Origin of the sequence: Halorubrum sp. CSM-61 (assembly GCF_003781945.1) — an archaeon.
GTDB lineage: Archaea > Halobacteriota > Halobacteria > Halobacteriales > Haloferacaceae > Halorubrum.
On the sequence record NZ_RJJW01000001.1, the window covers coordinates 445100 to 499935 of the forward strand.

67 protein-coding genes (2 of these 67 running past the window's edge) are annotated in these 54836 nt (G+C 61.5%); 43 read left to right on the plus strand and 24 right to left on the minus strand.

Going from position 1 to position 54836, the window contains the following annotated elements:
• The 4 genes from EDM04_RS02305 to EDM04_RS02325 all read right to left on the minus strand — a co-directional run.
• A protein-coding gene (locus EDM04_RS02305) for a hypothetical protein (RefSeq protein ID WP_123619546.1) crosses the window boundary here: on the minus strand, positions 1–852 show its 5' portion. 39 nt of this gene lie to the left of the window's left edge; 852 of the gene's 891 nt are visible here — the first part of the coding sequence; the start codon lies at positions 850–852; its stop codon lies off the left edge, out of view.
• A 215-nt stretch (positions 853–1067) separates the two neighbouring features.
• A complete protein-coding gene (locus EDM04_RS02310; protein ID WP_123619547.1) occupies positions 1068–1406 on the minus strand; it encodes a DUF6788 family protein in 339 nt (112 codons plus the stop codon).
• Positions 1407–2081: 675 nt separating this feature from the next.
• Positions 2082–2966, minus strand: a complete 885-nt coding sequence (locus EDM04_RS02320; protein ID WP_123619549.1) for an IS1595 family transposase — start codon at positions 2964–2966, stop codon at positions 2082–2084.
• Between the two features lie 102 nt (positions 2967–3068).
• On the minus strand, positions 3069–3527 hold the full coding sequence (locus tag EDM04_RS02325) for a helix-turn-helix domain-containing protein (protein ID WP_123619550.1): 459 nt from the start codon (positions 3525–3527) through the stop codon (positions 3069–3071).
• A 441-nt stretch (positions 3528–3968) separates the two neighbouring features.
• On the opposite strand from EDM04_RS02325, the gene EDM04_RS02330 reads away from it, so the two are divergent.
• Positions 3969–5288 (plus strand): methyl-accepting chemotaxis protein, encoded by a 1320-nt coding sequence (locus tag EDM04_RS02330; RefSeq protein WP_123619551.1) that lies wholly within the window; start codon positions 3969–3971, stop codon positions 5286–5288.
• Between the two features lie 1951 nt (positions 5289–7239).
• Here the strand turns inward: EDM04_RS02330 and EDM04_RS02335 are convergent.
• The 8 genes from EDM04_RS02335 to EDM04_RS02375 form a co-directional block, all read right to left on the minus strand.
• On the minus strand, positions 7240–8562 hold the full coding sequence (locus EDM04_RS02335; RefSeq protein ID WP_123619161.1) for a transposase: 1323 nt from the start codon (positions 8560–8562) through the stop codon (positions 7240–7242).
• A gap of 74 nt (positions 8563–8636) precedes the next feature.
• Complete coding sequence (locus tag EDM04_RS02340) at positions 8637–11204, minus strand: hypothetical protein (RefSeq protein ID WP_123619552.1); 2568 nt, start codon at positions 11202–11204, stop codon at positions 8637–8639.
• Positions 11205–11464: 260 nt separating this feature from the next.
• Positions 11465–12706: a LamG-like jellyroll fold domain-containing protein gene (locus EDM04_RS02345; RefSeq protein WP_164471065.1), complete on the minus strand. Its 1242-nt coding sequence runs from the start codon at positions 12704–12706 to the stop codon at positions 11465–11467.
• A gap of 368 nt (positions 12707–13074) precedes the next feature.
• On the minus strand, positions 13075–13512 hold the full coding sequence (locus tag EDM04_RS02350) for a hypothetical protein (RefSeq protein WP_123619554.1): 438 nt from the start codon (positions 13510–13512) through the stop codon (positions 13075–13077).
• A 497-nt stretch (positions 13513–14009) separates the two neighbouring features.
• Complete coding sequence (locus EDM04_RS02355; RefSeq protein WP_123619555.1) at positions 14010–14666, minus strand: hypothetical protein; 657 nt, start codon at positions 14664–14666, stop codon at positions 14010–14012.
• Between the two features lie 329 nt (positions 14667–14995).
• The gene (locus tag EDM04_RS02360) at positions 14996–15832 is read right to left on the minus strand and encodes a hypothetical protein (RefSeq protein WP_123619556.1); all 837 of its coding nucleotides are present in this window, start codon (positions 15830–15832) and stop codon (positions 14996–14998) included.
• A 137-nt stretch (positions 15833–15969) separates the two neighbouring features.
• Positions 15970–18948, minus strand: coding sequence for a hypothetical protein (locus tag EDM04_RS02365; protein ID WP_123619557.1), 2979 nt, complete (start codon positions 18946–18948; stop codon positions 15970–15972).
• Between the two features lie 1065 nt (positions 18949–20013).
• Complete coding sequence (locus EDM04_RS02375) at positions 20014–20226, minus strand: transcriptional regulator (RefSeq protein ID WP_123619559.1); 213 nt, start codon at positions 20224–20226, stop codon at positions 20014–20016.
• 161 nt (positions 20227–20387) lie between these two features.
• Between EDM04_RS02375 and EDM04_RS02380 the strand changes: the two genes are divergently transcribed.
• The 19 genes from EDM04_RS02380 (at position 20388) to EDM04_RS02465 (ending at position 29834) form a co-directional block, all read left to right on the plus strand.
• Positions 20388–20681 (plus strand): hypothetical protein, encoded by a 294-nt coding sequence (locus tag EDM04_RS02380; protein ID WP_123619560.1) that lies wholly within the window; start codon positions 20388–20390, stop codon positions 20679–20681.
• A complete protein-coding gene (locus tag EDM04_RS02385) occupies positions 20678–20923 on the plus strand; it encodes a hypothetical protein (protein WP_123619561.1) in 246 nt (81 codons plus the stop codon). The genes EDM04_RS02380 and EDM04_RS02385 overlap by 4 nt, the downstream gene beginning before the upstream one ends.
• Before the next feature lie 72 nt (positions 20924–20995).
• The gene (locus EDM04_RS02390; protein ID WP_123619562.1) at positions 20996–21250 is read left to right on the plus strand and encodes a hypothetical protein; all 255 of its coding nucleotides are present in this window, start codon (positions 20996–20998) and stop codon (positions 21248–21250) included.
• Between the two features lie 214 nt (positions 21251–21464).
• A complete protein-coding gene (locus EDM04_RS02395) occupies positions 21465–21860 on the plus strand; it encodes a hypothetical protein (protein WP_123619563.1) in 396 nt (131 codons plus the stop codon).
• A 210-nt stretch (positions 21861–22070) separates the two neighbouring features.
• Complete coding sequence (locus EDM04_RS02400) at positions 22071–22898, plus strand: DNA polymerase sliding clamp (protein ID WP_241154840.1); 828 nt, start codon at positions 22071–22073, stop codon at positions 22896–22898.
• 2 nt (positions 22899–22900) lie between these two features.
• Entirely contained in the window at positions 22901–23266 is a 366-nt protein-coding gene (locus tag EDM04_RS02405) for a hypothetical protein (RefSeq protein WP_123619564.1), read from the plus strand.
• Positions 23263–23577, plus strand: a complete 315-nt coding sequence (locus tag EDM04_RS02410; protein ID WP_123619565.1) for a hypothetical protein — start codon at positions 23263–23265, stop codon at positions 23575–23577. Before EDM04_RS02405 ends, EDM04_RS02410 begins: the two co-directional genes overlap by 4 nt.
• Positions 23577–23702, plus strand: coding sequence for a hypothetical protein (locus EDM04_RS18915; protein ID WP_277424135.1), 126 nt, complete (start codon positions 23577–23579; stop codon positions 23700–23702). Before EDM04_RS02410 ends, EDM04_RS18915 begins: the two co-directional genes overlap by 1 nt.
• Positions 23699–24991: a hypothetical protein gene (locus EDM04_RS02415; RefSeq protein ID WP_123619566.1), complete on the plus strand. Its 1293-nt coding sequence runs from the start codon at positions 23699–23701 to the stop codon at positions 24989–24991. The genes EDM04_RS18915 and EDM04_RS02415 overlap by 4 nt, the downstream gene beginning before the upstream one ends.
• Complete coding sequence (locus EDM04_RS02420; RefSeq protein ID WP_123619567.1) at positions 24984–25406, plus strand: hypothetical protein; 423 nt, start codon at positions 24984–24986, stop codon at positions 25404–25406. The genes EDM04_RS02415 and EDM04_RS02420 overlap by 8 nt, the downstream gene beginning before the upstream one ends.
• A 65-nt stretch (positions 25407–25471) precedes the next feature.
• The gene (locus tag EDM04_RS02425; RefSeq protein ID WP_123619568.1) at positions 25472–26137 is read left to right on the plus strand and encodes a hypothetical protein; all 666 of its coding nucleotides are present in this window, start codon (positions 25472–25474) and stop codon (positions 26135–26137) included.
• A gap of 4 nt (positions 26138–26141) precedes the next feature.
• Positions 26142–26438, plus strand: a complete 297-nt coding sequence (locus tag EDM04_RS02430; protein WP_123619569.1) for a hypothetical protein — start codon at positions 26142–26144, stop codon at positions 26436–26438.
• Between the two features lie 255 nt (positions 26439–26693).
• Entirely contained in the window at positions 26694–27479 is a 786-nt protein-coding gene (locus tag EDM04_RS02435) for a hypothetical protein (protein WP_123619570.1), read from the plus strand.
• On the plus strand, positions 27472–27768 hold the full coding sequence (locus EDM04_RS02440; RefSeq protein ID WP_123619571.1) for a hypothetical protein: 297 nt from the start codon (positions 27472–27474) through the stop codon (positions 27766–27768). The genes EDM04_RS02435 and EDM04_RS02440 overlap by 8 nt, the downstream gene beginning before the upstream one ends.
• On the plus strand, positions 27765–28151 hold the full coding sequence (locus EDM04_RS02445) for a hypothetical protein (protein ID WP_123619572.1): 387 nt from the start codon (positions 27765–27767) through the stop codon (positions 28149–28151). The genes EDM04_RS02440 and EDM04_RS02445 overlap by 4 nt, the downstream gene beginning before the upstream one ends.
• Positions 28148–28525 carry a helix-hairpin-helix domain-containing protein gene (locus tag EDM04_RS02450; protein ID WP_123619573.1) on the plus strand — a complete coding sequence of 126 codons (378 nt, stop codon included), beginning with the start codon at positions 28148–28150 and terminating at the stop codon, positions 28523–28525. Before EDM04_RS02445 ends, EDM04_RS02450 begins: the two co-directional genes overlap by 4 nt.
• Complete coding sequence (locus EDM04_RS02455; RefSeq protein WP_123619574.1) at positions 28522–29073, plus strand: hypothetical protein; 552 nt, start codon at positions 28522–28524, stop codon at positions 29071–29073. The genes EDM04_RS02450 and EDM04_RS02455 overlap by 4 nt, the downstream gene beginning before the upstream one ends.
• A 29-nt stretch (positions 29074–29102) precedes the next feature.
• On the plus strand, positions 29103–29297 hold the full coding sequence (locus tag EDM04_RS02460) for a hypothetical protein (protein WP_123619575.1): 195 nt from the start codon (positions 29103–29105) through the stop codon (positions 29295–29297).
• A 69-nt stretch (positions 29298–29366) separates the two neighbouring features.
• Entirely contained in the window at positions 29367–29834 is a 468-nt protein-coding gene (locus tag EDM04_RS02465; RefSeq protein WP_123619576.1) for a hypothetical protein, read from the plus strand.
• Between the two features lie 32 nt (positions 29835–29866).
• Here the strand turns inward: EDM04_RS02465 and EDM04_RS02470 are convergent, their stop codons facing one another.
• From EDM04_RS02470 to EDM04_RS02510, 10 genes are all read right to left on the minus strand, one after another.
• A complete protein-coding gene (locus EDM04_RS02470) occupies positions 29867–30523 on the minus strand; it encodes a hypothetical protein (RefSeq protein ID WP_123619577.1) in 657 nt (218 codons plus the stop codon).
• Complete coding sequence (locus EDM04_RS02475) at positions 30520–31320, minus strand: hypothetical protein (RefSeq protein WP_123619578.1); 801 nt, start codon at positions 31318–31320, stop codon at positions 30520–30522. Before EDM04_RS02475 ends, EDM04_RS02470 begins: the two co-directional genes overlap by 4 nt.
• A gap of 107 nt (positions 31321–31427) precedes the next feature.
• On the minus strand, positions 31428–32633 hold the full coding sequence (locus EDM04_RS02480; protein WP_123619579.1) for a DNA cytosine methyltransferase: 1206 nt from the start codon (positions 32631–32633) through the stop codon (positions 31428–31430).
• The gene (locus EDM04_RS02485) at positions 32633–33217 is read right to left on the minus strand and encodes a hypothetical protein (protein ID WP_123619580.1); all 585 of its coding nucleotides are present in this window, start codon (positions 33215–33217) and stop codon (positions 32633–32635) included. The genes EDM04_RS02480 and EDM04_RS02485 overlap by 1 nt, the downstream gene beginning before the upstream one ends.
• Positions 33218–33219: 2 nt before the next feature.
• Positions 33220–33942 (minus strand): hypothetical protein, encoded by a 723-nt coding sequence (locus EDM04_RS02490; RefSeq protein ID WP_123619581.1) that lies wholly within the window; start codon positions 33940–33942, stop codon positions 33220–33222.
• Positions 33943–34665, minus strand: a complete 723-nt coding sequence (locus tag EDM04_RS02495; protein ID WP_123619582.1) for a hypothetical protein — start codon at positions 34663–34665, stop codon at positions 33943–33945.
• Positions 34665–35336: a hypothetical protein gene (locus EDM04_RS02500; protein WP_123619583.1), complete on the minus strand. Its 672-nt coding sequence runs from the start codon at positions 35334–35336 to the stop codon at positions 34665–34667. The genes EDM04_RS02495 and EDM04_RS02500 overlap by 1 nt, the downstream gene beginning before the upstream one ends.
• Positions 35337–35507: 171 nt before the next feature.
• Positions 35508–35636, minus strand: a complete 129-nt coding sequence (locus EDM04_RS18920) for a hypothetical protein (protein WP_277424136.1) — start codon at positions 35634–35636, stop codon at positions 35508–35510.
• A complete protein-coding gene (locus tag EDM04_RS02505; protein ID WP_123619584.1) occupies positions 35633–36385 on the minus strand; it encodes a hypothetical protein in 753 nt (250 codons plus the stop codon). Before EDM04_RS02505 ends, EDM04_RS18920 begins: the two co-directional genes overlap by 4 nt.
• Before the next feature lie 135 nt (positions 36386–36520).
• Positions 36521–37288, minus strand: coding sequence for a hypothetical protein (locus EDM04_RS02510; RefSeq protein ID WP_123619585.1), 768 nt, complete (start codon positions 37286–37288; stop codon positions 36521–36523).
• Between the two features lie 254 nt (positions 37289–37542).
• Here EDM04_RS02510 and EDM04_RS02515 point away from each other — a divergent pair, with 254 nt between their 5' ends.
• Positions 37543–38007, plus strand: coding sequence for a type IV pilin (locus EDM04_RS02515; protein ID WP_123619586.1), 465 nt, complete (start codon positions 37543–37545; stop codon positions 38005–38007).
• 58 nt (positions 38008–38065) lie between these two features.
• Here EDM04_RS02515 and EDM04_RS02520 read toward each other — a convergent pair whose 3' ends face one another.
• Positions 38066–38476, minus strand: a complete 411-nt coding sequence (locus tag EDM04_RS02520) for a type IV pilin (protein ID WP_123619587.1) — start codon at positions 38474–38476, stop codon at positions 38066–38068.
• Positions 38477–38660: 184 nt separating this feature from the next.
• Here EDM04_RS02520 and EDM04_RS02525 point away from each other — a divergent pair, with 184 nt between their 5' ends.
• The 21 genes from EDM04_RS02525 to EDM04_RS02620 all read left to right on the plus strand — a co-directional run bounded on the left by EDM04_RS02525 (position 38661) and on the right by EDM04_RS02620 (position 53277).
• Positions 38661–39296, plus strand: coding sequence for a hypothetical protein (locus EDM04_RS02525; protein ID WP_123619588.1), 636 nt, complete (start codon positions 38661–38663; stop codon positions 39294–39296).
• Positions 39297–39436: 140 nt separating this feature from the next.
• Positions 39437–39883, plus strand: coding sequence for a hypothetical protein (locus EDM04_RS02530; protein WP_123619589.1), 447 nt, complete (start codon positions 39437–39439; stop codon positions 39881–39883).
• A gap of 182 nt (positions 39884–40065) precedes the next feature.
• The gene (locus EDM04_RS02535; protein WP_123619590.1) at positions 40066–43131 is read left to right on the plus strand and encodes a hypothetical protein; all 3066 of its coding nucleotides are present in this window, start codon (positions 40066–40068) and stop codon (positions 43129–43131) included.
• 95 nt (positions 43132–43226) lie between these two features.
• Entirely contained in the window at positions 43227–44078 is an 852-nt protein-coding gene (locus EDM04_RS02540; RefSeq protein ID WP_123619591.1) for a hypothetical protein, read from the plus strand.
• On the plus strand, positions 44075–44269 hold the full coding sequence (locus tag EDM04_RS18390; protein ID WP_164471066.1) for a hypothetical protein: 195 nt from the start codon (positions 44075–44077) through the stop codon (positions 44267–44269). Before EDM04_RS02540 ends, EDM04_RS18390 begins: the two co-directional genes overlap by 4 nt.
• Positions 44270–44608: 339 nt before the next feature.
• Positions 44609–45640 (plus strand): ParA family protein, encoded by a 1032-nt coding sequence (locus EDM04_RS02545; RefSeq protein ID WP_123619592.1) that lies wholly within the window; start codon positions 44609–44611, stop codon positions 45638–45640.
• A complete protein-coding gene (locus tag EDM04_RS02550) occupies positions 45640–46059 on the plus strand; it encodes a hypothetical protein (RefSeq protein WP_123619593.1) in 420 nt (139 codons plus the stop codon). Before EDM04_RS02545 ends, EDM04_RS02550 begins: the two co-directional genes overlap by 1 nt.
• A gap of 132 nt (positions 46060–46191) precedes the next feature.
• Entirely contained in the window at positions 46192–46524 is a 333-nt protein-coding gene (locus EDM04_RS02555) for a hypothetical protein (RefSeq protein ID WP_123619594.1), read from the plus strand.
• Positions 46521–47018, plus strand: a complete 498-nt coding sequence (locus EDM04_RS02560; RefSeq protein ID WP_123619595.1) for a hypothetical protein — start codon at positions 46521–46523, stop codon at positions 47016–47018. The genes EDM04_RS02555 and EDM04_RS02560 overlap by 4 nt, the downstream gene beginning before the upstream one ends.
• The gene (locus EDM04_RS02565; RefSeq protein WP_123619596.1) at positions 47005–47301 is read left to right on the plus strand and encodes a hypothetical protein; all 297 of its coding nucleotides are present in this window, start codon (positions 47005–47007) and stop codon (positions 47299–47301) included. Before EDM04_RS02560 ends, EDM04_RS02565 begins: the two co-directional genes overlap by 14 nt.
• A gap of 189 nt (positions 47302–47490) precedes the next feature.
• Positions 47491–48474, plus strand: a complete 984-nt coding sequence (locus EDM04_RS02570) for a hypothetical protein (protein WP_123619597.1) — start codon at positions 47491–47493, stop codon at positions 48472–48474.
• Positions 48464–48955, plus strand: coding sequence for a hypothetical protein (locus tag EDM04_RS02575; protein ID WP_123619598.1), 492 nt, complete (start codon positions 48464–48466; stop codon positions 48953–48955). Before EDM04_RS02570 ends, EDM04_RS02575 begins: the two co-directional genes overlap by 11 nt.
• Positions 48945–49532 carry a hypothetical protein gene (locus tag EDM04_RS02580; protein WP_123619599.1) on the plus strand — a complete coding sequence of 196 codons (588 nt, stop codon included), beginning with the start codon at positions 48945–48947 and terminating at the stop codon, positions 49530–49532. The genes EDM04_RS02575 and EDM04_RS02580 overlap by 11 nt, the downstream gene beginning before the upstream one ends.
• Complete coding sequence (locus EDM04_RS02585) at positions 49529–49996, plus strand: hypothetical protein (protein ID WP_123619600.1); 468 nt, start codon at positions 49529–49531, stop codon at positions 49994–49996. Before EDM04_RS02580 ends, EDM04_RS02585 begins: the two co-directional genes overlap by 4 nt.
• Positions 49993–50343 carry a hypothetical protein gene (locus EDM04_RS02590; RefSeq protein ID WP_123619601.1) on the plus strand — a complete coding sequence of 117 codons (351 nt, stop codon included), beginning with the start codon at positions 49993–49995 and terminating at the stop codon, positions 50341–50343. The genes EDM04_RS02585 and EDM04_RS02590 overlap by 4 nt, the downstream gene beginning before the upstream one ends.
• Positions 50340–50915 carry a DNA N-6-adenine-methyltransferase gene (locus tag EDM04_RS02595; RefSeq protein WP_123619602.1) on the plus strand — a complete coding sequence of 192 codons (576 nt, stop codon included), beginning with the start codon at positions 50340–50342 and terminating at the stop codon, positions 50913–50915. The genes EDM04_RS02590 and EDM04_RS02595 overlap by 4 nt, the downstream gene beginning before the upstream one ends.
• Entirely contained in the window at positions 50905–51543 is a 639-nt protein-coding gene (locus EDM04_RS02600) for a DNA N-6-adenine-methyltransferase (protein WP_206424408.1), read from the plus strand. The genes EDM04_RS02595 and EDM04_RS02600 overlap by 11 nt, the downstream gene beginning before the upstream one ends.
• On the plus strand, positions 51540–51956 hold the full coding sequence (locus EDM04_RS02605; protein ID WP_164471067.1) for a hypothetical protein: 417 nt from the start codon (positions 51540–51542) through the stop codon (positions 51954–51956). Before EDM04_RS02600 ends, EDM04_RS02605 begins: the two co-directional genes overlap by 4 nt.
• Positions 51953–52504: an HNH endonuclease gene (locus tag EDM04_RS02610; RefSeq protein ID WP_206424409.1), complete on the plus strand. Its 552-nt coding sequence runs from the start codon at positions 51953–51955 to the stop codon at positions 52502–52504. Before EDM04_RS02605 ends, EDM04_RS02610 begins: the two co-directional genes overlap by 4 nt.
• 78 nt (positions 52505–52582) lie before the next feature.
• Positions 52583–52930 (plus strand): ASCH domain-containing protein, encoded by a 348-nt coding sequence (locus tag EDM04_RS02615; RefSeq protein WP_123619604.1) that lies wholly within the window; start codon positions 52583–52585, stop codon positions 52928–52930.
• Positions 52921–53277, plus strand: coding sequence for a hypothetical protein (locus tag EDM04_RS02620; RefSeq protein ID WP_123619605.1), 357 nt, complete (start codon positions 52921–52923; stop codon positions 53275–53277). Before EDM04_RS02615 ends, EDM04_RS02620 begins: the two co-directional genes overlap by 10 nt.
• On the opposite strand, the gene EDM04_RS02625 is transcribed toward EDM04_RS02620, so the two are convergent.
• Positions 53278–54567 carry a hypothetical protein gene (locus tag EDM04_RS02625; RefSeq protein WP_123619606.1) on the minus strand — a complete coding sequence of 430 codons (1290 nt, stop codon included), beginning with the start codon at positions 54565–54567 and terminating at the stop codon, positions 53278–53280. It lies immediately after the preceding gene.
• Positions 54568–54702: 135 nt separating this feature from the next.
• On the opposite strand from EDM04_RS02625, the gene EDM04_RS02630 reads away from it, so the two are divergent.
• Positions 54703–54836: the 5' end (the start) of a hypothetical protein gene (locus EDM04_RS02630; RefSeq protein WP_123619607.1), read on the plus strand. 277 nt of this gene lie beyond the right edge of the window; only the first 134 of its 411 coding nucleotides appear in the window; it begins with the start codon at positions 54703–54705; its stop codon lies beyond the right edge, outside the window.

Consider the following 54836-nt stretch of genomic DNA (forward strand, 5'->3'; position numbering starts at 1 on the left):
GTCGATCTGGCTTACGTGATCGCGGTACGGATCCCGATTTGTTGGCGACGGATTCATCGGAATTCCTTTTCCCAAAATCCAAGCGAGTACTCGGGAGCGGACGCCCTCTTCGCGAATCGGACGAATCGAGTCAAGTTGGTAGGGAACCTCCGCCTGAGGAGCAGGATCTACCCATGATGGGTCGAAATCGAGAACCTGGGGCGGGAGCTCAGGTCGACCATTCTCCAACAGATGGGTAAGATGACCAGCAATGTAGTCTGCCGTATTCGTCACGGGATATGTCCGATCAGCCCCCTCCATGAACGTTAACAAAACAGGACAGATAGACTGCTGAAAACTAGTGTCGAATGCTGAAGGCATCTGTCGCTTTAGCTGGTGAAAATAATTGCTGTGGGCATCTTCACGACCATCATGAAGGAACGCCGTTTTGCCACATCCATGGGCAAGGTCTCCCACTTGGAGTGGGTTCGTGATTGATTTTTTTGCAGCTGTAACTGCGCATGTCGCGAGTCCAGTAGCCTTGTCGGAGCCCTCCCAGAGGATGGCACTCCAAGAGACCGGTAGCGATCGAAGATTCTCGATAAGACCTTGGACCCGCCTAGCACGCTCCTCTACAGAGACATCTCCGTAACGGAGTAGTGACGATGATTTGTGCTTGAACGGCTGGAGGTCATTTTCAATAAGTGCGCGGAGAAGAGAGATATCGTCCTCTCGAGCAGTACGAACGGCGACTACAATGGTATATCGCGTGCCTTCTACCGTCGTGGTCGATTCATCAAGACCGATCAAATTCGGAGCGCGCTGCTTCTCACCGTCGCGGACCAGCCTGATGTCACGCAGCGGCACACTCATCTGTATATTTCTTGGGAGGTGGTGTCTTGTACGTTCGGATGTTCGAACTTGGCATGCTCTGTTGAATTCGCAGACGGTGTCGGGATCAGGCTACTCTGTGTTCGGTTCTGGAGCGCTGTCGAGAAAATTCTGTAAAGACATCTTGGCAGAAGAGAATCACTGGAGCGATCGATCCAACACATCGACGAAGAAGTCTTGACTGTCTCGATCCATCCCTACTCACTTCCCGGTTTGCCGACGTACTCTGATTTCATCGTCCCATTTTCACGATAGTAGCGGTAGAGATACGGTCCGTGCATATCTTGGGGGTCTCCGCTGGCACACTTACAGCTGTCGTCGCCACAGGTGACTTTCTCTTTGACGACGGTTCCGTTGCCCTCACTATCGGGCTTGTCGACGGGGTCGGCTGTCTCGGGAAGTACATCGGTGTCGATCGGCTGGTCACGATACTCGATGAGCGCGCCGACGTAGTTGTGTATCTCTTGGAGTGTCTCCGTATCCTGTTTCGGGAGCCCCTCTGCGAGATATTTCGGGAGCGAGGTGGGCTGCTCCATACCTTATGTAACAACTGATGCCACTTTAGCGCTCGCTTGATACATAAGAAATTGAACGTGCTCCACCAACTACTCAAGATTGTATGTCGCAAGCTCGTGAGAGCCACACTGCGGGCATTTATCGACGTCCTGCTCCACACTGTATCCACAGTGACGGCATTCGTAGTGGGTTGTCGATGACGGGCTAAGCTTGGCAATCCGCTGAATGAACTGTTTACTAAGCATCGGTGGGGTCAACGATCTCGCCACAGCTGGGACATTCGGCCCACACGCCAGGGCCACCGCCAGCAGTCTCATAGTGGATGATCGCATGTCGTTCAGTGACTGTCTCGCCGCAGAACGAGCAGGCGCCACGGACTATCTCTGAATTATTAGGAGCCATCCTCACGAGTTCACGGGGCTTTTTTAGGGGAGAGGGAGCGTGTGACATCGTTTTAGAGCGGACCCAGTTGTTGAGACTGGCCTCACTCTGCTCCCTCACATCAACTTATGCGCTCTGTGACTTATATCCCGGGCGAGCGGAGTGGAAGTACTGTTCTAGGACAGCAGCGTGACTGTGGATCGTGCGTACTATTCGCGCAGTTACAGTGACAATCCAAGATCGCCGAGAGTGGTGAGCCGTATCTTGTAGGCGAGATCGATACTTCGACGCTCTTGTGTAGCACATTGTTGATTTCAGAGAGTGGCTTTGACGGCGTGTTTGAGCGCTTTTCGTCCGGGTTTGCGGTAGAGTTCTCGTCTGAGTTGGAACGCTCGGAGATACTGTGTGAGGCGATTTTTTGAGATGCCTCGATGCGGCGAGAGCCACCGTCGCGCCAGCGACGCGTGGCTCTCGCAGGTGTTCACGTGGACCGTCTCGTCGGCGTACTCACCGTCTCCGTGAACGACGTATTCGCGGTCGAATTGCTCATCTTCATCAAGCGGATCGTACGCGCAAAATCCGTCGGTATAGATCGTGAGAGGCTCCTGCTGGCGGTCAGCCAGCAGGAGCCGGATCGTCGATTCGTCTGCGGATTTCGCCGGCACAACGTACCGTTGCTTGGTGCCACGATCCACGAGAACGAACACGGGCGGTTTGTCTTGATCATACGTTCCGCGCCCGCGTCGAGAGAGGCCGCGAGAGCGCGACCACTGGTCGCGCTCGCGGCCTTTCAAGCCGGCAGAGACGTAGAACTCGTCAATTTCGACCGGACCACGGAGATCGAGTGACGGCGCGTCGAGCGCTTCAGCGAAGCGCTCGACACGCCTGTGAATCGTTTTGTAGGTGACCTCGATTTCGCACTGTAACTGCCTGAGACTCGTGTTAAACCGCAAAAACGCGTAGATCGAAAACAGCCACTTGCGGAGTGCGATCTTCGAGTGAGCGAAGATTGTGCCGGTCTTATCGTTGAACGTGCGGCCGCAATCCTTACAGAGATACCGCTGAAACTGCCCGTAGCTGCCGTTTCTGACCGTTCGGTCAGAACGGCAGCGAGGACAGGAAACGCCGTCACGCCAGCGAACCTGCTGTAACAGGTCCGCTGCGACCGATTCCGACCCAAACACATCCAGCGGAATCATTCGTGTCGGACACCGCTGACGCGGTGTCCTTGTCCTCTTCGACTCCACAGCGACAGCTCAGCAGTATCAACAATCTCCTACAGAAGAGCGTACTTCGAACTACTACTCTGGGTAGTGGTCTTCGACTTCTGTGACAAGGGCTTCTGCTCGTGCTTCTACGGTCGGAGAACTCTTCTTATTGGATATCTCTGTCTGCTCAACTAATTCGAGGCTCGGAACGTCCTGCTCCCAGCCCGACTCAGCATAGCTGTCGTCGGTGGGTGTCACTTCGAAGAGTTTGACAGCTGCGTCAAGCGATCTCAGCCGATTCGTTAACTTATCAACTCGCCATGGCTCGATATAATAAACGCTCTCTGTCTGTTTGATGAGTCCGTTCTCGACAAGTTGAGCCACCGTGTCTGATACAGTTGCTTTGCTGTGGCCTGTTTGAGCTGCGATTTCTTGTGGTGTGAAGCCGTACTCGTGGGCTGTTATAAGGAAACTGAGAATCTCATACTCGATCGATTCTGGATTGACCGGGAAGGGCTCGTCAGTAATGAGATCATCGACGGGGACAGGCATCACATCATTTGTGTCGCTAACTGATATTACATGTTTCGCAGAAGTGTGTTTTGTGGGTACTGCCTATATGACTCTGTTGAAACCCTCTACAGGAGACATATCCTGACCTAGTTGCGGTCAACGCAGGGTACATATTTTGCACTCTGGTCAGTAGTGTATTGACACGGGGTTCGTTACAATAACAGCAGTTTCAGACGAGGCTTGTTGTAGTGAAGCAGGGAATAGTACACTTGGATGATGATCAGACGCTAGGTCCTGTTAGTATGGCCGATAGCTGAATTCGCACTCTTCAGCGACCGCCTGTTTAAGATGAGAATATGTCTGAAGAATGGGATTTCAACAAAGCCGACTATATCATTTTAATTCATTCAAATTTGACAAGTCTATCAAATGTAGTAATACAGCCGAAACCCACATCAACCCCGATAGACGCCTCCCGATATGGCCGCAGCTACGGACAACGACCAGCTCCAAGAGAGTAGTGCCGAATCTGGCGGAGACTTCTGGCGTCACTCGTTCGAGCAGTTCATCGGGGACCTCCCTGAAGCAGCATTCGTCGTCGACGCCGCCGGCGACATCACCCAGTGGAACACCGCAACAGCCGATCTGCTTGGCCTCCCAGCAAGCGAAGCCGTCGGGATGAACGCATACGACGTCTTCGGCACTGAAGGCGAAGATGAAACGCTCGCGGAAGAAGTCCTCCGTACGGGAACTCCCATCCGTGAAGACCAGTTCCGATCCGCAGAGCGACCGGACGGCACGAAAGCACACGCCCGCGCGATCGGGACTCCAATCCAGACACCCACTGGCGAGGTCGTTGGCGCAGTCGAGTTGCTCTTCGACGTCACCACCGTCGTCGAACAGCGGGAGACACTCACCGACCTCCAGGAAGAGCTCTCGGACAATGTCGAGACATCCATGGAACAGCTGGGCGAGTCTACGGCCGAAGTCGCGGATCGCTCGAAGGAGATAACCCAGCTCGTCGACGAGCAAGCAGCCGAACTCGAAAGTACCCAAGGCGATGTCTCCGGATTCAGCGCGACCGTCGAGGAGATCGCCTCCAGCGCCGAAGAAGTCAGTAACCAAAGCGCGGAGTCGAGAACCCTCGCCGAAGAGTCCGTCGACACTGCGGGTGAGGTCATCGACCAAGTGGACGACACAGCCGAGAAATCGGCTTCCGTCGCAGACGACGTCGCGGACCTCAGAGACGAGATCGAAGAAGTCGAAGAGCTCGTCGGCGTGATCAACGATATCGCCGAACAGACGAACATGCTGGCGTTAAACGCCAACATCGAAGCGGCACGCAGCGACAGTGACGGCTTCGCGGTCGTCGCCGACGAGGTGAAAAACCTCGCGAACCGCTCGCAGGACCAAGCCGACGAGATCGAAGAAATCGTCGCGAGGATCAAGGCGAAGGCCTCCAAAACGACCGAAGAGGTCGAAGCAGCCAACGACGAGATCCAGTCTGCGAGAGCCGACATCCAAGGCGTCCTCGAGAACCAGAAACAGATCCTAACGGCGGTCGAACAGACCGAAAGCGGGATCAGCGAGATCGCGGCCGCAACAGACGAGCAGGCAAGCGTGGCCGAAGAGATATCGAGTGCCGTCGACGACGTCTCCGAACGAGCGTTCGTCGTGAATGAGGAAATCGCGGAGATCGCGGACGAAAACGAGAGCCAAACGGAGATGGTCTCACGGCTGACCCAGCAGGTCGAGCAGATTGACCGCGAACTGGCGGAGGTCATGGACGCTTCTGTCTGAGATAGGCGTATCGTGATCGGACGGGCGGACAACCCCACCCCACGTTTCCGCTCCAAATCTCCAGAGTTTCGACGCTCCAGACTATCTCCCGCAGCCGTGGTTCTGTAGTCCACACACGGGGACCCCCAGTTTGGAGTGAGGTCCCAAAAGGACGAGAGACGATCCGACCGAGACCATATACTCGGGATCTCAGCAGACCACAGCACGAAGTATATAAAGAGAGTATAACACTAACTTCTTTTAAGCCTAAAAGACAACTACAGCACTCTAATTTGAGGTCCGCGATGTCGTCATTTCCTTCGCCGTCCCCGTCGCTTCGCCGCTCCCGTAGTATCGCTGTCTCGCTGTTGTCGCCTTCCCACCCCCACCGTCGCGTCACATCTGGTACGGTCACGGTCGCGTCTCCCCGCCCACCCACCCCACACCGCTCACATCGCGACCGCGATTCTCGATGTCGTCGACCGCGCCCCACCCCGCACTCTCGCATCGTGATCTGCCCTTCCCTCCTGTCGTCGCCACGCCGCCGCTGTTCGTCATCGGGTGTCGTGTCGTCTCGGCGGTCCCTCAATGTTGTCGCGCGCTCGGTGGTCCGTTCTTGATGGTGGTCGAGGTCGCTGTGTTGCTTCCTGGTCGTCGGGCCGACTTCGCTAGTCGTTCGTCTAATCGCCGAGGGTCGTCGCTGGTCGATTCTCACTTCCCATCGCTCGTCGGGTTGTTGCTGCCGGGTCAGTCCTGCTGGTGGTGTCGTGGCTCGCCTCTGGAGTGCTATCGATCAGCTGGTGGTCCGTCGTCGAGCTCCGGGTCCGGTTCGTCTCTCGGCCGTCGTCAGTCCTCCGAGTCAAGCTCTCCTGCTACCTCGCAGTCGTTGCTGTCTCGCTTCGTCGCCGACACTGGTCGTGGCTCTTCCGTGGTCCTCTGCGCCGCTCTCCGAGGGTTCCATCCACTATCATATCTCTGATAGTATTCGCTTTGTCCGCCTCCCGCCTCCCCCACTTTCCCGCCTCCGTTTCTCGGCTCCGTCCCGAACCGTTCGCTACGCGACTATCCACTGAACTTCATCTCCCCTGAACCCTAATTGTGTGAATTCGGCTGAACGTATTAGACAACCCCAAGTTCGTTAATAGAGTCTATAAAACTCTCTCGTCGTATGGCTGAACGTATGAGACTGATTTGGCTGGTAGCGGTTTCATGAACCACCCCCCGCAATCCCGCCGCCTTCCTGTCATTAGATGACCTAACAATATAGATATATATTTAATTATGGATACCCCGAATTCCGCTGCCGTCTTGTCATTATAAGATGTTAGCCGGGGGTTGTTGGGTCGAAAATTACTTCATGAAGCACCCCACCAATCCCGCTCCCGTCTTGTCATTACGTACTTCATGAAGCATCCCCGCGATCCCGCCCCCGTCTTGTCATTATGCGGGATCGGCTGCTACTCACAAGATTCACATTTGGTTCATGAAACACCCCCACCAATCCCACTCCAGTCTTGTCATTACGCACTTCATGAAGTACCCCGCTAATCCCGCTCCCGTCTTGTCATTACGGTGTGTCGACCAACACTTGCCGGATTCAGAATCGCTTCATGAAGGATACCCGGTAATCCCGCTGCCGTCTTGTCATTACGCACTTCATGAAGGACTCCCGCAATCCCGGTGCTGTCTTGTGATTATAGTCCAGAATTTCCGCTAGAAGCATATGAGATGTGATAGAATGCCTGGTAGTGGTAGCAATAACGGGCAAAAGCTGTGGTTGCTGGAAGTGGATTTCTCGTCGAACAGCGATCCGCATTTTGCTTTCTGAAAGTCTTGGCTTGGAGCTGTTGAGCCCGTCTAAGAAAACCGAATCTCGCCCACTCTAATTAGATCACTCATCGCCTCGTTTGAAATGGATCTCTGAGGAAAACGGAGTTCTCTCCAAATCGCCCGACCGATTGTACCGAATCGATCAGCCAGCCGACTCCCACCGTGTCCGCCAGAGCTTCAAGAGGTTGTGCGTCGCCGAGAACAGCGACCACTCCGCCGCTGCCCCGTCTTTCCCACGCAACATGAACCGATCCAACCCACGATTCACGTGCTGACCAAACACCGGCTCCACGCTTTGACCGCGTTTGCGATAGATGTCTCTGCCCCGTTTCGTCCGCAATTTCCGTTCCATCAGCTCCTTTGGCCCAGCTGAATCGGGAATCGGGCCACGTGGTGGCCCGTTCTCTCGCAGTTCCTTGCGCCGTTTCCAGCCCTTCGTTGTGGCGATGTACAGCTCCGTCTGCTCATCTTCGAGCGCAGCGTTCGCTTCACTCCAGTAGCCCGCGTCCGCCAGCAGTTTCGACGGAGTCTCGTCAATCACCGCCTCGCACTCATCTAGCATCGGTTCGAGTTGCTGTGTGTCGTTGGCGTCGGTCGTGACGTCTTGAGCGACGATCACCTGTGAGTTACAATCCACCATCGCCTGACCGTTGTAGCCCTGCTTCCAGCCGTCGGAACTTTTCATCGTCTGACTCTCCGGGTCGGTCATGTTCGCCTTGGTATCCTCGTCGAGTTCGATCTCTTCAGGTGGCGTGGGCTTCCGGCCTCGCAACGTTTCGCCTGACTCCGCTTCTTCCTGTTCTCGCTGACGAATCTTCTCGGCCTGTTCGTCTTTCTGCTCCTGCTCTATGTCGTCGAGTTTTGCTTTCGCCTCACGCAGCCGTTCCAGACGACTTTCTTTGTCCTGAAGTTCCTCGGGCAGTTCGTCGCCGCGGTTCTCTGGACCGTACTCTTCGTCCTCTTCTTCATCAACTTCGGCAGCCTCGTCGAGGACTTCCTGAATCTCCGCTTCGATCTGGGCTCTCGTTCGGTTCTGATCGAGGGCGGCGTCACCCTGGACGCGGCGGCCATCAAGCGCGACTTCGCCCATCTGTGCCATCCCGGCCTGCCGACACAACTGGAGAATCTCGACGAAGAGGTGCTTGAAGTCCTGGCGATGATCCTTGCGAAAGTTGCTGATGGTACGAAAGTCGGGCTGTTGGTTCGCGGCGAGAAAACGGAAGGCGACATCACGTTCGAGCAGGCGGTCGATTTTCCGGGAGCTACGAATACCCTGAGCGTAGGCGAAGACCAGGACTTTGAGCAGCATAACTGGATGAAACTGCGGTCTGCCCCGGTTCTCGTCGGTTTCCACTGGGTAAAATGGCTCCAGCCGGTCCTGCTCGTCGAGGTAGTCGATAGTGTCGGAGACGAATCGTTCGAGACTATCCTCAGCGACCCACTCCGAGAGGTCCTTTGGCAGCAAGTGTTGCTGGTCTTGATCGTATCGGATGAAGTTGGACGTCACGGGTGGAATCTTACGCAGTAGACGGGTTCTGCCTAGTTAATATTTGGGAGAGGTTTCAACTGGAGAGGCCTTCGAGCAGCATGATAGTGGATGTTTTTCGGACAGGCTCCTTCGAGCTCACTAATCGTCTGACGCAACAGGCGGATCTGCTCTTGCGTATCAGGTTCAGTGCCGTTGTACTGTCTCTCGAGGAGTTCCTGATACCGGTCCTGAAGCCGCGTGTTTTGATCTTTGATGTTTTCAAGGCGGTCCCGAATTTGAGTCCGTTCCTCCTCGGACGTGTCGAGATATTCGTCGAATTGGTCCGCGAATGAGCTGTTACTGAAGAGTTCTTCTAAGAACGCAGATTTGTTTTCGAACCGACTCGGATTCATAAACGGTGAGCTGTCCAACTCTACAGCTTTGACCGTGTTGTCCGAGGAAGGAACCGCAAGATCTCGAGCGCGTGGCGTCACCACGAATGACCCATTATACGTGTCGAGCGCCGCCACTTCGCGAAGGTCCTGTATGGAAGCGTTCGCCGGGTCATCTATCTGGTACTCTTTTGCGCTCGGTGAGTACGCCTGTACCGCGACCACATTCACGTCCGAAGGCACCTCTGAGAATCCGAACTGGCCGGATTCACCATTTTCAGTGTACGTGGTCGTAGTGAGTTCCACCACTTTTTCGTCACTCATCAGGTCCGTGATGTACTGAGCTCGATCCGTGAGCTCGTTCGCGTCAGACTGTAAATCATTAGTGATGGACTGAGTCAGTTCCTCAGGATCTCCAACAGTGACGACGTAACTCACCGAGGAACCTTCAGCACTAACTCGGTAGAATCCTGGCGGGAGACTTACTCGCGCATAATCGTGGTCGTCAGCGGGCCACTGTGTATTGTACGTGCCAGATGTCGATACTGTTCGCGTGTTTACCACGCTCCCAGAGTAATCGAGCTGTTTGATCTGGATGTCAGTATTATCGTCCACAGTGCCGTAGAGACCGTTTTCCAGTCCGTCCTGGACCAATGGGTTCTCGTTCGGGTCCCAGACAGAGAGGATGACGTCCTCGCCCTCATCAGCCGTTAGTATCGGGTTGGAGAGGTCAGGGCTGTCAGTGTAGCGTTCTAACGCCCAGTCACCCGGTTCGTGCATCGCCACGTACTTCGCGTCGGAGTTCTGGAACTTGCCGTCTCCCCCGGTGAGCGCCAGGTCAGGGTTCCAACCTATCTGTTCGGGATCGAAAGACTGCATTTCATCGCGAATTTCCGCAGCGCGCTCCTCCAACGTCTGAGCGTCGGAGGTGTTGATGTTGCTTTCACGGACACCGTACGCCTCGACGACAGTGCCATCGGGAACACCAGTACCATCCGTTGTGACGACGCGCCCTGAGACCGCTGCCGTAGCGTCCAAAGTACCAGCTTCAATATTGTCGACTAAGACCTCCCGGCTGTTACCGGATGAAGCAGTGTCGGACGCAACGACAAACCGACTGAATCCGCTCGCGGAGCTCTTGAATGCCCAATCATTCGCGATCTGCTCCCCGTTGAGATAGATGTCGTGAGTCTCGCTGGTCCAATCGATTACGAACTCAACATTGTACGTTGTCTGTTCTGACCAAGTGTGCCCAGTATCCGTAGCCGTTCCATCGAACCCCTTTACGATTCCAGAGTCCTCGAACTCCACTTGAACGACCTCCTCTCCAGCGTTGGTTTGTAACTGAACTTGACCCTCATCAAGTTCAGCGCCGGTTTGATTGGTCGCTCGGAAGTCGAAGGAGACACTGGTAACGTTTGATTGGTAATCAGTGGAAGCGTACACGTTCGACGAGCCATCATTCGATGATAGGGAAGCAGAATGAGAACCACTGATGGAGTTGCTATCGCTGAGTGACAGATTTCCGGTGTCGCCGCTCCAGTCGGGATTCCAACCAGATTCGTTCACCTGAATGGTTCCGTCTTCAAAGTCTTCCGTAGGGCCTTCCTCGTACGTGACCGTTTCAGATCCCCCGTATCCTACGTCATCGAATGTGGCGGTTCCGGTTTCACCACTCGTCCGGGTGTCCATCTGCATTTGTATTTTGTCAAACGCAGACGCGCTGTTTTGGAATGAGGCGCCATTCGCCAGCCGGTTTCCATCTACATACAGATCAAAGGTGTCAGTAGACCAATCGATATTGCGGAACTCAATTATGTACTTCTCGTCAGCTTTGAGATCCATGCCAGTGTCAGTAAACCCGGTCCCGTCCCTGACGTATAGGTCCCTTCCGCGAACGTCGATGTCGAATAGGTTACTCTGCGATGTGCTCCGAGCCATGATACGGAGGCTATCACCGGAGCTGAGAGTGTCCAGCCGAAAGTCAAACGCAACGCGTGATGGGGAATGAGTCGATGATGACGTGGTTGAAGGTCCAGACAAACCGTTCGTGACCGAGATTTCACCGGAGACGTCTCCGTCTATCGGATCTGTCGAATCCGCCGAGAGAGTGCCATCTGGGTCATCCCATCCACTCCATCCATCAGTTTCGATGTTCGTGTCACCGTCCTCGAAGTCATCGATAGTCGTCGAGAATGACGCCGCAGACGCCACACCGACAGCAGAAAACGCGATGAAGGGAGCCACAGCGGAGGTAACTATTATGAATGTGAAAGCTATCGCTAAGCACTTTCGAGCGTGTTTATTCATAGTTCACCCCGCGAATCAATCTCTCAGTTGTGTTTACTGTTCTGTGCTCCATCATCATCCTCGAGTCTGGGTATATCATGTGTGGACTCCTCACAACACCCATTGTTTCAGGGAACACGCCCAGTCACGGAATCGAACCGTGGTCGCAGAATCGAGATCTACGAATCCAATCAGGGCCAGCAAAAAAACGAGTTACCTCAAACTACGACTTCGTCCATCCGCCATTGCGACACGCCGTTGAACATATCGTCAGAGGGATCACGTCCCTGGGTGAGCTCAGTGAACCCGACATTCTGGTCGGCGATAAGTATCTCCAGGTCGCCACCCTTCCAGTCTTTAATGTCGCTATTGGTTATGAGCTCCCAGTCCAGTAGATCGTCGCTCTTCGCGAGGGCTGTACCGTAGTGGGGATGGTCGGACGTGACGTCGAACGCCATGTACCACGTTCCTTCGTACTTGAAGATGTCCGCGTCGCCAATCTTCATCGGGCGATCCTCGAAGTCGATCGCCGTTCCGATCTTTGAGAACCCGGATGTCGGGTTCGAGGACCGATAGATGTCGATGACTTGCGAACTCGAGCCGGTGTCGTAGGTCGGGTTCTCCGGGAAGAGGTAGAAGTACCCGTCTTGATACGCGGCGCCGACGTCGTCTGGACCCGAGAGTACGTTTCCGTGGCTCGTCAGTGGCGAGGTAAGGGTCGAACCACTGAACACCTGACACCCGCCGTTGGGGTCCCGCTCGTAGATGTAATAGGTCCCGTCGACGTATACGCCGTCGCTGGACTCTTTCGTTCCAGTGAGGTCCGTAGTGTCGAGTGTCCACGACTGCAGGTCGTCGCTCAACCAGAGGTCATTCCGCGTGTTGGCGTCGCTGTGTATGATGAGCTTGTACGGGTACGTCTCGTCTGGTTGGTAAAACGCGACGGGGGCGTCCGGTCCCGCGTCGTCGATGATGAAGTCGAACTTGAATTGGAAAAACGTGTACGCAGGACCGTGCCAGTAAGTGTGTGCTCGGCGTTCTTCGGTGCTTAGAATCCGGTTGTAAACACGAGCCGTCGATGCATCGCCGTTAAAGGGATACTGTTGAGTACCGGAGCCGTTGTAGTGAGCGCCGATGACGAGCTCGTCGTTTCGATCGACGGGTGGGTTCGAGAAGCTCGCCGACGCAACCTCGATGTTGTTCTTGTAGATCGTGACAGTGTTTGTCGAGCTATCAAACTCGATGATGAACACGTACCACGGCCCTGGCGCGATCGTGTTGCCAGTCACCGTGTTGACGGAGCTCCCGTCTCCGTACCGGAACACGGGCATTTCACCGAAGTCGCCATCGACTTGACTGAGGAAGAAGCCGAACTGCATCTGGGCGTCCGCGACCCCGCTGCGGGACTTCTTTGCCAGAATGCACTCGCGATCTGTGGTGAGTTGCTTGTTGAGCCGCATCGGACCGATGACGATGCTGAAGTCGCCGGTTTGAACATCCAACGATTCGTCGTGTGGAACGACCAGTTCGGAGCCGGAGCCATCGAATTGAAGAGCTCGACCTTGCGGGCCATCTCTCATCGGAAGACTGCTACCGAGGCCGTTCACAGTGCCAGCGTTCCCATTTCCAGAGATATCAACGACAGTTGAATTGCTGACGAAGTTCGGTTGAAAGTCCCATCCAGCTACTAACCCATCGGGTGAGAAATTGTCGACAAACTGACTGCCGTTGTGTTGGTAAGAGGGTATGCCAGTCCACCACGGCATGTTCTTGCTCGTATCGTATTGCCGTGTGGGTACTGGAACGAACGTTGACCCGTTGTATCGTTTCATAATGTTGCGATCCAGATGTCATCCGCTTCCGGATTTTCCGGCGCGGAGGATTGCTTGTAAACGTCGTTCAGGTCAGACAGATTACTCGCGCCACCTGCCGGCGTGTAGATCACGCCTTCGGCATCTTTGTACTTTATTGAAGATTCGGAGGTGTTGAAGAAATAATTATTCTCTGGCGCGTCAGAATCGGATTCAAACCTCGGGATCTCGAGTTGTGATTTCGCCGTGAGTGTAGAGACGGTTGGATTGTCTCCAGTAGATTCTACCAGATCCCAACTTCCAGACCCATCTGGGACGTACCATCCTCCAGTATTGAAAGCGAAAAATACTGAATTTTCGGATGATATTACCTCGGTTCTCTCTGTTGCCCTCCCGATATGAAGTGTTCCTTCACCCTCCGATTCTGATCCCCAATTGAAGATGTCGTCCCACATGCTATTGGGCTCGTCACCCCCTAATGAAGCATATAATGGGAAAGACGCCAACGTTTGACCGAACTGTCTACGTGTTTGTCGTGGCTTTTGGTTCATGTTTTGATCTTTCTATTTTAATGACACAGCTAAGATTCAACAAATGGGCCTTTGATTACTCGAAGCGCTGAATGGATTCCCGCGCTCGGCTAGGATCGGTATACAACCGTTGATATCTCTATTTTACTTTATTCATACAGAGAATTAAACAGAATATGACTGGAACATCGCATTCAAACGCTGTCGCTAGTATTGAACACAATCTGACATTCGCCAATGTCAAAGCGTAAGATGACCCAGCGAGCGGGCGTCCAGCCCGTCTCACACCGGCACAACCCCCTTAAGGTTGATCGCTCAATGTGATGCGGGTTTGGATGCTCGCTCCCGGGTCACGCATATATCGGAAAGGGATTCCTAAAGGTGTTTGTGTTTGACGCTCGAACCCGCTCGCCACCCTGGGATCAGTAGTTGCCGGCGTCGACGAACTCACGCAGCGAGTCGTTGCCGAGCAGTTTTCGGACGATCAACTCGCAGATCTCGGAATCGCTACGATCCCCACGCGACTTGAGCTCTCCGGCCAGCTCGACTGCGGCGTCGCGCTCCGACTCCAGCGGGTCGGCCTCGATCGCGGCGATCAGCTCCTCGACGAACGCCAGAAACTCCTCGGCAGGCTGATCGCGCGGAATCCCGCCGAACACGAGATATCCGTGGTCGGGGTTGACCCGCCACTGACTCGTCGACGGCTTCCGGGCGGCGGTGTCGGTCTCGGGCGTCACGAACCCGGACGCCGGCGGTGGGTACTCGCTCGGATCGCTCAAGACGACTTCGCGGTTTGAGTCGTGAAGTGCCCATTCGGTATCGGGCGACTCGTTGAGCGCGTACGGACAGAGCATCGTCGCCTGCCCTTTCTGGAGCGTGCCGACGATCCACTCGTCCTTGCTCGTGCCGCGGTCGAGATTCTGGAGGTGATGGTCGTTGCGCTCGTCGTCGAGCGGCTCGCGCTCCGGGTCGTATTCGTTCGAGACGCTCGCGAAGTAGTTTTCACGAGGGTACGGCGACTCTCGCGCGCTCGGCGATCGCGGTGTCGATGCCTCTCTGCCGCGTTGTGTTTCAGACATGATGAGGGGGTTGTGCGACGGCGTCGACGCCGTCAGCGTTGGTGGGTGCCGTGGCTATTCGTCCGAGGACAGAGTCGGCCCGTCACGCGGTGTGACGAGTTCCCGACGACCGAGCCGGCGGCCGCAGTCGGCGGGGGTATGGGGGTTGCCGTCTGCCTCTCAGTTAGCTGGACATTCACGGGCATCGTACTTAAAGCCGGCCGTGCCAACTATATCGCGGGCTCGCGGGGGCGGCGATCAGGATCGGGGTGGCTCGTGGGTTACTATATTGTTGTGACGAGTGGGCGGCGTCGAGGCGATCGCGGTAGGTGGGGTCGTTCGTTACTATCCTATGATGACGTGCGGCGGTCGGGTTCTGCGCTCGGCGACGCGACGTGGGTGACGTAGCCCTCAAACGTTCGGTGCCGGTTGTCGGGTGCCGCGGCGTCGTCGAAGCGAATCTGGAGCTGGCGCGTGCCGGTCCCATAGTCCAGTTCGAGCACGCCGTTCGTTGGTTGGATGCCGATCCAGTTCCCACAGAACACCCGCATATCGGAAAGCGGCCCCTCAAACGAACCTTCTGGCCGCTGATCGTGTTTATCGACTGTCGCCAGAATCTTGAGACGCTGTTCTGGGAAGTCGCGTGTTGCCCGCTGACGGACTTCGAGAATACATCGATCCTCTGGAGCCAATTGATCATACGGTTTGCCCCGCCTAAATACTGATTCCCGCTTGTCAGTGTATGGCTCATCTCTTGGAGCCGGGGGTGTATATCGTTCTCCTCGTACATCTTTCTCCGGGATTTGTTCGCAGAACTTCCGGACGCGAGGTGCACACGAGTAACAGAGCCGGTACGTGACCCACGTGTCCATGCCGCGAGGTTGAAAGGCGAAGTGGATCTCCGGCTCGATGATCGGCCCCGTGCAAGATACACAAGCGCCGGCGGGTGTGATCACGGTCTCGTCGTCGGCCTCAAAGTGATCGCGAATGAGTGTTGCTACCTCGACGCCGCAGTCCCCGCAGAAATGATACTGAGTGTCGATCGGGAAGAGGGTTGAACTGACGCTAGATCGAAGCCGAACGTCGAACGATGTACCCGCGTTGAGATATACTTGATCGATGCCGCGATCACACCCGTCGCACTGCTCAGCCGCCGTCGATTGTTGGTCGCTATTTCCTCGACTCATATGGTATTATTTGTGAGGAGTCCCTTTAGAACCGGGTGCCGACAACTACACGAGTTCCAGTTTTCAAGGTGTTAGCGAAACCCTACGCGTTCCCCGTCTGGTGATTTTGGAAGGTGTTAGCGAAACCCTACACGGAATCAGTCGCTCGCCGTCGCCGCCTGATCGGGTGTTCTGGAGGTGATAGGTTCTTGCTCTGGCTCGCGTCCGATCGTCGCGACGGTCGCTCGGGGCTCGGGGTCGCCCCCGATCCCCAGCGGGTCGTCACCGACGAACGCGCAGGCCGCGTTGAGGAGCGCGCGCCACTCCGGCCGAGCGTCGGCGACGCGTCGGAGTTGGGTGCGATCGAACGTCCCGTAGGTCGCGCCGATGACGGGGTGGTCCGGATCGCCGAGCGCTCCCGTCGGTTCGAGCGCGACAGCCGCCTCGTACACGGCGCCGCGCAGCGACTCTTCCCGGCCGTCGGCGTCGGCAACGCGGTCGCGGTAGCTCGCCTCATCGTCCCGCACGGCGTAAAACGGCAGGGCGTCTGGCCGCTCGCCGGGCGTGTCGGCGTTGAAGTCGGCCTCGCGGTACGTCAGACAGACGACCCACCCGGATTCAGTCTCGCGGATCAGGTCGAACGCGGCCAGCTCGTCGCGGTGCGAGCGCTTGTCGCCGTGGCCCGCGAACGTCCCGGTCGCGACGCCGGCGCGATCGCAGAGCTCGCGTTGCGAGAGCGGGCGGTCGGTCGACAGGAGTGTGTGGATGATCGCCGATTTCGTGCCTTTCGACCCGCGCTCCGGGATGATCCGGGACTTCGGCAGCGTCGAGAGCGCGTACTTCAAGTCGTCGACGCGGACGTGCCGGCCGTCCTCGGAGGACTTGAAGAACAGCGCCTTCGACACGTCGTGGATCGAGCCCGTGAACGCCTGCATGACGCTCACTGCCTGTCGAGTTGTCCGCATCGAGCGCAGGCTCAGGATACGCGTCGTCGCCGTGGCGACCCGCTCGCGAGTGAACGCCGCCTCGATCGGCATGTCGACGACGAAGTCCGCGTAGTGTTCCGACTCCGTCTGCATCGGGAGGCCAAACTCGCCGGGGTGTTCGAGCGCGTACTCGATATCCCCGGTGAGATCGGTCGCGCCGTACCCCTGAATCGACCACTGCCCGATATGCGTCCCGGTCGGGTCCGCAGCGTCGACCGTCGGCGCCTCGCGGATCGCTTCGCGTTTCTCCTCGCGGGGCTCGAACTGGACGCGTGACTGCGTGTATTCGCCCATCTTCGAGGCGATCGTCGCCATCCGAACGAGACACTGCTGGAGGTCCTTTCGGCCGCCCGCCTTCATGTCGCTCGTCACTCGGCCGGGCAGCCGGAGGATTCGCGTCACGTCAACGTCGAGGAGGTCGTAGATGCCCGTCGCCGTCCCGATCAGGCCGTGCGCGAGCTTCATCGTCTCGCTCCGGAGGTCGCGCTGTTCCTCGCTGAACTCGCCGTGCTCGATGTTCGCCGTCAGCGTTTTCAGGTCCTCGATGCCGCCCTCCAGCGCCTCGACGTAGTCTTCCCCGGTGTAGGACTGTTTCAGGTAGCCGAGACACCGCTTGTCGCGAAGCTCTGCCTTCACGCCATTCAACAGCGCGTCGAGGTCGCCCGCCTTCCCGTCCAGCCGGTCGGGAGTAAGCACCTGCTTGAACGCGAGGGGGCTCAGTAACGCCCTTGCGACGGACACCGTGTACTGGAGCGGCCCGTGCCAATCGGCGCCGACGACCAGCTCGTCACGGTCCTCGTTGTAGGAGTAGATCGGCGAGCGGTTGTCCTCCTGGCGGGCGACCGTCCACTCTTCAAAGGCGGCGTTGTTCACACCTCCGAGGGGCACATCATCCACACCCACACCGCCATTCGGCGCCGACGCCACGGCGGCGTGATGCTCCCAGCGATCGAGGGTTTCGACCGGTGCGAACCCACTGCTGTGGGATCGACCGCCTGATTCGGCGGACTGATCGGTGGCGGCAGCCTCCGCGGCCGCCGGGCGGTCGCCGTCGGCGGTGCCGTCGGTGCCGTCGCGGGGCTGGTCCGGGTCGGGGTCTCCCCCCTCCCGGCCTTGCTCGTCGTTACACGGATCAACTTTGCTTTGAAGGGTTTCGCTAACACCCTCGCTCTCGAAGTCTCCGAGTCCCGATTGCAGGCCGATATCGTCTTCGAGCGCGTCCAACGCGGCGGTTCCGGCTGGGGTGGCGATCGCGTACTTGTCGTTCTGCGGGCCTTCGGTGAACACGAGGTCGGCCTCGGTGAGCGTGGAGAGACACTGGCTCAGACGGGACCGCCCGAAGTCGAGCCGCGAGTCTGACCGAAGCGCCGCGTACCGTGCCGAGTCGCTCCGTCCCTCGCAGATCACGCGCAGGACGTTCCACGCGGAATCGGTGTAGTCGATCGTCGAGAGGGCGTCGGCGACCACGTCGTCGCCGTCGACAACCCCTGCTGCTTCACGCAGGCGTGCGGCGGCACTCTCAATAACACCTGCCGGCAGTAGCTCGCGGTGTTCCTGCATGAGTCGCGTCTGGACGAGCCCGCTCGCGACGAGTCGCACGTCACACCCGCGCGCCAGTTCGGTGACGTATTCGAGCAGCGTCTCGCGCGTCTCGCGGCGGACGGTGTCGGTGTCGAACAGGTCGGACGAAAGCGACACGACGACGGTCGGCGTCACGTCGGCCGCCCGGAGGAGCGCCATCGGCCCGGCGTAGATATCCTCGAAACCCGTCCGAACACCGAGATACGTGTTACTCCCGAGTTGCGCGAGGAGCTTCCGGACGCGGTACCGGTTCCCCCCAGCGAGTCCGTCGATCAGCTCCTCGGCGAACGCGCCGCCGACCGACGCGTCCATGTTCGGATCGCGGATCGCATCGAGACGCTCAGCGAAGGCCACGCGATCGCCGTCCACGTCGGCAGCCAGCTCCTCGGCGGCCGCAAAGAGCGCGTCCTGGAGCGGTTCGTCGACGCCGAACAGCGCGTCGTGGAGCGCACTCGCGCTCATGGGCTCGCGGACAACGGTGCCGATCGTCTCGGTCGACGACGCGAAGCGCAGACTCCCCGAATCGGGGACGATCGCGTCCGAACCGTCCTCCTCGGCGGAGAACGTCACTGCACACCTCCGTATGTGCTGTTAACGACAGGATACCCCGGCGATACCGCCGGTTTCCGGTAACAAGATTTATGAACGCGCGGCGAAAAGTCGCTACTGGGTGCCACCGCAGACCACCTCCGTTAGTGGGGTTGGCCTGTCAACACGCACGACCTTGAGCCTCTGACTGGGGTTCATGTAAGGGGGTTGTGCTCCGGCATACCACGACTCCAGCCCTAAACTGGAGTCTTTCTGCGAGAGACCGCATGTCTCCACAGACGCGGGACCGGCCCGCGCGTTAATTCGATCGTAATACTGCTTATTACGAGGATTCGCCGCACCGTACTTAGTTCCAGCGGGCGCAACGAAACTGGAAGTCTCCGAGTCGAACCGCCCGTCGATCTCAGCCTGAAAGCGTGCTGAGTCACTGAAAAGCCCCACACGGGGCGAAACGTCGTTGCAGGGGGTTGTGCCGAAAACTCGGCAGGTGTCACCCGCAGGCACACCCTGTTGTGGCCGTGCCCGCGATCGGTTTCTCGACCGCGGTCCCTGTTCGCGGCGGAAGGTCGCCACCCCCCGGCCTAGAGCCGGATGCTCGCCCGCGGAGTCGAACCGCGCCGCACCACTGCGAGTTATGACGCCCGTAACCCCGACGCCGGCAGGGGATTCTGCACCCGTGGCTCCTCCGTGGATGCCGGGCGAAGGGGCGTGAGGGTGCATCTCCATTTACCACTACTATCACCCTACTATTTAGTTGCTACGACGCGATTTATTTCTATGAAGCGATTAATACCAGACACATGATATTATTTATCGCCGGTTCAATTCGCAGGCAGTGGCTGGCAGAAAACGCACGGTCTCGGACGAAGCGATCCTGCGTGAGTTTCTTCTGTCATCCGATCCGGTGCAAACGACGACGGAGCTTGTCGAACCGCTCGACATGACGCGACAGGGGGTTCACTCGCGCCTGCAAACGCTACAGGAACAGGGATACCTCGACAGCAAGGAGGTCGGATCGAAAGCGCGCGTCTGGTGGATTACTGATGACGGACACGCGTACGTCGATCAAGCTCGCTCAGAACAGGATTAGTCGCCGCTCCACCAAACGACAGCCTTCGCGCCGACCTTCGTCCGCTCGATCTCGTCATTCTCGACCAGCTCCGTCAGTCGATCGTGGGCGTACTGCCGAGTGATACCGAGTCCTTCGGCGACGTTCGTTGTTGTGACGAACGGCTTTCGGTTGCGTTCAAGAAACTCTCGGACCTCGCTATCGACCGATTTCGGATACGATTCAGTCATACTATCGTCTATACTGGATAGTCCGTTGCTACGTAGCAAAAAACTTTTGTTGTCACAACGCATACACAGAGATAGACAGACCCGGCTCTCAGAGCGACTCCTTCGCTCTGGAAAACCCGCGTGCATGAACACGCGAGTCGGGTCTGAAACCAAGCAAACCCATGTCAACAACGCAAACCAGTAGCCAAGAAAGTATCGACGCCATCCCACGGCGCGCGTACCGGCTCGGGGTCGACGGCGACGGACACGAACACTACCACCGACCGGGCTCGCCGCACCGCGTGTGGGTCGTCGAGAACGGCGAGGTCATCCACGACCAGGGGCTCGGCAACGAGCGCATCACGGCGTGGATCGACCACGTCGACGAGCACTACGGGTGGCGCGAGCGCGAACAGGTCGAACAGCCGGCGGGCGAGGCGCTCGTCGAGACGATTGTCGCGGGGCTGGAGTCGTGACCTGTACGATACTCGCTCGCGAACGCACGCGTGAGGCCGCGACCGAGTCCTCTCGCGTCCCGATCGTCACGAGCGCCGACGTACTCCCGCCGAGCGAAGACCGCGATCACTGGACGCTGGAGGTCGTCGTCGAGGCCGCGGCCGTCCCGGCGACCGTCCTCGACGCGCTCGCGACTGCCGAGCTGTCCGTGCGAGATATCTCGCCACAAGGTGAGGCGCGAATCGTGGAGGCGGTCGCGTAATGCGTCCGACCAGTTCCACTTTCGCTCCGGGTATGGCTCACTCCCTTATCCCGCACCCTCGATCCAGAGTGTATGTCCACGCAAGAACGGACGTTCGAGGTGCTGAAAGACCCGACCGGCGAGAAGACCGAGGACGTGACGGTCTCGATCGAGTCACACCCCGATTACAACCGCGTCGTCCACGCAGTGTGCGAGGAGACGCGCCGCGAGGCGAGAATCGGGATCGAAGGGACGAAGGCCGAACCCGAGGCGGTCGCGCTGTACGGCGAGGTGCCCGAATGGGTCGAACCGATCCTCCGGAGTATCGGGATCCGAGAGATCCGCTAACCCTGCGAGCCCGAAGCTATACATATCACGACGTTGAACGACAAGCCGAACACGGGAAACCGTCCCCGGTGACCACGATGAGCCACAACCCCCTTACACAGACGCGACAGCGGCACAGTACCAACGGTATCGATAGCGGTACCGATACCGATACCGAACACGATACCGATAGCGATACCACCGCCAGAATCAGCGCGAGCGAGGTGCTGGCGTAATGTCCGCAGGTACGATGGCTTCCGACAGTAAGATCACCCAGAACGGTGATATGGGGCTGTCAGTGTTCGGCACGGGAGTCACTGATTACGATTACGCGGCGGCGATCGAACGCGGACAGCGGCCGTGGCGTGATCGTGGCGTACTGGCGTATCTCCGGATCGAGAAGGGCATGTCTTTTCGACAGATCGCTCAGGAAGCCTTCGAGGGCGAAATTAGCTCAGAGGGTGTTCGGCAGGCAGCGATAAGGAACGGTATCGAAGACGAGCGCAAGAGTAACCCCGAAAACCTCAGTCCACGCGAGCTGGCGCTCCGGTACTCGGAGGAGGACGACTCGGAGATGCCCGAGGGCGACGACTCGCACAAGAAGTACACGCTCCGGGGAAGCGATAGATAAATCGCGAGCCGTCGGCGAGAGAGACACGCACACGATTGCCGCGCAATTGCGACTCAGGTCGGAGGGTGGCTCCCTCACGTCCCGGTTCGATTCCGGGCCGACCCCTGCGGCTGCGGCACAACCCCCCATGACGACGACACGACTGCGCGCCTTCGGGCGCACGACAGCAGCGGTATCGAGTAGCAACCACACGCGGACGGAGCCTGACCGATGAGCGGCGCCGAGACGGTCTCGGCGGACGCCACGGAGACCGAGGCGGGCTTCAAGGCGATCGGCGAACAGCAGTACTTCGCCGACTTCTTCGAGCAGTTCGACCCGCTCGCGGACGAGATGAAGCTCCACCTCGACGACGGTGGGCTCTTCGGGATCGTCGTCGACCCGGCGTCCGTCGGCATGTGCCGGGACAGCCTCGATCGCGAGGCGCTCGAACACTACTCGGCGACGGGCGGCGTGATCGGGCTCAACATCTCACGTATCCTCGATATTCTCGGGATGGGGAACAGCGAGGACCTCGTGGAACTGGAGCTGGATACCGAGACGCGGAAACTCCACATTCAGGTCGACGGGCTCTCGTACACGCTCGCGCTGATCGACCCGGACTCGATCCGCAAGGAACCCGAGATTCCGGACGACCTCGATCTGCCGGCGACGATGACGGTCGACTTCGCGGACCTCAAACGCGGGATCACCGCCGCGGACATGGTAAGCGACCACATTCGGTTCCGGACGGGCTTGAGCGAGGAGGGGAAACTCGCGGTCTACATCGAGGCCGAGGGCGACACCGACGACGTGGATCTGGAGCTGACCCACGAGAAACTGGTCGCCATCGACGCCGAGCCCGGCGACGGTGACTCGCTGTTCTCGCTCGACTACCTCAAGGATATCAAGAAGCCGATTCCGAAGGACGCCGAGGTCCGGATCGAACTGGGCGAAGAGCACCCGATCAAGTTCCACTACGGACACACGGAGATGGGCGAGGACGGCGAATTGGCGGGTGACTGCACAATCCTCCTCGCACCCCGTATTCAGAGTGACTGACAATGTCGGAGACCCAAACTGACGACGACGGGATCCCGGAGGAGGTCGACGACGCGTTCCTCGCGAAACTGGAGGCCGTCGCGAACGCCGAACAGCGCGTCGCCGAACTGACGGCGGAACTGGAGCGCGTGGATATCGGTCTCGACGACGAAGACACGCGGCGCCTGTTGTGGGCGCACCTCACCGGCTGGTCGCTGTCGGATATCTCCGAAGCGTTCGAGGCCGTCGACGACCTCCAGCGTCGCGACTCCCGAGACCTCACCGTCCGCCTGCTCGCGCAACTCTCGAACAACTCGCGCGAGGACGTTCGCGACTTCCTCGACGAGTGCGACCGGCTCGAACGGAAGTACGGCACGGAGGACCAATGAGCGCCGAACAGGCGACGCTCCACGTCGACGCCGACCACGGACTGTGGGTGCCGCCCGAGGTCCGCGAGTTCGACAAGCAGATCGTGTTCCGAACGCCGCGATCGACGCTCCAGCACTTCGGATCCGGCCCGCTCGATCCCTACTACGGGATGATCACTGCGGACTCGTTCGGCGACACCGAGGACCTGCACGATCCGAAGAATCCCGAGCTCGCACCGAATCAGGTCTCGATCATGAAGCAGGGCGAAGAGGCGATCGTGTTCGAGGTGGAGTGCGTGATAGACGACCCCGGAAATCGGAGGGCGCTCTGATGGACCACGCGAGTCGGATGGAAGCGCAGTTGCGAATGGTCGATAACGACACAGAAGACGACGACAGCGAGAACGACGAAGACGACGACTCGGAAGACGCCGACACGGAGGGCGACGGTGAATGACCGACTCGGACAGCGCCGAGAACGAGACGGTGAAGGCGTGCCCGTACTGCGACAGCGCGTCGATCGTCACGAACAGCGCCGGCGGCGGACGGACGTACAACCCCGACGCCGACCAGTATCGGTGTGCGGACTGCCAACAGACGTTCGACGAGCCGAACGAGCGAGAATCAGGCGGTGATCCCGGTTTTAGGACGGACTCGCTCGCGTCAAAACTCGATGCGGCGCATCCGGACGACCTTGTGACTGACGGCGGGGTGGAGCGACGCCGCCGGATCGCGATCCGGGGGAACCCGATTCGGTTCGACACACCGACGCCGTACGAGGGCTGGTTTGAGAACCTCCCCTCGACGTTCGACCTCGACGGCGGCTTCACGAAGACCGCCCGCGGCGGTGCGGGCTTCGTCATGCTGGACCCGGAACGTGAGCCACTGGATCAACCGGCGACCGGTCACCGACCGGGCCTCTGTTTCGACGTGGAGAGTACGGAGATGCGCGACGCCTGCCACGAGGCGATCGCCGCCCACCTCGATACTGAGCCTGCCGTGCATGAGGTGCGCCACCAGAAGAGCGGGTATCACACCGACCTCGTGTACTGCGAGCTCGACAAAGACGGCGTGGCCGCTCGGCGAGAGATGACGACCGGCACCGATCCGCTGCACGACCCGCTCCAGCGATTCAAGGTGTGGTGGTACGTGAACGAGTACGGGCCGAAGGGCCGGCAGGAGGTCGTCGAAAACGGGAAGTACTCAGATGACGCGACGAATCGCAAACACGTCGAATGGCTGCTCGAACACGGCTATCTCGCGACGACCGCGACGGGCATGGTGTCGGCGGTGACGCCACCCTCGATCGGGACCTTCCACGCCGTCGAACTGAAACTTCGCAATTGGGAGACGGCGCTCGAACAGGCGGCGCGAGCCCGCCGGTGCGACGTTGACACCGATATGTACCGGTCCATGCGTCCGGGGTTCTACGACCGATACGGATACGCCGATTACGCGTGGGTCGCGCTCGACGCCGGCGCGATCGAGCCCGCGCTGGAGAATCTCGACCGGTTCCGAGAGGCGGGCGTCGGTCTCATCGCAATCGCCGAGGGAGGCGCGGTGATCGAACACCTGGACGCCGAGTACCGTCCCCGGCGCCGATACACTCGTGATCGGGCGTGGGTCGAAAGCGAGGTGTGGGCCCGTCTAGACGACGACCGAACCGAGGCGGAGACAGGAACGGGCTCCAGCGAGACGGTCCCGAACCAGCAACGCCTCGACGCGCTCGGAGGGACGGATGACTGAGGTTCGCGGCCTTCGCGACGCCTACGACGAGCTGGCCTACGAACAGGTCGCGTGCTCGCCGTCGCTCTCGGTCCCGACCGCAACGCCGGCACGGTTCGCGTACGCCGACTCGCCGGGCGTGACTGACGCCGATGCGATCGCCGACCGGCTCGCGGACTCGCCGATCGCGTTCCTCGACGTACTCGCGACGAACGGCGAGTCGTGGTACGAGTTCCACGTCTCCAGCGCGGCGTACGATGACGAGCATGGAGGCGACTGCAAAGTCACGATCACGACCGCCGGCGTGACCGTCGTCCGGACGCACCGCGACCTGTCGCGCGAGGCGTTCGAGCGCGTCGTCGAGGCGATCGCCAACGCCGTCGACGCGCCGCTGCGGTTCGACAAGACTGACGAACAGAGACACGGCCATGACTGACCGCGCCCCGGCCAAATCTGTACGCTGGAACGGGCTTTGACAACGATACCGACGACTGACACACTATGGTCTCCAAAGACAAAATCGAGGCGGACGGCCTCACGACCGAGGACGTACTGGACGTTGAAACCGCGCAGCCGCAGACCGAGGTTCGGATCCTTCCGGAGTGGGAAGAGCACCCCGAGGAGCGCCCCGGCGAGAACCTCCGGATCGAAGAGAACACGCTGCTGTACGACCGCGACGGCTTCGAGGTCGCGATCGAGAGCTACGAGACGACGCACTGGCGCGTCGAGCTTTCGATCCCGAAGGAGGTCGGGAAGTGGTACCCGCGGCCGCTCGATCTCAAGTGCCTGTCCGTCCCGGAGTACGGGTTCGTCGAGTCGGTCGAAACCTCCGACAGCTACGAGACAATCGGCGCGACGCTGATCATTCAGGAGAACTTTCAGCCGACCTTCGAGGTTCGAGAGGTCATTGAGCACCTGCTGGAGAACGCTGAGGCGAGCGAGGAGTTTACCGAGGAGCTCGACGAGAAACTCGAAGCCGCTCGCGAGAACGAACGCGAGCTGAAAGAACAGAAGATTCCGGGGTGGGACGGAGAGGCCTTCACCTGCCCACACTGCAAGGAGGATGCAACGCACGCTGCCGTCGACGACGACCCGGACGACCCGGACGTGAAGTGTATCCACTGCGGCGAGTCGATCGCCGAGTGGGTCGACCTCCCCACGGAGTAAGTGCATGGCTCAGTCTACCGGCACACCCCCGACCCCCGACACGCCCACCGAGGCGACGAACCCCGACGACGCGACCGTTCGCGATCGCGTGTGGGATGCGACGCTCTGTCTCCTCGCGGTTCGCCCGATCCCGTTTCAGGCGTGGCGCGTCCGGCGCCGGGCCGGACTCGGCGCCTCTCACGATCGGACGATCCGACGGACGCTCACCGTCATGGCCGAGGCGGGTTGGCTCGAACACGAACCGAACAGTAAGTGGTGGCACCCCGGCCCGAAGGCCGACGAGCGCCTCACCGGCGAGTGATAGCGCCCCACGTTACTATACGATAGTAACGAATAGAAAGCCCGGATGTACGGTTCTATCTACTTCTACTGGACGGTACCGATATCGATACCGAAAGCGATACCGTGGTTGTCACCCCGTAGCTTTTAGCCGGTGTGTACTGTTCACACAGATAGACGGAGCAACACGATTCCGTCGCTCGACTATGCACGGCACAACCCCCTACGCAGACGCAGTCGTACAGCCACCGATCGACGCCGGCAGCGAGGTTGCGGCATGAGCGCAACCCGCTCACCGCCGCAGTTGGAGCACCTCACGCGTCTCGACGCCCACATGGACACGGCGGACCTCCTACCCGTGGCTCGCCTGCTGGCGTACCTCACGGACGAAGTGACACTCCGGTTCACCGACGACGGCCTGCGCGTCAAGACGGTCTCGGACTCGAACGTCATCGGCCTCGACGCGACGGTCCCCGTCGAATACGACACCGACACCGAGCCGGTCACGTTCAAGGTCGAGACCGAGCAGTTCCTCGACGCCGTCTCGTTCATCAACGACCCGGACTCGATCAAGTTCCAGATCCGACGGGATGACCCAGAGATATCGGTCTCGGCGGGTTCGCGACTCCAGTTCGTCGACGCGCTCGAACCCGACGATCCCGAGACGATCAGCCCGCACCCGGACGTGGAGTACGCGACGACCGCTCAAGTCGACGCTCACGAGCTGAAACGCGCGGTCGCAACGGTGTTCGGGAGCGGTGATGGCGCCGTGTACGTCACGCTCACCGACGACACGTTGTGGGCGACGGTCCCGGACGTGGAGGCGGTCGGGACAGCAACACTCGACATGGTGGAGGGTCCACACTCGTACACCCGCCTTTCGGACGACCTGTTCGGGGGCATACTCCAGTGCATCCACCCGGACGAGACGCTCCGAGTGAGCACGCGCGACGAGTACCCGTTTCACGTCGCGGCGGAACACTTCGCCGTCACGATCGTCCCGCGGCAGTTCCCCGAGGACGACTACGACCCGATCGAAGCGGAGGGGCCGGTCGATGCGTAGCGCCTCGGAACTTCGCCGCCGCGACCGCCTCAAAGTCATCGACGAAGACGGCGACGAACGCGAGGTGTTCGGCTGGGCGACGGTCCGGCGTACGTCGACCGTTCGCGGCAGCAACCCGACGGTCGCCCATGACGAAACAAGCATCCACGCTGGTGACGCGATCGGGCTCGATCCAGACGCCGTCACCCACTGGCTGGCCGAGGAGATAGAACACGAGTTCGGCGTCGACGTTCGCGACCACGATATCGACGTGATCGACCCGACGAGCGAGGAGGTGGACGTGCTGTGAGCACCGATTCCGGCGCCGGCAACCGTCCGGCCATGTACGCGCTCCGGGACGGCCTGATGAAGAACGGCATCTCCCTCGTGGACCTCCGCCGGTCGCAGGGTGATCCGCACGTCGTGTTCGAGAAGTCGACCGACGCCGAGACGGACGCCGACAGCGAGCACCTCCAGCAGCTCGTCACGATCGCGCTCGTGTTCGCGAGCCACGCCGGGACGGTCGACCGCCTCGCGACGGTGACGGCTGTCGACCCGGACTCCGGGGAGGTCGCCGGGCGGCTGTACGTCAACCGGCGCGTCATCGATGAGTACCGGCGCGACGAGATTTCGAAGCAGGCGTACGCGCAGGAGGTCGCCTCGACGTATCGCGATCGCTCGATCGAGGCATGACGGCGTACGCGCCCGACTTCTTCACGGTCATCGTCGTGGGCGCCCTCGGGTTCGTCTACCTCTACGAGCGCTTCGTCGCCGACGACGAGCCCGAGGAGGGGACGGTCGAACATGCCGAGCATCTCTGGGAGACCGACCAGATACCGCTGGCCGAGTACGAGCGTCGGGTCGAACGGGCGGTCGACGATCGCCACCAGCAGATCCTCACGGTCGCCCAATCGATCAACGATGTCGGCCCGAAGACCGCCCGAGCGCTCGCCGTCGAGTTCGAGTCACTCGACGAGCTGCACCGCGCCGACCGCGAGCGTATCGAAGATATCCACGGCATCGGGCCGTCGACGGCCGATGCGATCGAAGAGTACCTCGAACGATGAGTCACCGATACACCCATTTCCTGATCGACGTACCGATCGCCGGCGACCCGGACCTGATCGCACAGGCCGACGACACGCACCTCCTCGACCACGCGGCGGACACGCTTGTCGAGACGGCCGGCGAGACGGCCGCCGGGTGGTTCGAGCCCGACGGCGTAACGGACGGGACAGCGACGTTCCGGCTGCGCATCGGAACGAGTCACGCCGGCGAGCCCACGGACACGGAGGCGATCCATGCGGCGCTGCGCGTCCTTCGAGAGCATACTGCCGACGCGCCTCTCGACGCCGGCGCGCTCCAGTACGACCACGCTACCCCGACCGGCCCGCTCGGCGAGTCTGCCGCTCCCGGGCCAGAGCCCGAGAACACGGGCGGTATCGATACCGATACCGAAACCGATACCGAACGGGATACCGCCGAACCGGCCGGTAGCAACCCGGCCAAAGAGCCCGAACCCGACACCGATGACCGGAAGTACGGCATCGAGCGCGACGGCGCCGCCGACGGTCGACAGGGGCTCCTCGCGAGCGCCATGCGGGGGAACGGATGAGTGTCGCTGCCACGCCGAGGCGAGTCCGAGTGTGGCGCGTCGTCCCGGAGGTCGTCCACCCCAGTGCCGAAGTCGACGTGTCGGGGATCGAGCCGGAGACCGGGCTTACCCAGCGCGCCGCTCGCGAACTGGCAGACGAGCGCAACCGGGCGGGCGTCCCGCGACCGACCGTCCAGTGGTCCGCCGAGCCGACCGAGAAGATCGTCTCCCGGAACGCGTTATAGGCCGCAGTCCGCGAGTGAATACCCCCGCACCACCTGAACACTTTTCGGCCACACCGCCCGATAGTCTGTATGGAAAGCAGCGAATTTCAGGAGCAGGTCAGTGAGGAGTGTGACTTACCGGAGGGGTGGCAGGTGGCCCCGTACGCCGACTTTGGGTTTGAGGTGTCATCGTTCGACGGCGAGACTGATACTCCACGAGCATTGGCCGTTACGTCCAGCGAGTCAGTCGTAGAAATCGACATTCGCCACCGAGACATGCCGGGGCGGATTGAGGCCATGAAGATGAGTCGAGGTGAGACGCCGGAAAAACCGTATCTGGAAGCCCCCTCGACAGTTGGCGTGCTTCAGTACCACGATGACGACGTTGCACACGCAGTCGCCGCCATCAACGCACTCGCTGATCGCGACGTGTTAGACGAACTCGTAGAGAAACGGGACTTTGTCCAACACGATGAACGTATGAGCGTACTTGAAGCAGTCGAGGAAGTAGCGGGAATCGATCCGACAACGGTCACCTCAACCACAGACTCGATTTAGTCCGCAACCTCGCCGAGCATCTGGACTCTCCTTTACAACCAACCCGCTGCTGCGTCTTCCGCAAGCCCACGGGCGACTGACCCATCTTCTATCGGACCCGTCTCCGCTTCAACAACCACGTCCAGCGTGCCGTCATCGTCGAGGACGGCCACGCCGACGCCCGCCGACTGGAACAGCGCAGCGCTCGCCTGCGCGTCCTCTCGACACGCCTCAGTCGTTACGACGTACTGCTGGTCGGTGAACGGGCGCGTCCGGCCGACCGACACGCGCGCCTGTTTCACATCGTCGAGTGCGAACGCAACGGCGATCGTCTCGACCGGCCGCGGCACCTCGACGGCCGTCAGTAGCCCGCCGTCGGTCACGTCGATCCAGCCGTCGTCGATCAGCTCGTCGACGAGCGCTTCGTCCTCCAACTGCTCGTCCGCGGGACTCACGTCGAGGAGGTCACCGAGCGGCCGACCGTCCTCGCGAGCGACCCACTCGTAGATCGCACGTCGGTCGCCCGTCGGTGGCTCGTCGATACCGAGCTCCTCCCGCTTCGCCTGCGCGTCCGGGTCCGGTCGCGCGACCAGCGCGTCGATCGTGTGGCCGCCGCGGGCGACCTCCTCGAACACGTTGCCCTCGAAGTGCTCACCGAGGGCCTGCATCCCAGCGATCCGAAGGTCGGTCTCGCGCTCGAACGCCGTCATGCGTCACCTCCGTCGTCGTCGACGAACGCACACAACGCGCCATCCTGCTGGACCCACCGTAACCGCACGCTGCCCGCGTCGCGGAGCTGTTGTTCGACGCCGAGCACGCCCGCGATCGACGCGGCGTTGAACTGCCGCTGGGAGTCGCCCGGCCCGGCGAGATTCACGGCGACGCTGTTCCGCACCTCCTCGGCCGGGGCGTCGGTCGGCGACATGACCATGACCGGCCGCCCGTCGGCGCAGTCCATCGTCACTGCGGCGCGATCGTACTCCGTCCCGAGCCCCAACCCTTCGCCGGGAACGGTCGGGATCGAGCCCGTCACCTGCGCGTACTCGTCATCGCCACGCTCGACGCGGCTGAGCGAGGTGCTGTAGGGCCGCTCGCCGGCCGCCCGGAACAGGTCGACCGGGTGGGCGGGCTCCCACTCAGGGACGGTCGCGTGGATCGTCACGTCGTCGTCGGGGCCACACCGGACTTCGTCGGCGTCGGGCCACTCCACGCCGAGGCCGACGAGCCCCCACGTCTCCGCGAGGAAGCGCGGCGGGCGGAGTTCTGTCTGGCCGGTCGATTCCACCACGACGGCCGACATGGTCCGCACGGAGTCGTCGTCGACGCCGTCGCCGAACACGATATCGAGGCCGAGCCCGTCGGCGTCGGTGTCACACCGGACGCGAAACTCCGTCCGGCGGTCGTCGCGCTCGAAGATACTGATCGCCGTTGCGAGTTTTTTCGGGAGCGTCACCCGGACGGTCCCGTTCGTCTGTCTAATCGAGGTCATGGAGAGTGCGTGTAGCATCGTTGTGGTCACCTGCGCTTTCGCGTGTCTCGGCGTACTCCAGCCGCAGGTATAATAGTTACTATGCAAAACAAGCGTACAGACGAAACGAGGGGTGTCGAACGTTACTATATTGTAGTAACATCAGCTGAGCGCGGATCGCGTTCGAGCACGGTCTCCCGCAGGTGACCTACGAGGTGCGCGACCAGATTCGGAGGCACGGCGTTCGCCGCCTGTCGGTACTGTTCGACGCGAGTGCCGGCGAAGGTCACCATGTCGGGGAACGTCTGGAGACGGGCGACCTCGCGAACGGTCAGCCGTCGCACGTCGTCGACGGGCTCGGACGGCGTCGAGGGCGAGCGCCCGACGTGCGACACCGGTGCAGTACCGTCTGAGACAGTCATGGTCGGCGCGGGCTCCTCCGGGTGCAACCGCCGGCTCGTCGTGCGCTCACCGCTGTACCCGAGCGGCCATTCGGCGTACTTCTCGCGCGTCTCGGCAGCGTGATCGGGTGCGACGTGGTTCGGCGGGATCGCGACGATCGTCCCGCCGACCTCTCGATGCCCGGCGACGGTATGCGGGTCGACGCGGTGGCGCCCCCACTCGCCGGCGCCGGGCTGGACCGTCTCGATCGTCTCGTGAATCGGATCGTCAGCCGGCGGCATCGACGCGATCGGCGCGGGCAGCTCGTTGAGGGCGTCGCCCGCAGTGTCGTACCCCGGCAACGCGGTCCCGGTGAGCGTCCGGGTCGGCGCCGGCGCCGTCACCACGGGCGGTTCCCACTGGTCGGGCGTCGGGAGGTCCTCGCGAACAGCGACGAGAAACACCCGCTCACGAGCCTGCGGGACGTTGTAGTCGGCAGCGTCCAACCGGACGGTCGCCACGGTGTAGCCGTCGCCGGCGTCCGCGAGCGCGTCCACGAGCGCACTGTGGGTCGGCCCGTGGAGGTCCTGTAGGCCGACGACGTTCTCGACGACCACAAGCTTCGGAGTGACCGCGTCCGCCCATTCGGGCACGCAAAAGGCGAGCTGGTTGCGTGGGTCGTCTTCGATACTTCCGCCGGACGACGAGTACCCCTGACACGGCGGCCCAGCGAACAGTAGTTCGAGGTCGTCCGGAACGCGCTCAGGACGCACGTCGGTCGCGTCGCCGAACTGCGCGATATCCGTTCCCTCGGTGTGGTTCACCTGATACGCATACGACGCGACCGGATCGGTCTCCCACGCCGCCCGCACGTCGAACCCGGCGGCGACGAGCCCGATCGTCGCGCCGCCGATCCCCGAGAACATATCGACCACCGTCGGGCCATCCTCCGGGAGTGAGAGCGCCGGCATCAGCACCACCCACCGATTTCGGCCTGTTCGGTCGTCTCCTCGACGGCCGAACCCCCGGTGTCATCGTCGATGATCCCGGCCTCGATGGCTGCCTCGACCCGGTCGGCGTGCGATTTCCGGACGGAATGGCCGGACGGGCGCTCACACTTCGTCCCGGCGCCGGCGCCGCAGTGCGGACACGCCACGCCTCGGGCGTCGCGATCGCGCTGACTCGCCCCGCCGCGCTCGTTGCGGTCGTTCGTGTCGGCAATCTCCTCGATCTGCTCCCGAAAGCGAGTTCGACGCTGGCCATTCACGCCCTCGAACCCGTCCGGCGAGTCCCACGCCGTCGTCTCGTACCACCCGTCGGCCGCCGCTTCCAGTGTGAGCCACTGCGCCGGCGACGGGTCCCGCGCGTAGATGTTCACGAGGTGATCCGTAATCGGGTGCGGCGACTCGTCGGCGTCATCGACCGACTCCGGGCCGCACCCGCAGGCGACGATAAACCCGCCGTCGCCGGTCTTCATGATCCGAACGTCGGCACCGGGCACGTCGTGGTCGGCGTCGCCGACGTGGCAGTCGTAGGTGAGGACGCGATCGGTCATTCTTAGCCCTCGAAAGCGTCGAGTCCCGATTGTCCGGGAACCATGCCCTCAGCCTCGATCCCGTGTTGATCGCGAGCCCACTCCCGAGTCTGTTTGAGCGCAACCTCCAGCCCGCACTCGTCGGGAAGAGTAAGCAAGGGTTCGCGCTCGCTGGAATCCGCCCGCGTCCACGGTGCCCGCTCGACAGTCGCCGCCCCACTTCCGTCCCAGACGTGGAGATACAGATAGTCGTACTCGCCGACCGGCCCGGCGCCACCACCGAACAGCGACGAGCGCTCCGGGGCGCCCCGGCGCCGGTAGTAGATCGTCTGGTCGCGCTCCGCGATCTCGTACAATTCGAGCACGTACCCCGCGGGCGGGGTGAACACCGCCTCGGTCACGCGCGGATGGGACCACTCGCCCGGCGCGTGATGACGCATCCAACCGAGCGCGCGGTCGCACATGGCCGCCGTGGCAGCTCGGTCTTCCGGGGTCGCATCCTCGTGGTTCAACCCCTCGACCGTTGCAGAGCGCTCCTCGACGGTGACCGTCCGCTGGATGCCAGACACGCGGGCGTCTCCGATCGCGAGCCGGGTGCGGCTGGTCGAGCACCAGACACCGACGAACGCGGACCCGTCGTCGGCCATCCAGACGTGACCGTTGATCCCGGACTCCGGGTCGTGCGACCAGCCGTTCACGCCCGCGGGAAGCTCGTAGTCGTCGGGGAGGGGCGGCTTCGAGCCCATTCACGCCCACCCCGAGAGCGACGCTTGGCGATTCAGTTCGTCCGTACGCCGCCGTTCATACGCGTCTCGGGCGTCAGACTCCACGTCGATCGCGAGAACATCCGGGTCCTCGTACAGCATCTCGGCGGCGATCGCCGTCGGCGCGGTCCCCGCACACGGAACGAGAATCCGATCGTCGCTCGCCGTCGCTTCGCGGACCCACGTCTTGTACGGCGAGAGTGGTTTCACTGTCCCCCAACCGTACTGTTCGTGCTGGCGGTCGGCGACGGAGTACGACGACAACCCCGGACACGACGCCGGCGACGCCATGACGACCGAGTAGCCGCCAGAGGAGCCATACTGGCCGGGTGTCGAACAATCGGGCGTCCCATCCGCCGACAGCAGCGTGACGCCACCAGAGCGAGCGCACCCGGAATCGAGACGGTCGCATAACCACTCGAACAGTTGGGGGAACAGCCACGAGTCGGTATCGGCGACAAGGATCCCGTCCGGGCGAAGCACCCGGATGCACTCGGCCACGATATCTGTGACGACGAACTCGTGCTTATCGGGCTCGAAATGGTCGTCCTCCCGCGAGAACGGATGCGTCGGATACTCGACGCCGAAGGCGTTGCCACGCTTCGGTCGCGCCCACGCGTCGTCGAGGTGGATAAACGCGACTGAGTCATCAGGCTCCGATCGGATCTCCTCGTACGCGTCGGCGACGCGATACTCGACGACCATCAGGACCACCCCTCGATCGACGCCTGTTCGGCACCACGCTCCGGCTCGATCGGCTCCGTCTCCTCGGTCGCCTCTTCAAGCCGGTCGAGGTAGTGCCAGTACTGGTTCTGGAACACGTTTGTCGTATCTGCCGAGTCGAACCCCTGCCGGTAGGCCCACACGAGCCCGTCTTCGCCGCCGGGACACCCGACGTGCGTCCGGAGGTCGTGCTCGTCGGCGAGTCGAACAATCTCGGACGCGTGCGCTCGCTTCCAGCGGGTCGTCCCGCCGACGAACACGCCTTGACAGCCCTCGATAGCCTCAAACTGTTCGGCGACCGGCAGCCCCGGCTGGAGCACCCAGTAGCGCATACACTGGCCGGAGCCGACGCCCATCGAGCGGTCGTAGAGCCACTCCTGATGCCGCTGGATCGTTGCCTCGGCGGCGCCGTACACGTCCGGGAGGACGAGAAAGTCGGGGCTCCGCGGCATCTCGATCAGCGCGCGCTCCACGGTCTCGACCCACGCCTCCGGATCGAAGTGATCCGTGAACGCACCATTGTCCAGAAAGTACGGATCCTGATGCGGCGTCATCTTCGCGGGCGTCCACCCGTAGCCGTGCGAGTGTGAGGGCGCGTGTCGCCGCGCTCGCTTGAGATTCTCCGGGCTCGCGCCGGTGTAGTAGAGCCGCACTACACCCACCCGCTGGTCGACGGCTGTTCGATAACGTCCGAGCTGCGATACTGGAGCGGGCATAGGGGGTTGTGCATCGGTGGTCACCTGCGCGCCGGGTTTCCCCGGCCTTGCCACTACGTCTCTTGCGCTCTTACTTATAATTTACTACGTAGAAAAGACGTAACTACACTACCGATGCACAACGAGCAACCGCGTGCCGAGCCGGACGCCCATGATCAGCATGAACGCGCCGACGAACGACAGGATCGCCGTCGCGACGAACACGGCCCACCCGAGTGAGACGATCCCGGCGGTCATGGGCTCGCGCGTTCGACGCGTTCGAGACGCGTGCAGGCGCCGGAGCGCTGCCACGTCCCATCGAGCCCGCCGTCGGGCGTCGCGAGGTGGAGCGCATCCTCTCCGGTCGCCGTCCGGTAGGTCAACACGCGGATGCGCTCGCCGTCGGCGTCAGTGTCGAGAAAGACGTGCCGGGCGCCGGCGAACAGCTCACTCGCGACGGGCGGGCTGTCGTCGACGCGGTCGACGGTCGCGAGCATCGACTCGTGCTCCTCTCCGGCGACGCGGACGCGGTCGCCCGCCGAGAGGTCTCGCGCCGTCTGGACCGCCGTGAGCCCACCGTCTGGCTGGAGTCGAATCCTGCCGGCCGTGCGTCGGTCGCGATCGACACGCACCCCAGCGGGAACGCGAAACACGCACTCCGTCTCACCGCCGCGCTCATGCTCATCAACTCGCACCTGACTCGTGCGAAACACCGGCCGGAACGTCGATCCATCGTACCGATCGATCCGAACGTCGGGAAGCTCGGGATCGGACTCGGCAACCAGCAGGTACGTCGTGTCGTCCCCCGTGGCGCGGATGCCCTCGACACCGAAGTCGCCGATCTGGTGGAGCACACGGAGCGACAGATCGAGCGGTGCGACCCGGACGTGGTCGTAGCGCTCGGCCCGCCGGAGCGTCGCGATCGCCGCCGACCGCTCGCTGTCGCTTTCGGTCTCCGTGTCTGTCTCTGTACGCCCTCGCCCCGTCGTCTGGATCTGATCTACCATGTGTGGTCACCCGCAACCCGAGTTTCCTCGGGGGCTACCTGCACTAACACACGCACCCCACATAAGTATTACTATGCAAAATAGACTTATACAGGTCGAAACGCGACGTTGCCGGCGGTCGTCGTTGCGCTCGCGTTAGGAAAGGCCGAGTTCGCGGGCGGCGTCAGCGGAAATCGTCAGCGCGCGCTCGCCACGCGAGACGTTGCCCTCGACGCACTCGGTAATTAGGTCGTGGAGATCCTTGAGGTACGACGCCGGTCGCTCCTCCTGTATGCGCGTCGTCGCCTTCCTCTCAAAGTGCGCGCCGCGGTGGGCGACGTACACCTCGACGAATCGCCGCCGGATCGACTCGGGGCTCTCCCAGACGACCGCCGGGACGGCGTCGAGGCTCGTCTTCGCGCCGTGCGGGGCGCCCATGGCGACGAGACACCGGCCGAGCACCGAGGCGTCCGTCGCCGGGTACAGTTCGGTCGCGCGGCCGTCACTATCGACGTGCCGGCGCTGCGTGTCGACGCCGACCGCCGCGAACGCCGCTTCGATCGCGTCGTGGTCGACCCGCCGCCCGGTCGAGATCGCGGGGACGAACGTCTCGTTGATGCTCCCGCCCGCGAGGACGTGCGCGAGGAGCTCGACGAGCGCGCCAGCCATGTCACAATCCGGATCGAGCCACCCGTTCGCGCTCGCGGTCTCGATCCCGCGGACGGGATCGGGCTTCCCGCCGTTGAGCCATCCTCGAACGCGCTCGGGCGGCAATTCGAGCGCGTTTCCGACGGCCGTCCGACCTGCGTTCGGGTTCTCGGCGGCATACGCCTGCACGCGCTGGTAGTCCTCGACCTTGTCCCACGGGTCGGGGTAGACGCGATCGGAGTAGGTCCGCGCGATCAAGCGCGCCGCCGGTTCCATATGCCGTATGTTGACAGCCTGAGAGATACGTCTTGCGGGGTGATTTTCAAACCAGAGATTTGGGTCGGTGTGTTTATGCCCCTCCTCGGAGTTAATTCGACCATACCAACGGACGAAACGGAGACAACAGTGGGATGGGGGCCATCCCACCATCTCGGGTCCGCGCAAACGGGGCGCCTTGAAAGGGCACCTGTCAGTATGCGCCCGAGTGTCGTTAACCTTCGTATCTGTCTCGTTGGTGACACAACGAAACAATGAACCTCAAAACAGCATTTCAGGGAGACGATCGGGCGGTCAGTCCCGTAATCGGAGTCATACTCATGGTGGCAATAACCGTGATTCTGGCGGCCGTGATCGGGACGTTCGTGCTCGGACTCGGTGACAGTCTCGGCGACAGTCAGCCCAGCGCCACGATTAGTACGTCGACAAACTCCACTGCGATTTCGCTTGAACACGCGGGCGGTGACCGGATCGAATCCGGCGACCTCCGAGTCATTGTTGATGACGAAACCAACAGTAACTCGTCAGCAGTCGATCAGTCCAATGAGTTTAATTCCACATACACTGTGGGAGACACCGAACATATCAGATTCGACTCTGGCGGCACCGACACTGAAGTCCGGGTTAGGATCATCCACACGTCATCCGATTCAATCATCTTTGATCGGAGATTGACGGTTCAGGCCGCTTCCAGCCCTAACTTCGACTTCAGCTCGTAATCTGAGCCAACGTCGTCATTTTTTGAAGGTATAAATAGGAGAAAATCCCAGCGATAGCTTACTCCTCAGCCCGGAGTAACACCTCCTCGTCGCCGTACGGGCCGGAGTGAACAACGACGATCGTCCGATTCGCCCCGACGGCATCGACCGTCACCGAGTCGCCGGGACTCACATCTCCGTACTCGCCCCAGCGCTGCGACCGACGAACGTCGCCGTCGATCAGGAGCTCCTCTGCGGGCACGGCGTCGCCACCGGTGTGCGTCACCTCGACGCTATCACCGTTGAACGCGACGGAAAACTCGGCGTCAACGCCTTCGTCGCCCATCTCGGCCGTCTGATCGCCGACGATCTGCAAGACGAGCGTGCCGGCGGCCGCCGAGATAACGACGGTGATTGCGATCATCAATACGACACCGATAACGGGGCTGACGCCCCGATCGGCTTCGCCAAACTGCCGGATACTACCCATTTGTGGTCACCTGCGAGCCGGGTTTCCCCGACTCACTTCGATAGTATACCCGACCACACATATATCTTACTATGTAGAATAGACTTATTCTCTAAGTCTGTTATACATAGTAATACTTATGTAGCGGGCGCTTCTTTGGATAGACGCGCACGGGGGAGAACCCCGACGCGCAAGGTGACCACGAATGGACAACCAATCGACGACGACGAACGACGCACAGAACCCCCCGGCCGCGCCGGAGTACGAGCTGCCCTACGATCGCGACAGTGTCGCGGTCGAGAACGCAAAACGCTCAGGCTACTACGGCGTCATGTTCACCGGCGAGTACGAATGGGATAACCAGACGTGTACGGCCGAGGCGTACGGCGAGTACGACCCGGACGCCCGCCCCGGTGACCGCCACCGGACGATCAACGGCCAACCGCGCCGGTCGCTCAAGTTCCATACGACGTGGATGGACGCCGACGAAGCGAAGGCGTGCCTGCGAGAAATCGGCTCGTACAACCGCTTTGACGGCGACGTGACCGCGGACGCGCTCGACGACCTCCCGGACGCGGCGAAGGTCGTTTTTGGCCGCGAGTCGTCGCCCGTGATGTACGTGTGGACGGTCGACGCGCCGGCCGTGTACGACGTGTTCGCCGACCTGATTATCGACGACACGATCGACGACCCGGACGCGATCGTGCCGGCGACGGACCACCGCCCGAACGAACTCGGCGGCGTGACGGACGCCGACACCTACCCGGTCGCGACGGTCGGCAAAGCCCGGAGCGACCTCGACGCCGGAGAGCCGACGCTGATTCGCTGTTGGTGGGATTGAAGGGGTAACGCACTCCGCCCGCCGATCGCGGTCTCATTCTTTGCAGTCTGGTTAAGTCTACTCTACATAGTAACACTTATGTGAGGTTCGTCCGTTGTGTAGGATGCGCGAGGGCGAAAGTCCGACGTGCAGGTGACCACATGGAATCCACTCAGACACCGACCGACGACACGGACCGCACCGACCGACTCGCCGAGCTACTGGAGGCGTTCGACGCCGACGCCGAGACCGTCACGGACGCGTGGGAGGGCGCCGTGCTCGCCACGAGCTGGGGCTACGGACAGACGCAAGTGAACTTCGCGGAGATCGTCGAGGTCTCCGACTCCGGGAAAACCGTGCTCGCCCGCATGGTCTCGGCGACGGTCGAGACGCGATCGAACGGCAGCGAGGGCGTGGTTCCGGACGGCGATCCCTACGGCGAGTCGTTCCGGCTCCACGTCCGCGGGGGCGACCGCGGGCCGTCCTTCCGCGGGAGTTACCCGTTCATTGACGGCGATCCCGAGAACGGGACGCGCCTCGACTCGTTCCTACCGGCCGCCGAGAAAAGCGGGACGTACCACCAGACGCCGACGAACCGCGGGCACTGACGCGCCGGCCCGCTCTCACGTTACTATCATATAGTAACGAATACCCGGCCTCGATATTTTCACGCGCCGGCGGAACGACTATTACACGCCGCCGAGTCGTGTCAATCGATGCGACAGACACGGCACAACCCCCTTCCAGAGTCTCGACCGTCCCTCCCAACCACTGATCGCCGGAGGCCGACATGAACGCCCGATTCGAGCGCGTGGTCGCGGTTGCGTGCGCGCTCCTGATCGTCGTCTCGATGACGACCGCCGGGCTGGGGCTCGCGACGGCGCCCGCGGCCGCACAGAGCGACACGAACGGCACCGCAACCGTTTCCGACGACTTCGAGGCGTACGAGGTCGGCGCGAGTAGCCCCGGCACGTGGACGGCGCCGAGCGGCTCGTCGGGCAACGCGATCGTCGGCGGCTCGTTCCTCGGCGATCGGGCGCTGGAGGTGACGGACTCGGACGGCGCCGCGATCTACGAGGGCGCGACGGTCGACAGTAGCGACGCCGTCATTCAGACGGTCGTGCGCGGCACCAATGCGGGCGGATACATCCAGTTCGGCGGCGTCACGCTCGAAGTGAATACGGGCGAGTTTACGAACCGACTCCGGCTCGCGGACGGTGACGGCGAGACGATCGTCGACGGCGCCGCGCCGACGGCGGGCGAGTGGGCGAACGTCGAACTGGTTGCGGAGGACGACAACCTGAAAGCGACGACGTGGGCGGTCGGCACGGACAAGCCGAACACGTCCGATATCGAGCTGTCGGGCGTCGACACGACGGGCGATCTGGAGGTCTCCACCGTGAACACGGACGACGTGCTCACCGTCGATCAGGTGTCCGTGCAGCCGTACTCGACGCTCGGCAGCCAGACGGTCTCCGGGACGGTCACCGACCAGTACGGCGAGCCCGTGCCGAACGCGACCGTGCAGGCGGTCGGCGTCACGCAAAGCGCGCTCGATGGCGACGATCTGAAAGCGGAGGCCGACGCACTCCTGGACGACCTCTCCGACCCACTGCCGGACGCGTTCAACGCCGACGCCGACCTCGGCGAGCGGTACGCGGACGCCGACGGCACCTATGCCGCGGTCCACCCGGCGAGCGCGTGGAACCTCGGCGGCGTCAGTCTCGGGTCGAACACGGTGTCCCCCTCAGTCACCCCGAGTCTCGACACGCCCGACGTGGTCCTCCCGGCGGACGAACGCCTGATCGTCTCGACGTGGGACGCCGGCGCCACGGGCGGGACGCTCTCGCAGGACGGCGTCGATAGCTCGCTGCCCGGTGCGACGACTGCCGAGTCCGTGGTCATCGAGCAGCTCGGGCCGACCGGGGAGACGACCCACACGCGGACGGTCGACCCGCAGCCACTCGTCGAGGTGACGGCGTTCGCGAATCTCGGCGCGAAGACCCACGAGGGCGCGGTCGTCGACCTCCCGCCGGGTATCTACCGCGTGCATCCCGACGGGTCGGCAACGCCGGTCGTCGTTGCCGTCGGCGAGCCCGCAGCGCTCGCGAGCACGATCGAGACGGACCTCCGAGATGACGCCGACCGACTGACGGCGCGGGCCGACCGGGTGCGCGGGCTCGCGACGGACGGCGCCGTGACCGATCTATCGACAGAGACGAACGCGACCGGCGCGTACAGCATGGAGGTCCCGAGTAATGTCGAGGCCGTCCATCTACAGGCGTTCGGCGTCGACGGCGACACGCAGGCCGTCCTCGACACGGACGCCGAGAACGCGTCGCTTGGAGACGTGCGCGACGCCTACGCGGACGGGTACGCCGGCACGGTGACGCTGTCGACGACGCCCGTTCGGGCCACGCCGCCGGACGAACAGGCGGATCTGTCGGTCCAGCGTCTCGACGCCCCGCCCGTTGCGTCCCCCGACGCGTTCGAGGCCCGGCTCAATGCGTGGGCGAACGACACGCTCGACACCCGACTGTCGGACCTCGAACCCACGCTCGCCGACGATATCGCTGGCGACGAGCTGGCGCGCGAGGATCTCACGGCGCTCCACGAACGCCTCGACGCGCTCCGCGAACAGAACGACGCGCTCGATGCACGACTTCGCGACCGTCTCGACGAGCCGATCGAGAATCCCGGTGACGCCGATCGCGACGCACTCCGCAAGGAGGTCGCCGCCATGCAGGCCGCGATTGCCGACCTCCAGCACACGATCGACGCCGAGACGCGCGAGACCGACCTGTCGGATGGAACGCTCGCGTACGAAACCGTGTTCGACGCGCCGATCCCCGCCGAGACCGTCGCCGTCACCGCCACGTACGGCGACGGGACGACCGAGCGACTCCCCGATGAGTACGTGACGGTCGAGGAGGGCGGCATCGGCCCGCTCTCGTCGACAACCGTCGCGATCGAGGAGTACCCCGTGCCCGATGGGACTGAGGTCGCGGACGTACGCGTGCAGGTCGCTGTCAACGACCGGCTCGGGGAGAGTCGCGAGCGCGTTGCAAGTGATACGCTCGATAGCGACCTCGCGTCACTGGACGCGATCACGGTCTCCACGCTCGATCCCGGCCCGGACGACCGAGTCACCCTCGGCGTCAACGCCGGCGAGCAAACGCAGGTCGTCGACGTGGCCGCGCGCAACCCCGCGGGCGAGCCCGTGGACGCGTCGGTCGAGAACGGGCAGGCGACCGTCCGAACTGACGGCCAGGGGATGCACGCGATCGCGCTGACGTACGAACAGGCCGGCGTTACGGTGACGGAGACGCTCCGCGTCGAGGCCGGCGCAACGAGTAGCCCGACGCCCGCGACCGTCCGGCTGGCCGAGGGGCCGAGTGGGACGTACGCGATCACGTCCGGGCTCGCCGGCGCGACCGTCGACCGCACTGGTGACGAACTGGCGATCGAAGCGCGCGCCGAATCCGGGGAGTCGCCGAGTGCCGTCCATCTCTACCCGCAGACGGCCATGACGGGCGAGACGGACACGGTCGCCGTCGAGGTCGTACAGGCGGACGGCGAGACCAGCCTCGACCGGCACGCCTCCGTGTACGTGCATACGACGGGGCTCGCGGACGACGCGTTGCTCTGGCGAGACGACGCCCCGATCACGCGAGCGGGAGACACGCAGTACGGCGAAGTCCTCGATCGCGACGATGGGAAGCGCGTCGTCTCCACCTACACCGACGCGGACGGCCGGGTGACGGTCGACGTTCGTCACGATCCGAACGCGCTCGAACGCGCGCAACACTGGACGGCCGCCCGCTCGCCGGTCGCGATTCCGGGGCTCTCCGGGTAGCGCAAAGTGTTACGTGGAAACCACCGTTTCAATTGAACAATCCAGTTCAATGATTTCACACGGATTTATGTGTTTACAACAGGACATTCAGATATATGACAGTCGGAATTGCTGCTATTGCAGAACAACACACGGGCAATCCAAAAATTGTTCTCTCTTCAGACCGTTTGGTAACAACGCAACAACAATCCGCAATAGAGCATGAACATCCAGATACTAAACTCAAAACCTTCGGTGATGAACTACAGCACTCCAATTTAGCAGGGATTGTTGCTGGGAGTGTCGGTCTGGGAGAGACGCTAAAGAATCGTATTGATGCTAACCTCCTCGCGTATCGTGATCAGAACGGCGAGGAACCGTGGGTGAATACTTCAGCGGATATCGCCTCTAACGTTTATCGAGGGATTGTACAGGAAAAAATTGAGAACCTCGTCTTATCAGACTATGGTCTAGAGCTGGATGATCTGAGCAAACAGCACCAATTCAAAGATGAATTTCTCAACAACATTCTCTCTGAGGTATCACAAGTAAAACAATCAATTCAGCAAAGCATGACGCTCCTGTTTGCTGGCGTTGGCCGACACAGACATGGTATTTTCCAGATAAGCAACGGGGATTCCATGCCGAGAAACGATATGGGATACTGTTCGATTGGAAGTGGTAGCCAGCCCGCAGAGTCCGAATTCATTAAATCCGATTATAAGCAATCTAGTGACGTTTCAGATGTTCTCGCCACTATGGCAGCAGGCCACCATTCCGCAAAAAATGCAAGCGGTGTTGGAGGAGATCCGGACTTTGTCGTAGTTGATATGGATGAGGTATTCGAGATTGATGAACGGCCAGTTGGCGAACTCATGAAGAGACAGGCGAAGATTGCAGAGGAACAAAACGCTGTTAGGCAGCAAATACTAAGTGAGGACGTAATCCAATGGGAGACTGACCAATGACATCAATCAAACAAACCCTTCCGAGCCCCAAGCAGCCGGGGTTAGAAGAATTAGAGGGGAAAACAACTCTCTCCCAGCAAGAGCGAGAGAAGTTGCTTGATGAGCTATTGGGGTCTGAAGAAAAACCCGAGCCCGCATCAAACTCTCAAGCAGAACCTGAAGCAGTGATCAGAACGGCGCAGGATAGATAGCGGAGAGATGACAAACCGCCGAACGTAGACAGACACGCGCACCCCTTCGTTTCCACTGCGAATGTGACGGCGCCACACGGTTGTCACCACAATCCTCTTTATCCGGTGGCGTGTCCGTTCGTGTAGAGCCCGCTGCTGCCGGTGTCCATGTTGTGGTCACCTTGCGCGTCAAACCGCAAACGCAACTCTTTCACACCGTAGCAGGGCGGGTTCACTTCCATACTTGTGAGCGACAGCGCTCGCTCGGACCCAACAGTCGGCCATTCCTGAATCCGTGTCGACGGCGGTTGTCGCCACTATCTTTAAGCGGTATCGCTATCGATACCGTAATCGATACCGATGAATACGTTCACAGACAGCGGGCTGCCGTGGGACGACTACGGCGCGCTCCGCGACGAAAATCTCGGGGCGTACGTCCCCGACAACGAGACGCTCCGGGCGGTCGCGTTCGTCGACAAGGGCGGGACCAGCAAGACCACGAGTCTCGCGCACATGGGCGTTGTCGCCGATCAGGAGCTCGGGCTCGACACGCTGCTGATCGCGCTCGATGGAAAGCAAAACGACCTCGCGACCCACTTCGGGATCGAGGGCGACGACCTCGAACAGGCGACGCGGTGGCCGACGATCGCGCAGGCGTTCGCGCCGAACATCGACCAGATCGACGAGCGCCTGCGCTCCGAGGGCGACACAGACGACGGCGTGCTCGCCGACCTCGCTGTTCCCACGGGCGAAGGCCCGGACCTGATCCCCGCGAGCGAGGAGCTGGACGGCGTCGACAAGTCACTGAGCGATATCGACGACCCGGCGCAGCGCTACTCGTTCCTCGACGACTTCCTGAGCCAGTACGTCGACGACCAGTACGACCTCGTGCTGATCGACGTGCCGGGGAGTACGTCGAACGTCGCGGCGAACGCGCTCTGGGCGACGAAACATGTCTTCACCCCTGTTCGACCGAGCCCCTTGGACACCAAACAGGCGGCGAAGATCCGCGCGGAAATCAACGAGAAACGCGAGCGCCACGACTTCCTCTCGGACCTCGAACTGACGATGGTCGTGCTCTCGCAGGTGAGCTCGCAGACGAAGGCCGGGCGGTACTTCCTCGACCAGTTCCGCGAGGCCTTCCCCGTCGAGTTGTCGCCCGTCCCGGTACGTGACTCGCAGGCCGTCATCAACGCGCAACTGGAGCGCGAGACGCTGTTCGCACACGACTCCGATCTATCCAGTGCCGAGGAGGCGCGCGATCAATACCGGCAGAACACGGCGGAGTTGGTCCGCCGACTCGGCACGCCCGGCTGGAAGGACGGTATCGAGGGCGTCGACGCCGAGGCGACGAGTGGGCCGGTCGCAGAGAGTGAGGAGGTGGCTCGCTAATGTCCGACGACGGGCCGAGTCTCGATGAGTTGCAGGAGGGTTCGACGTTCGGCGATCGCGACGATCCCGAGGCGTCGAATCCGTACGACAGCGTCGAGGAGGACGACCCGGACGACGACTCGATCCGTGAGGACCTGATCGATCGGATCGGCGACAAGGTGTCCGGACCGGAGAACCGGTCGATCGGGTGTCGGGACCCCATGTTCGCGGCGTATCTCGACCACCTCTCCGAGGACGATGAGCGCATGGCGGAGGTCGCGTCGACGCTCGCCGGCGAGCTCGGAAAGGAAGCCCCCGACGACCCGCAGAAAGCCGACGTGATCCGGATGCTCCTGCGGCTCGGGCTCCGCGCCGGCGACAGCGAGGAGTACGAGCGGCTCGTCGACGCCCGCGGCGAACAGGCGAAACGGTCGATGTAGGCGACGCACGTCACAACATTATAGTAACGAGCGCCCACCTTCTGCCGCCGATCGCCGGTTGTCGCCCCGGACCTATTTACGCGAGAGTGACGCGTATACACCCACACACCGGCACGACCGGCACAACCCCCTATGAGCGAACGAGATACACTGCCGAGAGGCGAACAGCCACCCGACGACACCGGACACCGGGCTTCCGGTGAGACTGACGAGCTCGAAGCGGGCGACACGCACGTCGGTCGCGGCGTCGGATCGAACACCCGCGTCGAGTGCCCTGAGCACGACACCGTGTACGGGCCACACCCCGGCGCGCGATCGACGTTCAACTACTGCCCGTACTGTGGTGACGACACCAGCGACGCGGACCACGACACCAAAAAAGTCGACGGAGAGGTATTCTGCCCGGACACGGGCATGAGCACGTATCGATTCTGTCCCGGCTGCGGGGCGCAGGTGGACGAATGAGCGTCGATGCTGACGCGGAAGACGACGGAGGACTTATTCACTACGCCGATGCGGAGTCGATGCTCCCGTTCGGCGAGCAGTTGCGAGACATCCAAGGTACGGACAGAGTGGTCGTGGCAGCGTACCGAACTGACGATCCGGTCCCGCCGGGCCCGGAAGTCAAGCGCGAACACTACTGGGTCGGCCATGTCGACGGCCAGTACTACGGGGTGAGACGCTCGAATGGAGTCGGTAAGGCTGGGAAACTGACGTTCGAGGATGCTTGCGCCTTCCTCGAAATGCCAGACCCGCCGTTCTGGGACTACGAGCATGTACTGTCCCGTGTTGTCGCGGTAGAGAACACGCCGATCCCGTACAAGATCGCGGGGAAGCGGAGCGTTGAGTGCCCGGAGTGTGACGCCTTCGGGCGCACTCACGTCTGGAAGCTGGAGGGATACCTCCCGGACGAGTGCCCGGTTTGCGGATTCGGGGGTGAGTTTCATGTCACGGAATGATGCGGAAGACGCCGATGAGATTGAACACCGACCGTTCGAGACGCTGAAACCGTACCACGACCTCGCGCAGGAGATCGAGGAGTACACCGCGGAACTCGGACGAGAAGCCGCCGACGGCTGCCGTGGTCTCGGCTGGATCGCGCTCGGTGGGAGATCGACGACAAACCCCGCGGAGGTCGCCGAGACGCTGGAAGCCATTTCCCGGAACGCGGAATCACTCGCGGAGCAGGTTCGCGAACTCGACGATCCCCGTGAACTTCGCGAGGTGAAGTATGGCGAGTGATCGATCCGGAGACGCCCTTTCGCGAAGAGGCGCGCTCGCGGTCGGCGCGTCGAGTTCTTGGAGGAGATCCTACAGATTCCCGAAAACGACCGCTTCGACTACGAGGAGGTTGATCAGCGTGAAATCTGATCAGGACGACGGAGAGATAGCTCACTGTGCCGACAATACTGAGCGTTCGAGGTGGTCACGGTGAGCCGACTCCCGACCTATTCACTCCTTGAAACGCACGAAGATGTTGTTTCATACCGGGTCCCCGATCCGACAGGTGAGACGCCCGCATGGGTCCGAATCGGGCTGTTCCCATGGGAACTCGAAGGCGCTCACGCAGGGGAGGAAATAGCAGATGAACTCGTTGACAATGATCTTGAGACCACCGTCAAACGAGCAGATGGGGTTGGACTTCGAGCGGGATTCCACGGCCCAACGTCGCGTCACCCTTCTCCGAGAGGATACACCGACCGCGTAAAGAAGATGCTTGATGTATTCTCCCACGGGAGTGAAAAGTTCCGTATTCAGAACGCCGACGCCGCAGAACTACGACAGACCGGGCGATGGATCGCCCTATTCGGTTTCGCGTTCTGGCACTGGCTTAAGTGCCACACGGATTACCCGATCGGGATGCGCGGGACTCGGAAGGAAATGCGAATACCGAAACCCGAAACGGTACTTGAAGACGGAACGCTCATCGGTCCTGATGGAGCGTCCTACGAGACACCGTATACTCTCGGAGATATCGAACTCCTATCACCCGACGAGTGGGAGACGCCCTACGAGCAGGCGGTGGAGCAGATCCAGTCTACGGTCGACACTCTCCACGGCGAGATTCCGAAGATGGTGATTACTGCGGCGCTTAGGGATATCGAAGATGGCGTTCTCGACCCGGTTGAGGAAACCGAATTGAAGAAAGAACACGACCGCATCGAGTCCGCGCTCCGGAACGCTGATGGAATTGGAGTGAGCATCCGAAGTTCGATCACAAGTCAGTTCGACACTGTTTCCGACCTATGCGACGACCTCCGCGACGGTGGCGAACGGTTACGATCGATCCGAGGTATCGGAGACTCGACAGAGGAGGCCGTGATCGACGCTCTCGTAGAATCGGGTGCATGGACCACGCGCAAGGATAGCACGGACACTAACCGATCCTCGGGAGGTGAAGGCTGTGCCGAGTAGCGACGATCAATTAGGAGACGCCCTTTCACGAAGGGGCGCACTCGCGGTAGGTGCGTCGATCGTCACTGCTGGCTGCACCTCGATCGGATCGGCGGCCACTCCAGATTCAGAACAACGGCGACCGCAAGCCCGAGTCAGTGGCGGCTACTACACCGGACAGAGGGTTTCGACGGAGACGTACGAGGCGATCCCCGGCGAGTTTGTCCAGCAGGTCTCGGTCGAACTTGAAACAGCGGAGAGTGCAGTGGAGAGAGTCGAATTTCTCGTCTTCGCCGACCCCACGCCAGTAACGACGGCGTGGTCCGTCCCCGAACAGATCGGTGAAGAGCGGAATCTCGGCGAGAACGCGTACGGAGAGACAGTCCACGACGGCGAAGCGACGTTTGAGGCCGGCACGCCGTGGGAAGTTCGAGCGTGCGGGGACGGAGAAAGTTGGACTGTAGATGAAGGTGAGATACCGGAGGTCGACGATGCCGAGTGACGACCGGGACGACCCCGTCGGCATCCCCGACGTTCCGGACCTCAACGACTGCCAGCACTGCGGAGAGCCTCGGGACGGCCATTCGTACCTCCTCGTGTTCGGCGACTGGAACCCCGACCGATCGGGGTTCGAGCGCGCGCCGGCCATGCGCTCGCTCTGTAGCGACTGCTGGACCGAGGAGTACGCCCGGACGACCGGCGCGCACTGGTCGATCGACGACCCGCAGCGCGTGTGGGACGTACTCCGTGCGTCCGATGGCGAGCTGGTCGCCGACCTCTCGCCGCTGTTCATGGGCGGGCGGCCGTTCGTCCGCGTCGACGGCGACGGCGAGATGACCGCGGTCGGCCCGACGCTGATCGACGGCGGCGAGAACGGGGAGGGAACACCCGTCATCGAGGAGAAGATCGTCCGGCTGGAGGAGTTCGACCGCGACGCGCTGTTCGAGGCGATCGAGAGCTATCGCGACCTCCCGGACAACAGCGGGTCGGTCATCATCCGACCGATCGAGGAGACGCCGTTCGAGCGGTACACGGGTCGGGGAGAGAAATCGGCGAGTCTCGGGCGGTGGTCCGAATGAGCGTCGACGACGACCACAACGCGCTCTTGAGCCCGCCGTCGACCAACCTCGACACGGGGAACTGGGACGCCGAGGGGCCGCTCGCCGGCCACCGCGCCGAGGCGCCGAACGGGCGCGTTCAAGACCACGTAATCGAATCTGACTGGGAACACTCGGGTTGCCGGTGTATCCTCACGCGAGTGACGGAGTACATCGTACTCGGTCGCCACCACGGGCCGGAACGGATCGGGGAGTCGGAGACGTTCTACCGAGGGTACGTACACGCCCCCGAAGTCGAGTCACTTCCGAAGGGGTGCTACGGGACGACGATCGTGGATTGCTATCCCGATCATGGCTGGTTCACGTGGGACGAACGGGCGTGGCGAAACGGCTACTCGCACACGAAGACCGTCAGCGAGGTCGCCCACCGGAAGACCGAACGGCTCGCCGACGCCGCGGCGCAGCGCCGGGAGGGTGAACTATGAGCATCGAGAACGCCTCGACGCCGTCGCGGCCGCTCCCGCGCGTCCGGGTCGAACAGCCCGGCGCCGAACGCGGCGCCGACGACGTGCGCTCCCACCTCGACGAAGACCAGTGCGTACTCTGTGGCGCCCCCGACGCACCCCGTGTGCGAGTTGAAATCCCGTGGGTCGGGAAGCACGGACTCCGGCACGTCTGTCGCGGGCATCCCGAACACCCCGATCATCCGGGGTACCCTAGCCCGGAGAACCCGACCGAGCACCGGTTCTGTCCGGGGTGTGGGGCTGTGGATCGACTCCTCTCGGCCGGCGTGTGCCGCGCCTGTTTCGACCCGACGGAGGACGCCCGATGAGCGGCACCGTTCTCTCGGCGCAGGTTCCCGACGAAGACGACACCGAGTACGCGACTCCCTACCGTATCTGGCGGCCGCTCTCGTGGGCCGTCGACGGCTTCGACCTCGACCCGGCGAGTGGAGCCGAGCCCGTTCCGATCGCCGACCAGCGGTACACTGAGGCGGACGACGGGCTGGCGCAACCGTGGCACGGAGACGTATTCCTGAATCCGCCGTGGACCAGCGAAGACAGCGACGGCACGCCGAAACGCCGCTGGCTCCGGAAGGCGCGGAACGAGGCGCAGCGCGACGCGGTCGATACCGTGGTCGTGCTCCTCCCCGCCGCGACGGAAGCCGGCTGGTTCCGCGAGCACATGTGGGGCGCGCCGGCGTTGTGCTTCGTCGGTCCCGGCCGGATTCCGTTTCTCGGTGAAGACCGCAACCCGTCGTTCGCACTCGCGATCGCGGCGTTCGGCGACGTGTCGACCGCCCTCCTCGACGTGCTGGATGGCTTCGGCGTCGTCGTGACGCCCGGCAATGTGTACGACCCCCACCCGCAGACAACGCTCCCTGGGGCTACCGATGAGCACTGACGACACCGCCGCGCCGACGACCGCCGACGGAACGAGCATGGCGTTCGTCGCCAACAAGAAGAAGGACTCGTGGCGGACACCGCCCGCGCTCTACGAGCCGATCGCCGAGGCCGTCGACGGGATCGACCTCGATCCGTGTGCCGGCCCGTCCGGCGACCGCCTCGAACTACCCGATGACGCCGAGCCCGCTGAGGACCTCCCGCCCACGGCGATCGCCGAGCGGAACGTCATGCCGTGGGAGGACGGCCTATCAGTCCCGTGGCAAGGTGACGTGTTCGTGAACCCGCCCTTCTCGGACGTGGGAGAGTGGCTCCCGACCGCGATCGGCGCGTGGATGGCCGGCGACGCCGACCGCGTGTTCTTCGTCACGGCTGCGAACACCGGGACGGTCTCGTGGTACCACCGCTGGATCGCGTCGTTCGCGTCGGTGACGTACTTCACCGGGCCGCGGCAGAACTACGTCGATCCCGAAACGAACGAGCTGGCGAGCGGCGTCTCGTTCAACACGGCCGTGAGCGTATTCGGGACGATCCCCGAGTCGCTGGCGGAGTACTGGCGACAGGAGGGAGACCTCGTGGTTCGCCCGTGGAACGCCGGCGGGATCGTCGAGGACGGAGGCGACCGATGATGGGGCTGGTCCGCCGGCTCGGCGCCCGGCTCCTCCACCGTATCGACGAGCACTGGTTCACCGTCGAATGGTGGCCTGCGGTCAACATGGCCGTCGTTTCGTGTGTCGCGTGCGACGAGTACGCGCTCGATATCACGCGGAAGGACCCCTCGACCGATGACGTGATCTGTGAGCGACACCCGGCTGCACGGGATGCGGACGGAACAATCATCGTCACCCACCCGCGGACGGTGGCGGCGCTCGAAGACGACGTTGCACTCGTCGATCCCGACTTCAAACTCCGGGCGAACGTCATCGACGACGCTCCCGACGATGCAATCCGCGAGGTCGGGCTGTACGAGGTCGATGTCGAACGAATGGAGGCGCTCGTCGAGAGCGATCTGTGGGACGTACCGACTGGAGGCGAGCCATGAGCAATCGCCCCAGAGACCGGCAGAAAGGCATGGATACGCTGTTCCCGATGGCCGACGCCCACTCGTGTCGCGTGTGCAACGAGCACGTCGAGGACGGCCGTCGGAACTACTGCTGTCCGCGCTGTAAGCGAATCGCGACGGCCGTCCAGCGCATGTTCGTCTGGGACTGTGTCCGCGAGGCCGTCCTCGAACGCGACGACTACACCTGCCGGGAGTGCGGGCTCTCGAAAGCGCAGGCGGAGCGGGCATACTGGCAGACGCACGACCTCGCGAAAGCAAAATCCGACTCCAGCGATGAGTTCTGGAGCCTCTGGCGGGAATACGGTGTGACGGAGTTTCAGATTTTCGAGGTCGACCATATCGAGCGCGTCGCCGACGGCGGGCATCCGTTCGACGAGACAAACCTCCAGACGCTCTGTAAGTACTGTCACCGCGACAAGACGGCCGCGGAGAACCGGACGAACGAGCCGGCGGTCGAGGAGCGGCCAGAGCTCGGCCTCGACGCCTACCTGGACACCGCGACCGACGGCGGGGAGGACGACCGATGAACACCGGTGTGCAAGTGTTCGCCCGGCCGGTTTCACGAATCGAGCGACAGCCAACGCCGGTCTCCATGGCGGTGTCACATGTCGAGTGAAACCCCCAGCCTCGCGTTCGCAGACGAACACGTCCCGCGAATCCTGTCCGGCCAAAAGACCGCGACCATCCGCCTCGATCTGGACTCGCGAATCCAACTCGGGCGGAGCGTCACGTTCGTCGATTCCGAGCGCGAGCGGTTCGCCACTGCCGTCGTCGACGATCGTGGCTACGAGCGCCTCGCAGTGCTCGCTCGGCAGGGCGTCCCCGGCCACAAACAGTACGACCGGCCGGCCGAGCTCGTGGCAGAAATGCGCGAGTACTACCCCGGACGACGCGTGACGGGCGACACGCTCGCGGACGTACTCTACTGGGAGCGTGAGTCACTATGGGAGTGACGGAGACGCGACAGACACGGTTCGACGCCCCGCCGCGGGCTCCGCGCTTCGATGAGACGGAGTCGGTCGTGACGCGTCGCGTGTTCCGGTGTGACGGCCACGGGTACGAGCACATGATCGAGTACGATCTGGCCGAGGCAGTCGATCGATTCGCCTACGAGGGCAAGCTCGACACGTTCATCGAGTGGTTCGAAGACGCTCGCGACGGCGACGGCAGGGTGTACGTCGACGACGGCGGCCACCGTGTGTTCCGACGGGGTGACCTGCTGTTTGCGTGCAACGTCGAGGAGGTATCACGGCAGTTCCGGCGGATCTACTTTACGGTCGACGTAGTGGACCGATCGTAGCTAGTCGCTTTTCGCAATTCGCTTTGCGAGGTCCATTACCGTCTCGATATTCGTTGCATCGTCGTCTTTCGTTGTTGTGCTGCCGTTCTCGACAATATCAGAGGGGTTCGTGAACATCTGTCCCATCGAGACGAGCATGAACTCGGCGAGCTGTGCATCGGTTTCATCAAGCGATTTCTGTGACTCCAGTACCTTTCGAGAGGGTTCAAGTGTCTGTGCCATCGTCGATTTGAAGGCGTATTCCTCCATGAGGCGACGCTTCCGGGAGTAATTCTTAGACGTAAACCAAACGGCCACAAGTAGGGGAACCAAGAGCGTCACACGCGATACTGTACCGATACCAAAGCTGGTAGATTGTAGGAGACTCCAAAAAATCACGATAGCTCCCACAATGAGAACGGCTATCGCACCAAAGGTACTTTTGGCCCACCAGTTCGCTGACTCTTCCAGTTCTTTCTTCCGCTCAGTGAAGTTCCGATCAAGAGATGCTGCAACCGCACCGCTAAGTAGTGTATCAATCCGATCTTCAATGTCATCGAGACTGTTTTTCTGCTGATTTAATTGCTCAGATCGCTCTTCTACCTCAGAGAGGTTTGTATCGAGACGATCTTCGTAGTCGCTCATCTGCTCAGTCTTTTTGAGAACTTCCTCGTAGTGTTCGTTGATAGTCTCTGCTTCCTTCTTGATATTCTGAGACGTGTTTGAAGCCTTGTTTTCAATTCCTACTAAGTTCTCTTGAGACTCTTCTGCCGAAGAGACAATCCCGTCGATCTTCTCTTGCAGGTGAGATACGCCCTCATAGATAGAGTTTATATCTTGTTGCGTCTCTTCGGCTTGTTCGAGGTTCTGGATAACCTTCTGGTGCTCCTCCCGAGTTTGTTCTAGTTTATGTAATTGCTCGGAGAAATCAAGGTGTTCTCCAACCCGCAAATCCAGATTCAAGTTGATGATGTAGGATTTCAGGTTATCAACCTGCTTGATAAAATCACGCCCCGGGTTATTGTTCCGAGAATTTTTGTTTCTAATGTGGTTGGCCTGCTTACGTACATTCACCAATCGCTTCTTAATATTGTTCTGCTGATTGTCCCCGTAAATTTGAATAATATCTTCTTCAATTGCAGTGTCAAGCAACTCAGAGACATATTTAAAGTCTGCAATCGCTTCGTTTAGGGTTCCACCGCTGTGCTCTGTCGTATAGTTTTCTTCTTCTGCTATCTGAGCGAACTCGCTGACATTGTCAAAGCTCTCGTGTTCGAGTGTATTCCGGATCTGCTCTATGCGCTTGCTCATTTTATACTACTGATTAGTCCATGAATAAGAATGATCCCCACTCTGTTTAAGTCCTTTCTGCATAGTAAATATTAAGTAGGTCCCGCTCCTTGAGAGAGACGTGCTCGGGGAAACCCGGCGCGCAAGTGACCACACATGGACGGAACATTCGACGACGTAACCGCAGAACAGCCTACAAACAACCGCCTCGACAACGACGCGCCGTGGAGCGCGGTCGAACAGCGCATGACCGAGAAGCTCGATGAGTCGGCCGAGATATTCGACAGCGT

Coding starts and splice junctions, on each gene's coding strand:
- EDM04_RS02540 (WP_123619591.1), top strand. CDS start 43,227: ATGACAGTCGGAATTGCTGCTATTGCAGAACAACACACGGGCAATCCA.
- EDM04_RS02360 (WP_123619556.1), bottom strand. CDS start 15,832: ATGAGTCGAGGAAATAGCGACCAACAATCGACGGCGGCTGAGCAGTGC.
- EDM04_RS02405 (WP_123619564.1), top strand. CDS start 22,901: ATGTCGGAGACCCAAACTGACGACGACGGGATCCCGGAGGAGGTCGAC.
- EDM04_RS02490 (WP_123619581.1), bottom strand. CDS start 33,942: ATGGGCTCGAAGCCGCCCCTCCCCGACGACTACGAGCTTCCCGCGGGC.
- EDM04_RS02450 (WP_123619573.1), top strand. CDS start 28,148: ATGACGGCGTACGCGCCCGACTTCTTCACGGTCATCGTCGTGGGCGCC.
- EDM04_RS02355 (WP_123619555.1), bottom strand. CDS start 14,666: ATGTCTGAAACACAACGCGGCAGAGAGGCATCGACACCGCGATCGCCG.
- EDM04_RS18915 (WP_277424135.1), top strand. CDS start 23,577: ATGGACCACGCGAGTCGGATGGAAGCGCAGTTGCGAATGGTCGATAAC.
- EDM04_RS02440 (WP_123619571.1), top strand. CDS start 27,472: ATGCGTAGCGCCTCGGAACTTCGCCGCCGCGACCGCCTCAAAGTCATC.
- EDM04_RS02530 (WP_123619589.1), top strand. CDS start 39,437: ATGGAATCCACTCAGACACCGACCGACGACACGGACCGCACCGACCGA.
- EDM04_RS02475 (WP_123619578.1), bottom strand. CDS start 31,320: ATGCTACACGCACTCTCCATGACCTCGATTAGACAGACGAACGGGACC.
- EDM04_RS02395 (WP_123619563.1), top strand. CDS start 21,465: ATGTCCGCAGGTACGATGGCTTCCGACAGTAAGATCACCCAGAACGGT.
- EDM04_RS02620 (WP_123619605.1), top strand. CDS start 52,921: ATGGGAGTGACGGAGACGCGACAGACACGGTTCGACGCCCCGCCGCGG.
- EDM04_RS02610 (WP_206424409.1), top strand. CDS start 51,953: ATGAGCAATCGCCCCAGAGACCGGCAGAAAGGCATGGATACGCTGTTC.
- EDM04_RS02505 (WP_123619584.1), bottom strand. CDS start 36,385: ATGGTAGATCAGATCCAGACGACGGGGCGAGGGCGTACAGAGACAGAC.
- EDM04_RS02495 (WP_123619582.1), bottom strand. CDS start 34,665: ATGGTCGTCGAGTATCGCGTCGCCGACGCGTACGAGGAGATCCGATCG.
- EDM04_RS02350 (WP_123619554.1), bottom strand. CDS start 13,512: ATGTGGGACGACATCTTCAATTGGGGATCAGAATCGGAGGGTGAAGGA.
- EDM04_RS02515 (WP_123619586.1), top strand. CDS start 37,543: ATGAACCTCAAAACAGCATTTCAGGGAGACGATCGGGCGGTCAGTCCC.
- EDM04_RS02425 (WP_123619568.1), top strand. CDS start 25,472: ATGGTCTCCAAAGACAAAATCGAGGCGGACGGCCTCACGACCGAGGAC.
- EDM04_RS02545 (WP_123619592.1), top strand. CDS start 44,609: ATGAATACGTTCACAGACAGCGGGCTGCCGTGGGACGACTACGGCGCG.
- EDM04_RS02565 (WP_123619596.1), top strand. CDS start 47,005: ATGTCACGGAATGATGCGGAAGACGCCGATGAGATTGAACACCGACCG.
- EDM04_RS02345 (WP_164471065.1), bottom strand. CDS start 12,706: ATGCGGCTCAACAAGCAACTCACCACAGATCGCGAGTGCATTCTGGCA.
- EDM04_RS02595 (WP_123619602.1), top strand. CDS start 50,340: ATGAGCGGCACCGTTCTCTCGGCGCAGGTTCCCGACGAAGACGACACC.
- EDM04_RS02380 (WP_123619560.1), top strand. CDS start 20,388: ATGTCAACAACGCAAACCAGTAGCCAAGAAAGTATCGACGCCATCCCA.
- EDM04_RS02415 (WP_123619566.1), top strand. CDS start 23,699: ATGACCGACTCGGACAGCGCCGAGAACGAGACGGTGAAGGCGTGCCCG.
- EDM04_RS02455 (WP_123619574.1), top strand. CDS start 28,522: ATGAGTCACCGATACACCCATTTCCTGATCGACGTACCGATCGCCGGC.
- EDM04_RS02605 (WP_164471067.1), top strand. CDS start 51,540: ATGATGGGGCTGGTCCGCCGGCTCGGCGCCCGGCTCCTCCACCGTATC.
- EDM04_RS02485 (WP_123619580.1), bottom strand. CDS start 33,217: ATGACCGATCGCGTCCTCACCTACGACTGCCACGTCGGCGACGCCGAC.
- EDM04_RS02590 (WP_123619601.1), top strand. CDS start 49,993: ATGAGCATCGAGAACGCCTCGACGCCGTCGCGGCCGCTCCCGCGCGTC.
- EDM04_RS02465 (WP_123619576.1), top strand. CDS start 29,367: ATGGAAAGCAGCGAATTTCAGGAGCAGGTCAGTGAGGAGTGTGACTTA.
- EDM04_RS02375 (WP_123619559.1), bottom strand. CDS start 20,226: ATGACTGAATCGTATCCGAAATCGGTCGATAGCGAGGTCCGAGAGTTT.
- EDM04_RS02320 (WP_123619549.1), bottom strand. CDS start 2,966: ATGATTCCGCTGGATGTGTTTGGGTCGGAATCGGTCGCAGCGGACCTG.
- EDM04_RS02520 (WP_123619587.1), bottom strand. CDS start 38,476: ATGGGTAGTATCCGGCAGTTTGGCGAAGCCGATCGGGGCGTCAGCCCC.
- EDM04_RS02310 (WP_123619547.1), bottom strand. CDS start 1,406: ATGGAGCAGCCCACCTCGCTCCCGAAATATCTCGCAGAGGGGCTCCCG.
- EDM04_RS02400 (WP_241154840.1), top strand. CDS start 22,071: ATGAGCGGCGCCGAGACGGTCTCGGCGGACGCCACGGAGACCGAGGCG.
- EDM04_RS02325 (WP_123619550.1), bottom strand. CDS start 3,527: ATGCCTGTCCCCGTCGATGATCTCATTACTGACGAGCCCTTCCCGGTC.
- EDM04_RS18390 (WP_164471066.1), top strand. CDS start 44,075: ATGACATCAATCAAACAAACCCTTCCGAGCCCCAAGCAGCCGGGGTTA.
- EDM04_RS02480 (WP_123619579.1), bottom strand. CDS start 32,633: ATGCCGGCGCTCTCACTCCCGGAGGATGGCCCGACGGTGGTCGATATG.
- EDM04_RS02555 (WP_123619594.1), top strand. CDS start 46,192: ATGAGCGAACGAGATACACTGCCGAGAGGCGAACAGCCACCCGACGAC.
- EDM04_RS02535 (WP_123619590.1), top strand. CDS start 40,066: ATGAACGCCCGATTCGAGCGCGTGGTCGCGGTTGCGTGCGCGCTCCTG.
- EDM04_RS18920 (WP_277424136.1), bottom strand. CDS start 35,636: ATGACCGCCGGGATCGTCTCACTCGGGTGGGCCGTGTTCGTCGCGACG.
- EDM04_RS02510 (WP_123619585.1), bottom strand. CDS start 37,288: ATGGAACCGGCGGCGCGCTTGATCGCGCGGACCTACTCCGATCGCGTC.
- EDM04_RS02615 (WP_123619604.1), top strand. CDS start 52,583: ATGTCGAGTGAAACCCCCAGCCTCGCGTTCGCAGACGAACACGTCCCG.
- EDM04_RS02420 (WP_123619567.1), top strand. CDS start 24,984: ATGACTGAGGTTCGCGGCCTTCGCGACGCCTACGACGAGCTGGCCTAC.
- EDM04_RS02550 (WP_123619593.1), top strand. CDS start 45,640: ATGTCCGACGACGGGCCGAGTCTCGATGAGTTGCAGGAGGGTTCGACG.
- EDM04_RS02390 (WP_123619562.1), top strand. CDS start 20,996: ATGTCCACGCAAGAACGGACGTTCGAGGTGCTGAAAGACCCGACCGGC.
- EDM04_RS02330 (WP_123619551.1), top strand. CDS start 3,969: ATGGCCGCAGCTACGGACAACGACCAGCTCCAAGAGAGTAGTGCCGAA.
- EDM04_RS02525 (WP_123619588.1), top strand. CDS start 38,661: ATGGACAACCAATCGACGACGACGAACGACGCACAGAACCCCCCGGCC.
- EDM04_RS02585 (WP_123619600.1), top strand. CDS start 49,529: ATGAGCGTCGACGACGACCACAACGCGCTCTTGAGCCCGCCGTCGACC.
- EDM04_RS02560 (WP_123619595.1), top strand. CDS start 46,521: ATGAGCGTCGATGCTGACGCGGAAGACGACGGAGGACTTATTCACTAC.
- EDM04_RS02580 (WP_123619599.1), top strand. CDS start 48,945: ATGCCGAGTGACGACCGGGACGACCCCGTCGGCATCCCCGACGTTCCG.
- EDM04_RS02430 (WP_123619569.1), top strand. CDS start 26,142: ATGGCTCAGTCTACCGGCACACCCCCGACCCCCGACACGCCCACCGAG.
- EDM04_RS02600 (WP_206424408.1), top strand. CDS start 50,905: ATGAGCACTGACGACACCGCCGCGCCGACGACCGCCGACGGAACGAGC.
- EDM04_RS02410 (WP_123619565.1), top strand. CDS start 23,263: ATGAGCGCCGAACAGGCGACGCTCCACGTCGACGCCGACCACGGACTG.
- EDM04_RS02625 (WP_123619606.1), bottom strand. CDS start 54,567: ATGAGCAAGCGCATAGAGCAGATCCGGAATACACTCGAACACGAGAGC.
- EDM04_RS02435 (WP_123619570.1), top strand. CDS start 26,694: ATGAGCGCAACCCGCTCACCGCCGCAGTTGGAGCACCTCACGCGTCTC.
- EDM04_RS02470 (WP_123619577.1), bottom strand. CDS start 30,523: ATGACGGCGTTCGAGCGCGAGACCGACCTTCGGATCGCTGGGATGCAG.